The 41,388-nt window shown below is 71.9% G+C and carries 42 protein-coding genes, 1 pseudogene and 1 CRISPR repeat array (1 of these 44 only partly in view); of the genes and pseudogenes, 23 read left to right on the plus strand and 20 right to left on the minus strand.

Features of this window, described 5'->3' with window-relative positions; all coding sequences use genetic code 11:
* The 5 genes in view from cas7e to cas2e are tightly spaced (at most 4 nt apart) and all read left to right on the plus strand, a layout consistent with a single transcriptional unit that may run on beyond the window.
* Positions 1 to 62, plus strand: partial view of a type I-E CRISPR-associated protein Cas7/Cse4/CasC gene (gene cas7e / locus E6P78_RS12825; RefSeq protein ID WP_136203678.1) — the 3' end only. The gene continues 1,156 nt to the left of window position 1, outside the view; 62 of the gene's 1,218 nt are visible here — the last part of the coding sequence; the start codon falls outside the window, past its left edge; the stop codon is at positions 60 to 62.
* On the plus strand, positions 59 to 793 hold the full coding sequence (cas5e, locus tag E6P78_RS12830) for a type I-E CRISPR-associated protein Cas5/CasD (protein WP_136203679.1): 735 nt from the start codon (positions 59 to 61) through the stop codon (positions 791 to 793). Before cas7e ends, cas5e begins: the two co-directional genes overlap by 4 nt.
* Positions 793 to 1,563 carry a type I-E CRISPR-associated protein Cas6/Cse3/CasE gene (gene cas6e / locus E6P78_RS12835; RefSeq protein WP_136203680.1) on the plus strand — a complete coding sequence of 257 codons (771 nt, stop codon included), beginning with the start codon at positions 793 to 795 and terminating at the stop codon, positions 1,561 to 1,563. The genes cas5e and cas6e overlap by 1 nt, the downstream gene beginning before the upstream one ends.
* 4 nt (positions 1,564 to 1,567) lie before the next feature.
* Complete coding sequence (gene cas1e / locus E6P78_RS12840; protein ID WP_136203681.1) at positions 1,568 to 2,554, plus strand: type I-E CRISPR-associated endonuclease Cas1e; 987 nt, start codon at positions 1,568 to 1,570, stop codon at positions 2,552 to 2,554.
* Complete coding sequence (cas2e, locus tag E6P78_RS12845; RefSeq protein WP_136203682.1) at positions 2,551 to 2,910, plus strand: type I-E CRISPR-associated endoribonuclease Cas2e; 360 nt, start codon at positions 2,551 to 2,553, stop codon at positions 2,908 to 2,910. Before cas1e ends, cas2e begins: the two co-directional genes overlap by 4 nt.
* Positions 2,911 to 3,009: 99 nt before the next feature.
* Positions 3,010 to 3,831: a CRISPR direct-repeat array (repeat unit 29 nt; unit sequence CTGCTCCCCGCGCGCGCGGGGATGGTCCC).
* Between the two features lies 1 nt (position 3,832).
* Here the strand turns inward: cas2e and E6P78_RS12850 are convergent.
* Complete coding sequence (locus E6P78_RS12850) at positions 3,833 to 4,513, minus strand: dienelactone hydrolase family protein (protein ID WP_136203731.1); 681 nt, start codon at positions 4,511 to 4,513, stop codon at positions 3,833 to 3,835.
* A gap of 186 nt (positions 4,514 to 4,699) precedes the next feature.
* Here E6P78_RS12850 and E6P78_RS12855 point away from each other — a divergent pair, with 186 nt between their 5' ends.
* Together E6P78_RS12855 and E6P78_RS12860 are read left to right on the plus strand one after the other, a co-directional pair.
* Positions 4,700 to 5,854: an adenosine deaminase gene (locus tag E6P78_RS12855; RefSeq protein WP_136203683.1), complete on the plus strand. Its 1,155-nt coding sequence runs from the start codon at positions 4,700 to 4,702 to the stop codon at positions 5,852 to 5,854.
* 141 nt (positions 5,855 to 5,995) lie between these two features.
* Positions 5,996 to 6,310 (plus strand): hypothetical protein, encoded by a 315-nt coding sequence (locus E6P78_RS12860; protein WP_136203684.1) that lies wholly within the window; start codon positions 5,996 to 5,998, stop codon positions 6,308 to 6,310.
* A 79-nt stretch (positions 6,311 to 6,389) separates the two neighbouring features.
* Here E6P78_RS12860 and E6P78_RS12865 read toward each other — a convergent pair whose 3' ends face one another.
* From E6P78_RS12865 to afsQ1, 5 genes are all read right to left on the minus strand, one after another.
* A complete protein-coding gene (locus tag E6P78_RS12865; RefSeq protein WP_136203685.1) occupies positions 6,390 to 6,599 on the minus strand; it encodes a PspC domain-containing protein in 210 nt (69 codons plus the stop codon).
* A gap of 92 nt (positions 6,600 to 6,691) precedes the next feature.
* Complete coding sequence (locus E6P78_RS12870; protein WP_136203686.1) at positions 6,692 to 7,243, minus strand: VanZ family protein; 552 nt, start codon at positions 7,241 to 7,243, stop codon at positions 6,692 to 6,694.
* Between the two features lie 370 nt (positions 7,244 to 7,613).
* A complete protein-coding gene (locus E6P78_RS12875) occupies positions 7,614 to 8,231 on the minus strand; it encodes a hypothetical protein (RefSeq protein WP_136203687.1) in 618 nt (205 codons plus the stop codon).
* Complete coding sequence (locus tag E6P78_RS12880; protein ID WP_136203688.1) at positions 8,228 to 9,802, minus strand: HAMP domain-containing sensor histidine kinase; 1,575 nt, start codon at positions 9,800 to 9,802, stop codon at positions 8,228 to 8,230. Before E6P78_RS12880 ends, E6P78_RS12875 begins: the two co-directional genes overlap by 4 nt.
* Positions 9,799 to 10,476, minus strand: a complete 678-nt coding sequence (gene afsQ1 / locus E6P78_RS12885; RefSeq protein ID WP_026171255.1) for a two-component system response regulator AfsQ1 — start codon at positions 10,474 to 10,476, stop codon at positions 9,799 to 9,801. Before afsQ1 ends, E6P78_RS12880 begins: the two co-directional genes overlap by 4 nt.
* A 212-nt stretch (positions 10,477 to 10,688) precedes the next feature.
* Here afsQ1 and E6P78_RS12890 point away from each other — a divergent pair, with 212 nt between their 5' ends.
* The gene (locus E6P78_RS12890) at positions 10,689 to 11,432 is read left to right on the plus strand and encodes a SigE family RNA polymerase sigma factor (protein ID WP_136203689.1); all 744 of its coding nucleotides are present in this window, start codon (positions 10,689 to 10,691) and stop codon (positions 11,430 to 11,432) included.
* Between the two features lie 314 nt (positions 11,433 to 11,746).
* Here the strand turns inward: E6P78_RS12890 and E6P78_RS12895 are convergent, their stop codons facing one another.
* Complete coding sequence (locus tag E6P78_RS12895) at positions 11,747 to 12,457, minus strand: uridine kinase (protein WP_136203690.1); 711 nt, start codon at positions 12,455 to 12,457, stop codon at positions 11,747 to 11,749.
* A 75-nt stretch (positions 12,458 to 12,532) separates the two neighbouring features.
* Here E6P78_RS12895 and E6P78_RS12900 point away from each other — a divergent pair, with 75 nt between their 5' ends.
* A complete protein-coding gene (locus E6P78_RS12900; RefSeq protein ID WP_136203691.1) occupies positions 12,533 to 12,949 on the plus strand; it encodes a hypothetical protein in 417 nt (138 codons plus the stop codon).
* Positions 12,950 to 13,009: 60 nt separating this feature from the next.
* On the opposite strand, the gene E6P78_RS12905 is transcribed toward E6P78_RS12900, so the two are convergent.
* From E6P78_RS12905 to deoC, 3 genes are read right to left on the minus strand one after another with little or no spacing between them, the layout of a single operon-like run.
* Positions 13,010 to 13,924: an aldehyde dehydrogenase family protein gene (locus E6P78_RS12905; RefSeq protein ID WP_136203692.1), complete on the minus strand. Its 915-nt coding sequence runs from the start codon at positions 13,922 to 13,924 to the stop codon at positions 13,010 to 13,012.
* Positions 13,914 to 15,353 carry an aldehyde dehydrogenase family protein gene (locus E6P78_RS12910; protein ID WP_136203693.1) on the minus strand — a complete coding sequence of 480 codons (1,440 nt, stop codon included), beginning with the start codon at positions 15,351 to 15,353 and terminating at the stop codon, positions 13,914 to 13,916. The genes E6P78_RS12905 and E6P78_RS12910 overlap by 11 nt, the downstream gene beginning before the upstream one ends.
* Positions 15,354 to 15,358: 5 nt before the next feature.
* The gene (gene deoC / locus E6P78_RS12915) at positions 15,359 to 16,306 is read right to left on the minus strand and encodes a deoxyribose-phosphate aldolase (protein WP_136203732.1); all 948 of its coding nucleotides are present in this window, start codon (positions 16,304 to 16,306) and stop codon (positions 15,359 to 15,361) included.
* A 292-nt stretch (positions 16,307 to 16,598) separates the two neighbouring features.
* On the opposite strand from deoC, the gene E6P78_RS12920 reads away from it, so the two are divergent.
* Together E6P78_RS12920 and E6P78_RS33400 are read left to right on the plus strand one after the other, a co-directional pair.
* Complete coding sequence (locus E6P78_RS12920) at positions 16,599 to 17,237, plus strand: PH domain-containing protein (RefSeq protein ID WP_136203694.1); 639 nt, start codon at positions 16,599 to 16,601, stop codon at positions 17,235 to 17,237.
* 177 nt (positions 17,238 to 17,414) lie between these two features.
* A pseudogene (locus tag E6P78_RS33400) lies at positions 17,415 to 17,534 on the plus strand (TlpA family protein disulfide reductase); the annotation flags it as partial.
* Between the two features lie 105 nt (positions 17,535 to 17,639).
* Here the strand turns inward: E6P78_RS33400 and E6P78_RS12930 are convergent.
* The 3 genes from E6P78_RS12930 to E6P78_RS12945 all read right to left on the minus strand — a co-directional run bounded on the left by E6P78_RS12930 (position 17,640) and on the right by E6P78_RS12945 (position 21,138).
* The gene (locus E6P78_RS12930; RefSeq protein ID WP_136203695.1) at positions 17,640 to 19,286 is read right to left on the minus strand and encodes a phospho-sugar mutase; all 1,647 of its coding nucleotides are present in this window, start codon (positions 19,284 to 19,286) and stop codon (positions 17,640 to 17,642) included.
* 424 nt (positions 19,287 to 19,710) lie between these two features.
* Positions 19,711 to 20,535, minus strand: coding sequence for a purine-nucleoside phosphorylase (locus E6P78_RS12940; RefSeq protein ID WP_136203697.1), 825 nt, complete (start codon positions 20,533 to 20,535; stop codon positions 19,711 to 19,713).
* 165 nt (positions 20,536 to 20,700) lie between these two features.
* Positions 20,701 to 21,138, minus strand: a complete 438-nt coding sequence (locus tag E6P78_RS12945; protein ID WP_018519118.1) for a gamma-glutamylcyclotransferase — start codon at positions 21,136 to 21,138, stop codon at positions 20,701 to 20,703.
* 275 nt (positions 21,139 to 21,413) lie between these two features.
* Here E6P78_RS12945 and E6P78_RS12950 point away from each other — a divergent pair, with 275 nt between their 5' ends.
* Positions 21,414 to 22,853 (plus strand): NAD(P)H-quinone dehydrogenase, encoded by a 1,440-nt coding sequence (locus E6P78_RS12950; protein WP_136203698.1) that lies wholly within the window; start codon positions 21,414 to 21,416, stop codon positions 22,851 to 22,853.
* 208 nt (positions 22,854 to 23,061) lie between these two features.
* Positions 23,062 to 24,054, plus strand: a complete 993-nt coding sequence (locus E6P78_RS12955; protein ID WP_136203699.1) for a DeoR/GlpR family DNA-binding transcription regulator — start codon at positions 23,062 to 23,064, stop codon at positions 24,052 to 24,054.
* A gap of 208 nt (positions 24,055 to 24,262) precedes the next feature.
* Here the strand turns inward: E6P78_RS12955 and E6P78_RS12960 are convergent, their stop codons facing one another.
* Both E6P78_RS12960 and E6P78_RS12965 read right to left on the minus strand, forming a co-directional pair.
* Positions 24,263 to 24,865, minus strand: coding sequence for a TetR/AcrR family transcriptional regulator (locus tag E6P78_RS12960; protein WP_136203700.1), 603 nt, complete (start codon positions 24,863 to 24,865; stop codon positions 24,263 to 24,265).
* 171 nt (positions 24,866 to 25,036) lie between these two features.
* Positions 25,037 to 26,791: a biotin carboxylase N-terminal domain-containing protein gene (locus E6P78_RS12965; protein WP_136203701.1), complete on the minus strand. Its 1,755-nt coding sequence runs from the start codon at positions 26,789 to 26,791 to the stop codon at positions 25,037 to 25,039.
* A 372-nt stretch (positions 26,792 to 27,163) separates the two neighbouring features.
* Between E6P78_RS12965 and E6P78_RS12970 the strand changes: the two genes are divergently transcribed.
* Positions 27,164 to 27,640 carry a hypothetical protein gene (locus E6P78_RS12970; RefSeq protein ID WP_136203702.1) on the plus strand — a complete coding sequence of 159 codons (477 nt, stop codon included), beginning with the start codon at positions 27,164 to 27,166 and terminating at the stop codon, positions 27,638 to 27,640.
* A gap of 7 nt (positions 27,641 to 27,647) precedes the next feature.
* Here E6P78_RS12970 and E6P78_RS12975 read toward each other — a convergent pair whose 3' ends face one another.
* The 4 genes from E6P78_RS12975 to E6P78_RS12985 form a co-directional block, all read right to left on the minus strand.
* Positions 27,648 to 28,256: a nucleoside triphosphate pyrophosphatase gene (locus E6P78_RS12975; RefSeq protein WP_136203703.1), complete on the minus strand. Its 609-nt coding sequence runs from the start codon at positions 28,254 to 28,256 to the stop codon at positions 27,648 to 27,650.
* A 141-nt stretch (positions 28,257 to 28,397) separates the two neighbouring features.
* Entirely contained in the window at positions 28,398 to 28,526 is a 129-nt protein-coding gene (locus E6P78_RS33855; protein WP_276607220.1) for a hypothetical protein, read from the minus strand.
* 80 nt (positions 28,527 to 28,606) lie between these two features.
* On the minus strand, positions 28,607 to 28,813 hold the full coding sequence (locus E6P78_RS12980) for an acyl-CoA carboxylase subunit epsilon (RefSeq protein WP_136203704.1): 207 nt from the start codon (positions 28,811 to 28,813) through the stop codon (positions 28,607 to 28,609).
* 14 nt (positions 28,814 to 28,827) lie between these two features.
* A complete protein-coding gene (locus E6P78_RS12985) occupies positions 28,828 to 30,420 on the minus strand; it encodes an acyl-CoA carboxylase subunit beta (RefSeq protein ID WP_136203705.1) in 1,593 nt (530 codons plus the stop codon).
* A gap of 133 nt (positions 30,421 to 30,553) precedes the next feature.
* On the opposite strand from E6P78_RS12985, the gene E6P78_RS12990 reads away from it, so the two are divergent.
* The 5 genes from E6P78_RS12990 to hutH all read left to right on the plus strand — a co-directional run bounded on the left by E6P78_RS12990 (position 30,554) and on the right by hutH (position 36,549).
* Positions 30,554 to 31,417: a biotin--[acetyl-CoA-carboxylase] ligase gene (locus E6P78_RS12990; RefSeq protein ID WP_136203706.1), complete on the plus strand. Its 864-nt coding sequence runs from the start codon at positions 30,554 to 30,556 to the stop codon at positions 31,415 to 31,417.
* A 139-nt stretch (positions 31,418 to 31,556) separates the two neighbouring features.
* Positions 31,557 to 32,738 carry an adenylate/guanylate cyclase domain-containing protein gene (locus E6P78_RS12995; protein ID WP_136203707.1) on the plus strand — a complete coding sequence of 394 codons (1,182 nt, stop codon included), beginning with the start codon at positions 31,557 to 31,559 and terminating at the stop codon, positions 32,736 to 32,738.
* Positions 32,739 to 32,829: 91 nt separating this feature from the next.
* Positions 32,830 to 33,642 carry an enoyl-CoA hydratase-related protein gene (locus E6P78_RS13000; RefSeq protein WP_136203708.1) on the plus strand — a complete coding sequence of 271 codons (813 nt, stop codon included), beginning with the start codon at positions 32,830 to 32,832 and terminating at the stop codon, positions 33,640 to 33,642.
* Positions 33,643 to 33,729: 87 nt separating this feature from the next.
* Positions 33,730 to 34,917, plus strand: coding sequence for a GGDEF domain-containing protein (locus tag E6P78_RS13005; RefSeq protein WP_136203709.1), 1,188 nt, complete (start codon positions 33,730 to 33,732; stop codon positions 34,915 to 34,917).
* An 87-nt stretch (positions 34,918 to 35,004) separates the two neighbouring features.
* Positions 35,005 to 36,549: a histidine ammonia-lyase gene (hutH, locus tag E6P78_RS13010; protein WP_136203733.1), complete on the plus strand. Its 1,545-nt coding sequence runs from the start codon at positions 35,005 to 35,007 to the stop codon at positions 36,547 to 36,549.
* 84 nt (positions 36,550 to 36,633) lie between these two features.
* Here the strand turns inward: hutH and E6P78_RS13015 are convergent, their stop codons facing one another.
* Positions 36,634 to 36,924, minus strand: a complete 291-nt coding sequence (locus E6P78_RS13015) for an LPXTG cell wall anchor domain-containing protein (RefSeq protein WP_136203710.1) — start codon at positions 36,922 to 36,924, stop codon at positions 36,634 to 36,636.
* Between the two features lie 169 nt (positions 36,925 to 37,093).
* Between E6P78_RS13015 and E6P78_RS13020 the strand changes: the two genes are divergently transcribed.
* The 4 genes from E6P78_RS13020 to E6P78_RS13035 all read left to right on the plus strand — a co-directional run bounded on the left by E6P78_RS13020 (position 37,094) and on the right by E6P78_RS13035 (position 41,313).
* The gene (locus tag E6P78_RS13020; RefSeq protein ID WP_136203734.1) at positions 37,094 to 37,486 is read left to right on the plus strand and encodes a hypothetical protein; all 393 of its coding nucleotides are present in this window, start codon (positions 37,094 to 37,096) and stop codon (positions 37,484 to 37,486) included.
* A gap of 215 nt (positions 37,487 to 37,701) precedes the next feature.
* A complete protein-coding gene (locus tag E6P78_RS13025; protein ID WP_136203711.1) occupies positions 37,702 to 38,967 on the plus strand; it encodes an Ig-like domain-containing protein in 1,266 nt (421 codons plus the stop codon).
* Positions 38,968 to 39,123: 156 nt separating this feature from the next.
* The gene (locus tag E6P78_RS13030; RefSeq protein ID WP_136203712.1) at positions 39,124 to 40,593 is read left to right on the plus strand and encodes an ABC transporter permease; all 1,470 of its coding nucleotides are present in this window, start codon (positions 39,124 to 39,126) and stop codon (positions 40,591 to 40,593) included.
* A 36-nt stretch (positions 40,594 to 40,629) separates the two neighbouring features.
* Positions 40,630 to 41,313, plus strand: a complete 684-nt coding sequence (locus E6P78_RS13035) for an ABC transporter ATP-binding protein (protein WP_136203713.1) — start codon at positions 40,630 to 40,632, stop codon at positions 41,311 to 41,313.
* The last annotated feature ends 75 nt before the right edge of the window (positions 41,314 to 41,388 follow it).

Here is a 41,388-nt window from a genome sequence, read left to right on the forward strand (position 1 = left end):
TCGGCGAACTCGTCGCCTCGGTGGGGCAGGCCGTCGCCGAGCGCCTGGAGAAGCCCGAATGAGCGTGCTGACCCTGAGGCTGGCGGGCCCCTTGCAGTCCTGGGGGTCCTCCGCCCGCTTCGCCCGTCGTACAACGGAATCGGCACCGACGAAGAGCGGAGTGATCGGCCTGCTCGCGGCGGCGGCAGGCGTCGAAAGGGGCGACGACGAGGCGCTGGCTGCCCTGTCCGGCCTGCGGTTCGGCGTCCGGATCGACCAACCCGGCAGTCGCGTGAGGGATTTCCAGACGGCACACCACGGCGTCACCGGCGCCTCCATGCCGCTGTCCGAGCGCTTCTACCTGGCCGACGCGGTGTTCGTCGCTGCGGTGGCGGGTGAGACCGGCCTCCTCACCCGCCTGCACGCGGCCTTGCGGGCCCCGGCGTATCCGCCGTTCCTCGGCCGTCGCTCCTGCCCGCCCGCACAGCCGGTGGAGCTGGGGGTGCGCGAAGCGGACTCGCTGCACCAGGCACTGACGGACGAGCCGTGGCAGGCGGCTGCCTGGTACCGCCGCAGGCACCGGGATGAGGCAATGGTGTCCCTCACCGTGCTCCGTGAGGCGGACGAGGACGAGGACGAGCACGACGCGGACCACCAACGCGACCAACCCCTCAGCTTCGCGGCCGAGCGACGCCGGCACGCCCTGCGCACGGTGGTCAGCAGGACGGTGGACGTTCCCAACCCGGACGTCGTGCGCCAACGGGCCGGACGGCCTCGGCACGAGCCGCTCGACGCCCTGGAGGAGAGCGTCTGATGTTCCTGACCCGCTTCCGCATGAACACGGCGCGCACGGGCGCACGCCGTCTGCTGTCCTCACCGCAGGTACTGCACGCGGCCGTCATGGCGTCGTTCCCCGGGCTCCTGCCCACGGAGGCCGCTGCCGCTCCTGATGGCCCCCGGGTGCTATGGCGCCTGGACCAGAACGCTCGGGCCGAGGTGCTGCTGTACGTGGTGAGCCCGGAGAAGCCCGATCTGACGCATCTGGTGGAGCAGGCGGGCTGGCCCGCGCTCGCCGACGCCCAGTCCCCGGGCTGGCAGACCCGGCCGTACGCTCCGTTCCTCGACCGCCTGGCCCAGGGGCAGCGGTGGGCGTTCCGGCTGACAGCCAACCCCGTTCACGACATCCGGAGGAAGCCGGACGAGCCGCGTAAACGCACCGCGCACATCACCCCTGTCCACCAGGTTGGATGGCTTCTCGACCGCCAGGAGCGCTGCGGTTTCCGTGTGGTCGAGAAGCCGCAGAGCGAACGCCTGTTGGCGGGCGGGACCACGCATCGCGGTCACGAGCACCACGGCGACCGGTATCGACTGACGGTCGGTGACCGCAGGGGGCTCGCCTTCGACAAGGCGCGCAGCGAGGGCAAGCGGGGAAGCCGCGTCAGCATCGTGACCGTGACGTTCGACGGCCTCCTGGAGGTGACCGACCCGGCTGTGATGCGGCGCTCCCTCACGCAGGGGATCGGCAAGGCGAAGGCGTACGGCTGCGGTCTGCTGACGTTGGCGCCGCTCGACGGAACGGAATGAACCGGTGGCCACGGTCTCCCGGCGCAACGCCCTCACCCCGCGGCATCTCACCCGAACCGGCGAACGGCTGTCCTTCATCTACCTGGAGCGCTGCGTGGTGCACCGCGACGCCAACGCGATCACTGCCGAGGACGCGGAGGGGACGACGCACATCCCCTCCGCGACGATCGGCACGCTGCTCCTGGGCCCCGGCACCCGGATCACGCACCAGGCGATGAGCGTGCTCGGGGAGACCGGCGCCGCCGTGGCCTGGGTCGGTGAACAGGGCGTGCGCTATTACGCGGGTGGCCGCGCCCTGACACGTTCATCAGCACTCGCGGAGGCGCAGGCGGTCCAATGGGCCAACGCACGCAGCCGCCTGTCCGTGGCCCGTGCGATGTACCGGCTGCGCTTCCCGGACGAGGACCCCGACGGGCTCACCCGCAAGGGACTCCTGGGCCGCGAGGGCCGCCGGGTGAAGGACTGCTACCGGGCCGAGGCGGCCCGTACGGGCATCCGCTGGCGGGGCCGCAAGTACGTCCCTGGCGACTTCGCCGCCGGCGACGCGGTCAACCAGGCGATCACCGCGGCAGCCCAGTGCATGTACGGGGTGGCCCACGCCGTCGTGTCGTCCCTCGGCTGCAGCCCGGCCCTGGGCTTCGTGCACTCCGGCCACGAACTGTCCTTCGTCCTGGACATAGCCGACCTGTACAAGACGGAGGTCGGCATCCCCCTGGCCTTCGACGTGGCCGCGGAGAGTGAGGAGGACGTCGCTTCACGTACCCGGAGGGCTCTGCGCGACCGCATCAACGAGATGTCCCTGCTGGACCGTTGCGTGAACGACATCAAACACCTGCTGCTGACCGACGGCGCGGACGCGGCCACCGCCTCCGCCTCCACCTCCGTTGACAGAGACGTGGTCACGCTCCAGAGCGACGGCGGAGTCGAGGTCGCCGCAGGTCGAAACTACGGCGGCCCGGATGTCTACGAGGACGAGGAGATGCTCTGGTGACGGTGATCGTGCTCACCAACTGCCCGGCCGGCCTACGTGGCTTCCTCACGCGCTGGCTCCTGGAGATCTCCGCGGGCGTCTTCATCGGCAACCCCTCGGCGAGGGTCCGCGACGTGCTCTGGGCGGAAGTCCAGGAGTACGCGGACCAGGGCCGCGCCCTCCTGGCCCACACCGCCAACACCGAGCAGGGCTTCACCTTCCGGACGCACGACCACAAGTGGCACCCGACCGACCACGAGGGCCTGACCCTGATCCGCCGCCCGGCCGAGGGCACAGCGACGAGGAAGCAGCCGCCGGAGGGCCCGAAACCGGGCTGGAGCAGAGCGGCCAAGAGGCGGCGGTTCGGGAGGGGGTGAGCGTTCGATGTGCGGGAAGTTGTTTTGGGTGTATTGCCGGTTTCGGTGAAAGTGGTGCGGAACGGCTTTCTGGCGTCGTAAAGTCGCAGGTCAGGAAGCCTGCTCCCCGCGCGCGCGGGGATGGTCCCGATCCGGAACTGTCGGAATCGTCAGGGGAGAACTGCTCCCCGCGCGCGCGGGGATGGTCCCCACGTCGGCATCGTGACCGCCGTACTGTCGGGCTGCTCCCCGCGCGCGCGGGGATGGTCCCGGCCGTCGTCGGCACCGCTGTTCAGCCGATGACTGCTCCCCGCGCGCGCGGGGATGGTCCCGACGTGCAGACCGAGGCGGCCACCTACACCGACTGCTCCCCGCGCGCGCGGGGATGGTCCCACCGCATCGTCCGCAAGGCTGCCCGCGATCTGCTGCTCCCCGCGCGCGCGGGGATGGTCCCCTGGATGAGGACCAGAAGGCGACGCGCGAGCACTGCTCCCCGCGCGCGCGGGGATGGTCCCCGTGAGGTCGAACGAGACGTTCGTAAGCGGGAGCTGCTCCCCGCGCGCGCGGGGATGGTCCCTCGCCACCGACGCCGAGGAGCGGCGCCGGACGCTGCTCCCCGCGCGCGCGGGGATGGTCCCGTCCAGGCCGGCGGGAGAGCCGGCTAGCTGGGCTGCTCCCCGCGCGCGCGGGGATGGTCCCTGGTTGCCGGGGTTGCCACTTGGACGTGGGGACTGCTCCCCGCGCGCGCGGGGATGGTCCCTGCGTTGGGTACTCGGCGTACGTATCGAGCAGCTGCTCCCCGCGCGCGCGGGGATGGTCCCAGGTCATTCGCGTCGGCGATCTCTGTCAGCTCCTGCTCCCCGCGCGCGGGGGATGGTCCCCACGAGCAGGAGATCAGCCGAGTCCAGGTCGACTGCTCCCCGCCCCCCCGGGGATCGCCTCCTCACCCCGCCCCCAACGACTCCCCGAACCTCGCAGCCAACGGCATCCGCAACCCCAACGGCGGCGGGGCCGCCAGCGCATCGGCCACCGGGCGGGCGAAGGTGTGGCCGAAGAGGGCGCCCCGTACGAAATCGGAAGCCAGCGCAGCGACCTCCGCGCGGTGTTGGCGCAACGCGTGGCCGTCGGAGTGGACCTCGAAGCGGCAGGTGTCGCGGTTGGACTTCTTGGCGCGTTCGGCGAGGTGGAAGGACAACTCCGGGTCGCAGCGCGCGTCGTTGGTGCCGTGGATGAGGAGGACGGGGCGGCCGACCAGGTGCTTGACCGGTTCGGGTTCGGCCGAGGGGTCGGCCGGGAGCCAGGGGGCCAGGGCCAGGACCGCGCCGACCGCTGGGTGGCCGCCGGCGCGAAGGGCCGCGCGGGCGCCCATGCCGTAGCCGGCGAGGCAGACGGGGACGTCGCCGTAGCGGCGTACCGCCTCGTCCACCGCCCACTCGGCGTCCGCCGCGAGGTGGGCGTCGTCCTCGTTCCAGCCGCGGCAGCGGTAGTGCACCACGTGGGCGGCGAGGCCGTCGGTGCGGCCCGCGCGGGCCAGGGCGCGGGCCAGTGGGAGCCGGCGGGCGTAGGAGAGGGAGGAGGGGCGGCGATGGGAGTGGGGCTCGCCGTCCGGGAGCAGCAGGACCACGCCGCCGACCGTTGTTGCTCCGGCCGCCGCTCCGGCGGCCCGTCCCAGCCTCGCTGCAGGCAGGGGAAGTGCGCGCTGTGCCATGGCGTAACAGTGTCAGAAGGAAGGGTGTACGCCACCCGTATTCGCGGTCTCTGTTACGCATCGACCGGTGCGGTCTACGCGCGTAGGCGTTAGAGTGCGTGGATGATGAGCCCGACCCTCAATGTGCCCGGCCAGGATCAGATCCGGCGTGCCCCCAAGGTCCTTCTGCACGACCACCTCGACGGCGGTCTCCGCCCCGGGACGATCGTCGACCTCGCCGCCGCGAGTGGTTACGACGCGCTGCCCGAGACCGAGCCGGACAAGCTCGGCGTCTGGTTCCGGGAGGCCGCCGACTCCGGTTCGCTGGAGCGGTATCTGGAGACGTTCGCCCATACCTGTGCCGTCATGCAGACCCGTGACGCGCTGTTCCGGGTCGCCGCCGAGTGCGCGGAGGACCTGGCGGCCGACGGTGTCGTCTACGCCGAGGTGCGGTACGCCCCCGAGCAGCACCTGGAGGCCGGCCTGACCCTCGAAGAGGTCGTGGAGGCCGTCAACGAGGGCTTCCGCGAGGGCGAGCGGCGGGCCCGGCAGGACGGGAACCGCATCCGGGTCGGCGCCTTGCTCACCGCGATGCGGCATGCCGCCCGGTCGCTGGAGATCGCCGAGCTCGCCAACCGCTACCGGGACCAGGGCGTCGCCGGCTTCGACATCGCGGGCGCCGAGGCCGGGTTCCCTCCCACCCGGCACCTGGACGCCTTCGAGTACCTCAAGCGCGAGAACAACCACTTCACCATCCACGCGGGCGAGGCCTTCGGGCTGCCGTCGATCTGGCAGGCCATCCAGTGGTGCGGCGCCGACCGGCTCGGCCACGGGGTCCGCATCATCGACGACATCGAGGTCGCGGAGGGCGGTGGGGTGAAGCTGGGCCGCCTCGCCTCCTACGTACGGGACAAGCGCATCCCGCTGGAGCTCTGCCCGACGTCCAACCTCCAGACCGGGGCGGCCTCCTCGTACGCAGAGCACCCCATCGGGCTGCTGCGTAAGCTGCACTTCCGGGCCACCGTGAACACGGACAACCGGCTCATGAGCGGTACGAGCATGAGCCGGGAATTCGAGAAGCTGACCGAGACCTTCGGATACACGCTCGACGACATGCAGTGGTTCACCGTCAATGCGATGAAGTCAGCATTCATTCCTTTCGATGAACGTCTGGCGATGATCAATGACGTCATCAAGCCCGGATACGCGGAGCTGAAGTCCGAGTGGCTTTTTGAGCAGACCGCTGCGACCAGCGTGTCTTCCTCGCTCGCTGGCTGATCCGGCCGTGCGGAAAACGGCCGGTGATTATGCATACCGGCCGTTTTCCGGGGTGGCGGATGTTTGCGGGAAAGGGGTGCGGCTGACTACGTTGCAAAGCCGCTCGCATTCCACATCCCCTTCCCCAAGGATGAATGTCATATGAAGCAGTCTGCTGCCAGGACTCTCGGTGTCGCCGCTCTCGGTGCCGCCTTCGCCGCTGCCGCCGCCGGTACCGCCTCGGCCTCCGCGCTGCCGCTCGAAGCCGTGTCCGGCGTCCTGCCCGTCGCCGGCGCGGTCGCCGACGCCACGTCGACGCTGCCGGTCCAGGACACCGCCAACCAACTCCTCGGCACCAGCCAGACCAAGGTCCTGAACGACGCCACCACCCCCGTCAAGGGCCTTCTCGGCGGCATGCCCGCCGGCGGGCTGACCACCAGCGGCCTCTCCGCCAACGGTCTGCCGCTCGGCCACTGAGCGGCAGCGCTTGCACACGCCTGTGGGCGGTCACCCGGATCGGGGGACCGCCCACAGGCGTGTGCGTACGGGACGACCGCTACCAGGCGCCCGCCGCCGATGACCGCCCCTCCTCCTGGGGGAGCAGTACCCACAGCGCCAGGTAGAGCAGGAACTGCGGGCCCGGCAGCAGGCACGAGAGCACGAAGATGATGCGCATGGTCCTCGCGGACGTGCCGAAGCGCCGCGCCAGCGCTGCGCACACTCCGCCGAGCATGCGTCCGTCACGGGGGCGGGCAAGTGCGGCCATGGTGGGCTCCTTCGCGAACCGTTGCGTGGGGAGCGGTCCGTTGCGCTCCCGATGTCCCCATGGTTGCGCACGAACAGGGGCAAAGCATCGCTCTACGGGGCCATCCCGACCCTGGAAATCGTCGGGGTCGAACCCTGAGGGGCCTCGTGGCCGCCGCGCGACACCACCCGCACCCGCCGCTGACCGCCCTGGCGCCGCAGCCGCGCCCGGCACGCCGGTACGACCAGGACGTGGGCGAGGGCGACGCCCGCCGTGTTCAGGAACAGCGAGTCGACGTCGACGACCTGACCGGGCACTCCGGTCTGCCCCAGCTCGATGGCCAGCGAGATCAGCGCACCGGCCGCGACCGTCCGGGCCAGCGAGGACCACGGCGAGACGTGGAGCCGGCCCCCGGCCATCGGGAGCAGCACGCCCAGCGGCGCCAGCAGCAGGAGCCCGCCGCCGATCCGGCGGGACGCGACAGCCGGGCCGAGCGACAGATCGGCCTTGATACCGGCGAACGGCGTGAGGTTGGCGGCCGTCATCCACGGCACGTCCAGCGGGCGCAGACTGAGCCACCCGACGAGCAGCAGATGCGCGAGGAGCAGCGACACCCCGGCCGCGCGGAAGCGGATGACGGCCTGGCCGTCCGTACCTTGACGCACGAAGCCCTAGACGCGGGCGGCGGCAGGATCGGTTCCGCATGGGCCGGGGAGACCTGGCTCACGCAGACCTGGCTCACGCAGACCTGCCTCACGCAGACCTGCCTCACGCAGACCTGCCTCACGGCGGAGGACCGCGCGGGCGGCGGCATCCGGAGCCATGGCTATGGGGCCTGTGTGCGGCGGACCGGGGGCGCGGGCCCGGCCCTGGACCGGCGGACGCCTCCCACGGCGGTCCGGTGGTCCCACCGTGCCCGATGTCGGGCGGGCGCCTCCCACGGCGGTCCGGTGGTCCCACCGTGCCCGATGTCGGGCGGGCGCCTCCCACGGCGGTCCGGCGGTCCCACCGTGCCCGATGTCGGGCGGGCGCCTCCTACGGCAGTCCCACCGTGCCCAGTGTCGGTACCGCCTTCGGGCTGGCCTTCGTCTCCGCCGTGCACAGGTACCCGCGCGCCGGGTAGTTCCCCGGGCCGCCCAGCGTCACCGTCTCCCCGGGGACCAGCGCCTCGCTCTCCGTGAACGTGCAGACGATCTGGGCCAGCGCCTCGGCCGGCAGGTCCTCCGGCTGCTGGCTGAGCCGCAGCGCGTCCTCCGCGTCGCCCGCGCGAGGGCCGGAGATCCGGAGCGACTTCGGGACGTCGGTGGAGAAGCCCGCCTGCTGCTCGTCGGCCGTGGGGCGGCGGCGCAGCTCGCCCAGGAGCTCGGTGGCGATCCGCAGGCGGTCCGACTTCGCCTCCGCGACCTGTACCGCACGGTCCACCGTCACCAGTTGCGAGGCGCAGACCAGGTAGATCTGTACGGGGATGCCCTGCTCGGCCTGGGACGCGACGTCCTCGGCGGGCATCGCGCACGGCACCCGGGACGGGGCGGCTCCGGCGTCGACCGGCACCGATGTGGTGCGGATGCCGCAGCCCGCGGCCAGTACGGCACAGAGTGCGGCACCGGCCAGGGCGGCGGCGGGGCGGTGTCCCCGGCGTTCGCTGCGCCTCACGTCGGGTCGTCCTCCTGGTGGTCCGGTATCGGTGCGTCGTGGTCGTGGTCGTGGTCGTGGTCGTCGGCGTCGTGGTCCTCGGTGTCACGGCTCAGCGCCTCGGCGTCGCGCGGCAGGCGCAGCACGAAGATCGCGCCGTCGCCGTCCGGCGAGTTCCTGGCGGTGATGTCGCCGTTGTGGATGTGCGCGTTCTCCATGGCGATGGAGAGCCCGAGCCCGCTTCCTTCGGAACGCGGCCGGGAGGCGCTTGCCTTGTAGAAGCGGTCGAAGACGTGGGGCAGCACGTCCTCCGGGATGCCGGGGCCGTGGTCGCGGACCTCGATGACCAGCTCCTCGCCCTCGATGCGCACCGAGACCCGTACCGGCGAACCGCCGTGCTTCAGCGCGTTGCCGATCAGGTTGGCCAGGATCACGTCGAGCCGGCGCGGATCGAGGCGGACCATCATGCCGCGCTCGGCGTCCAGGTTCACCGCGTCCAGCCAGGCGCGTGCGTCGATGCAGGCGGTCACCTGGTCGGCGACGTCCACGTCGTCCAGGACCAGCCGGGCGGTGCCCGCGTCGAAGCGGGTCACCTCCATCAGGTTCTCCACCAGGTCGTTGAGACGCCGGGTCTCGCTCACCACCAGGTGCACGGCGGGCGCGATCATCGGGTCCAGGCTGTCGGCCTCCTCCTCCAGCACCTCGGCGACCGCGGTGATCGCGGTGAGCGGCGTGCGCAGCTCGTGCGACATGTCGGCGACGAAGCGGCGGCTGGCCTCCTCCCGCGCGCTCATGTCCGCGACCTTCTTCTCCAGCGAGCCGGCCGTCTTGTTGAACGTCCGGGACAGGTCGGCCAGTTCATCGGTGCCGGACACCACGAGCCGGGTGTCGAGCTTGCCCTCGCCGAGCTTGCGGGCGGCGTCCCCGAGCCGCTGCACCGGGCGCAGCACGGTCGTCGCCGCGGCCTGGGCGAGCAGGGCCGAGCCGACCAGGGCGAGCGCCGTGGCGATCCCCAGCGACCAGGCCAGGGAGCTGAGGTCCTGGCGTTCCTGGTCGAGCGACTTGAGCATGTAGCCGGTCGGCCCCCCGCCGATGATCTTGGTACCGGCGACGAGGTACGGCGTACCGCGGATCGAGGTCCGCTGCCAGAACAGGTGGTACTCGTACTTGTTGCCCGCCTTGACCGGCTGCTTCTTGCCGACCTGCTTCTGCAGCGACAGCGGCACGTTGCTGCGCGTGAAGGTGTCCAGGTCGGAGTTGCCGACGATGGGCTTGCCCGGGTCGCGTTCGTCGATCAGGAGCACGCTGTAGCCGGGGCTGCTGCTCGCCATCTGCACGGCGGCGGTCTGCAGGTCCTCCTTGGTGGGGCGCAGCGGCAGCGAGGCCGCCCGCGTCTGCATCTCCTGGCGGAAGTCCCCGAGCGCCGCGTCCTGCGTGCGCGTCAGCACGGCCTCGCGGTTCAGCCAGTACGCGATTCCGGACGCCGACACCGCGGCGGTCAGCGCGACCAGGGCGAACACGACGACGAGCCGCAGCCGCAGGCTGGTCCAGCGGAGCCCGGCGAGCAGGCTCCGCCGCACAGCCGTGCTCACTGCGGCGAGTCCAGCCGGTATCCCACGCCCCGCACCGTACGGATCAGGGTCGGCGACGACGGTACGTCCTCCACCTTCGCGCGCAGCCGCTGGACGCAGGCGTCCACCAGGCGTGAGTCACCGAGGTAGTCGTGCTCCCAGACCAGGCGCAGCAGTTGCTGCCGGGACAGGGCCTGGCCCGGCCGGCGGCTCAGTTCGAGCAGGAGGCGCAGCTCGGTCGGCGTGAGCTGAAGGTCCTCGCCGTTCTTCGTGACGGTCATGGCGGACCGGTCGATCACCACGTTCCCGAACGTGGCGGAGTCGGTGGACTCCCGTTCGCCGCGGCGCAGCACCGCGCGGATGCGGGCGTCGAGCACCCGCCCCTGTACCGGCTTGACGACATAGTCGTCGGCGCCGGACTCCAGCCCCACCACGACGTCGATGTCGTCGCTGCGCGCGGTCAGCAGGATGATCGGCAGCTGGTCGGTGCGCCGGATGCGCCGGCACACCTCGAAACCGTCGATCCCGGGCAGCATCACGTCCAGCACGACCAGGTCGGGGCGCTGCTCGCGCAGCAGGTTGAGGCCGTCCTCTCCCGTCGCCGCGGTGGCCACACGGTGGCCCTGGCGTGACAGCGAGAGTTCGAGGGCCGTGCGGATGGCGTCGTCGTCCTCGATCAGCAACAGGAAAGGCACTTGGTCATTCTGACCCATGGGGCGCCCCAGTTCGACAGTTGGTCCCCCCGGATGCACGCCCCACACGTCCCTCATGCATCAACAAGCCCGGGTTCGCGCCGCCGCCGGGCCCTGTGACAGGCCTGTGACAGTCGGCGGACACCGCCATGAAACTGCCCCGGCAAGCTCATTGGCACAAGGAACGGACGGACTCCACCGACGGGGGGCGCGAGATGAACGCAACTCACAGCATCAACGCAAGCGCAGTTGTCACGCGTCTCCACGATGTCGGGCGGAGCACCGAGAAGTCCGGCGCCGCAGTGAACGGACGGGGGTGCGTTCGAGGCGCCGGGCGTCAGCACACGTCATTCATGACGGTGGTTGACGCGGGTAGCGGGGGAAGCTCGTACGGGGAGGTCTCGGGGGAGCGGAAGGCACCGGCACGGTCCGAGGACGCCGAAGCGGCGTTCACGGCCTACGTCCGGGAGCGCCGCGCCTCCCTGTACGCCACCGCCTACCACCTGACCGGTGACCGGTTCGAGGCCGAGGACCTGCTGCAGAGCGCCCTCTTCTCGACGTACCGGGCCTGGGACCGGATCAGCGACAAGGCGGCGGTCGGCGGCTATCTGCGCCGCACGATGACCAACCTCCACATCAGCGCCTGGCGCAGGCGCAAGCTGAACGAATACCCGACCGAGGAACTGCCGGAGACGGCGGGCGACACGGACGCGATGCGCGGCACGGAGCTGCGCGCCGTGCTCTGGCAGGCGCTGGCGCGACTGCCGGAACTCCAGCGCACGATGCTGGTCCTGCGGTACTACGAGGGCCGTACGGACCCGGAGATCGCGTCCATCCTCGACATCAGTGTCGGCACGGTGAAGTCGAGCATCTGGCGGTCGCTCCGCCGGCTGCGCGAGGACGAGGTCCTCAGCTTCGGCCGTGACGAGGAGGAGTCCTTCGGCGAGCTGGTGGCCTGAAGGAGCGGGGGAAACGGGGGCGCTGCCGCTTTGGGGGAGGCGGTGGTGTTACGGGGGAGAGAACGGGGGCCCGGGGGATACGGGGGCTGCCGCTGCTTCGGGGGAGGCGGCGGTGTACGGGGGAACGGGGATACGGGGGACAACGGGGGATACGGGGAAGCTGTGGGGTCGGACGGGCCGGGGGGTCCTGTCCGGCCCCGCGGTGCGTTCGGGGGCGCTGCCCCCGGGCCCCCGCTCCTCAATGGCGGGAGGGGCTTGGGATTGCCGCCCCGCTCCTCAATCGCCGGAGGGGCTTGGAGTTGCCGCCCCGCTCCTCATTGGCCGGAGGGGCTTGAATGGGCGGGTGTGCGGTGGGGGCCTGCTGCGGCTGCTGCCAGGCGGCCCAGGGCCTCTTCCTTGTTGCAGGGGTGGGCCCCCAACTCGGTCTGGCGGGCCACGATGCGGCGTTCCGAGCGCATCAGGCGCCAGCCGCGCCGGAGCAGGAACGGCACCGACTTGCGGCTCTCGCGCAGGTCGCGCAGGAGGCGGCGGCGGAACGTCGTCGAGGGGCGGCCGCGCAGGCACAGCGCGTCGGCCAGCAGGCCCAGTGACTGGCAGCGTCCGATGATGTCGGCGGCGAAGATCCCCTCGGCCACGAAGAGCGGGGTGCGCTCGATGTGGAACGTCTCGTGGCCGGTGCGGGAGCTGGTGGAGATGTCGTACACCGGGACGTCGGTGCGGCCGGTGCGGCAGAGTTCGGCGACCGCGGCGACCGCGGCGTCGGCGTCCCAGGAGAGTACGGAGTCCCAGTCGATGTCCGTACTGCCCTCGACGAGCGGCAGCGTGGGGTCGCCGGCCTCCTTGTAGAAGTCGTCCAGCCGCAGCACCGGGAGGCCGGTGCGGGCGGCGAGGGAGGACTTGCCGGAGCCGGAGGGGCCCGCCAGGAGGACGACTCGGGTCGAAAGCGCTTGGGAACTCACAGGACACGAGTGTGAGGCATTGACCCGCACAGGCGACCCCTGGGTGGTCCTGTTGGTATCACGCATCACACCTCAACTACGCTGTGCACTCGGTTGATTACATGACCGATGGTTCGATCGGCCCGATCAGGTGGGAAATCCATGGCACGTCACGCACTTTCCAAGTCCCGGCGCCGTACCCTGCTGCGCGCAGGCCTGACCGTCACCGCGGTGGGCGCCGCGCTCGGCGCGGGGGGTGCCGCGGCCCAGGCCGCGCCGCTGCCCGTCGTCCAGGCGACCGGGACCGACACCAGCCTCGGGGAGGCCACCGAGGCGGCCGGTGGCGCGCTGACCGGGGCGCTCGGCCAGTCGCTGGACAACGGGATCGCGCCCGTCACCCACCTGCGCCTCGACCCGCTGGCCGGCACCGGCGTCGACCCGCTGGACAACGTGGTCGGCACCCAGGTCGCCGACTTCAAGCCGCTGTCCACCGGGCTGGTCACCGACCCCGTGACCAGTGGCGGCGCCCTGAAGGACCTGCCCCTCGTGGGCCAGGCCGTCGGCGGGCTGCACGGCTGACACGGAGGCGGCCCGTGCCCCGGAGAAGCCTCCGGGACACGGGCCGCGCCCGTACCCGCGTCAGTACGAGGAGCCCGACACGCCCAGGGCGCCCGTCGGGTGCCAGACCGTCTTGGTCTCCAGGAACGCCGTCAGGCGGTGCGTGCCCGGGTCGGCCGACCAGTCGTGGCCGTTCTCACCGCTCTCGCCGTCCACAGGCTGTGGACGCGCGACGCGCTTGAGGTTGTCGGCCGCCGCGATCTCCAACTCCTTGGCCAGCTCCGCGTCCGCGCCCGTCAGGTCGATGCCGTTCACGTCCTGGTGGGCGGCGAGCGGGGCGGCGATCTCCGCGGTCTTCCCCGACAGGATGTTGACCACACCGCCCGGCAGGTCCGAGGTGGCCAGCACCTCGCCCAGCGACAGGGCGGGCAGCGGCGACTTCGCGGAGGCCACCACGACCGCCGTGTTGCCGGCCGCGATCACCGGGGCGAGCACCGAGACCAGGCCCAGGAACGAGGACTCCTGCGGGGCGAGGACGGTCACCACGCCGGTCGGCTCGGGCGTCGAGAGGTTGAAGAACGGGCCCGCGACCGGGTTCGCCCCGCCCACCACCTGGGCGATCTTGTCGGTCCAGCCCGCGTACCAGACCCAGCGGTCCACCGCCGCGTCCACGACGGCCGCCGCCTTGGACTTCGACAGCCCCTCGGCCTCGGCCACCTCGCGTACGAACTGCTCGCGGCGGCCCTCCAGCATCTCGGCGATGCGGTAGAGGATCTGGCCGCGGTTGTACGCGGTCGCGCCCGACCAGCCGCCGAACGCCTTGCGCGCGGCCACGACCGCGTCGCGCGCGTCCTTGCGGGAGGACTGGGGCGCGTTCGCCAGCCACTTGCCCTTCGAGTCCGTCACCTCGTACACCCGGCCGCTCTCGGAGCGGGGGAACTTGCCCCCGACGTACAGCTTGTAGGTCTTGAAGACGCTCAGACGGTTATCGGACATCGAGGTACGCCTCCAGGCCGTGGCGGCCGCCTTCGCGGCCGAAGCCCGACTCCTTGTAACCGCCGAACGGCGAGGTCGGGTCGAACTTGTTGAACGTGTTGGCCCAGACGACGCCCGCCCGGAGCTTGTTGGCGACCGCGAGGATGCGGGAGCCCTTCTCCGTCCAGATGCCCGCCGACAGGCCGTACTGGCTGTTGTTGGCCTTGGCGACCGCCTCGTCCGGGGTGCGGAAGGACAGCACGGAGAGCACCGGGCCGAAGATCTCGTCGCGGGCGACGGTGTGGGCCTGCGTGACGTTGGTGAAGAGCGTCGGGGCGAACCAGTAGCCCGCCGAGGGCAGTTCGCAGGGGGCCGACCAGCGGTCCGCGCCCTCCGCCTCGCCGGTCTCCACGAGCGCGGTGATCCGGGCCAGCTGCTCCGCGGAGTTGATCGCGCCGATGTCGGTGTTCTTGTCCAGCGGGTCGCCGAGGCGCAGCGTGGACAGCCGGCGCTTCAGGGCGTCCAGCAGCTCGTCCTGGATCGACTCCTGGACCAGGAGCCGGGAGCCCGCGCAGCACACCTGGCCCTGGTTGAAGAAGATGCCGGTGACGATGCCCTCGACGGCCTGGTCGATGGGGGCGTCGTCGAAGACGATGTTGGCGCCCTTGCCGCCCAGCTCCAGGGTGACCTTCTTGTCGGTCCCCGCGACCTGGCGGGCGATGGCCTTGCCGACGGCGGTCGAGCCGGTGAAGGCGACCTTGTTCACGTCCGGGTGCTCGACGAGCGCCTGACCCGCGTCGCCGTACCCCGTCAGGATGTTGACGACACCCTTGGGCAGGCCCGCCTGGCGGCAGATGTCCGCGAAGAACAGCGCGGACAGGGGCGTCGTCTCGGCCGGCTTCAGCACCACGGTGTTGCCCGTGGCGAGGGCGGGGGCGATCTTCCACGCGAGCATCAGGAGCGGGAAGTTCCACGGGATGACCTGGCCGGCCACGCCCAGCGGGCGCGGGTTCGCCCCGTAGCCCGCGTGGTCCAGCTTGTCGGCCCAGCCCGCGTAGTAGAAGAAGTGCGCGGCGACCAGCGGGAGGTCCGCGTCGCGGGTCTCCTTGATCGGCTTGCCGTTGTCCAGGGTCTCCAGGACGGCCAGCTCGCGGCTGCGCTCCTGGATGATCCGGGCGATCCGGAACAGGTACTTGGCGCGCTCGGAGCCGGGCAGCGCCGACCACTTCTCGAACGCCCGGCGGGCCGCCTTCACGGCCCGGTCCACGTCCTCGGCGCCGGCCCGCGCGACCTCGGACAGCACCTCCTCGCTGCTCGGCGAGACCGTCTTGAAGACCTTGCCGTCGGCCGCGTCGGTGAACTCACCGTCGATGAACAGGCCGTACGAGGGCGCGATGTCGACGACCGACCGCGACTCGGGCGCGGGTGCGTACTCGAATGCAGATGCCATGGGTATCAGTCCACCGTCACGTAATCGGGGCCGGAGTAACGGCCGGTGCTGAGCTTCTGGCGCTGCATCAGCAGGTCGTTCAGCAGGCTGGAGGCGCCGAAGCGGAACCAGCGGTTGTCCAGCCAGTCCTCGCCCGCCGTCTCGTTGACCAGCACGAGGAACTTGATCGCGTCCTTGGACGTACGGATGCCGCCGGCCGGCTTCACGCCGATCTGGACGCCGGTCTGCGCGCGGAAGTCGCGCACCGCCTCCAGCATCAGCAGGGTGTTCGCGGGCGTGGCGTTCGTCGCCACCTTGCCGGTCGAGGTCTTGATGAAGTCCGCGCCCGCCAGCATCCCCAGCCAGGAGGCCCGCCGGATGTTGTCGTACGTGGACAGCTCGCCGGTCTCGAAGATCACTTTCAGACGGGCGTTCCCGCACTCCGCCTTCACGGTGACGATCTCCTCGTAGACCTTCAGGTAGCGGCCGGAGAGGAAGGCGCCCCGGTCGATCACCATGTCGATCTCGTCCGCCCCGGCCGCCACGGCGTCGCGGACGTCCGCGAGCTTCACGTCCAGCGCGGCGCGCCCGGCGGGGAAGGCCGTCGCCACGGACGCCACCTTCACACCGGAGCCGGCCAGGGCGACGGCCGCGGTGGCCGCCATGTCGGGGTAGACGCAGACCGCGGCGGTGCGCGGGCTCGTGCGGTCGGTGGGATCGGGGTTGACGGCCTTGGCGGCGAGCGCCCGGACCTTGCCGGGGGTGTCCGCGCCTTCCAGCGTCGTCAGGTCGATCATCGAGATGGCGAGGTCGATGGCGTACGCCTTGGCCGTCGTCTTGATCGAACGGGTTCCGAGAGAGGCGGCGCGCGCTTCGAGGCCGACGGCGTCGACGCCGGGCAGCCCGTGCAGGAAGCGGCGCAGCGCACTGTCGGACGCCGTCGCGTCGGCGAATGCGGGGAGGGTGGTGGGCATGGTCACCACATGAGCATATCTACGCGCGTAGCGACCTGTACAGCGGCCCAGGTCGTCCGCGTATCGCGCGCACCGGCGCATCCGCGTATCGCACACCGCGCGCATCCGCACATCACGCGCTCGCGACATCACACGCTCGCGCGTCCGCCTATCACGCACCGGCGCATCCGCGTATCGCACACCGCGCGCATCCGCGCGTTGCGCACCGGCGCGACTGTGTATTGCGCACCGGCGCGCGAGCAGCGGGCGGGTGCCCCCGCACCACTCGGCGGCGTCAGGCACAATCGGGCTCATGACGAGCCCCACGCCTCCCGCCGAGCCCACCTACGCCGACCGGACGTTCCGGTCGCCCGCCGGGCTGGTCGGGGGTGTCCTGCTGCTCGTGCTCATCTGCTGGATCGGCGGCGACGCCGCGTTCCGCGGCGAGGGCCGGGTGCCGTGGCTGGCCCTCGCCGGGCTGCTGACCGCGGTGCCGCTGATCGTCGCCTTCACCCTGCGCCCGGTGGTGTCCGTCAACGACCAGCGCATCCGGGTCCGCAACCCGTTCCGCACGATCACGCTGCCGTGGACCGACGTCGCCGACGTGCGCGCCGGGTATTCGAGCGAACTGTTCACCAACGACGGCACGAAGTACCAGCTCTGGGCCGTGCCGGTGTCGTTGCGGCAGCGCAAGAAGGCCGCCCGTCAGCAGTCCCGGCAGTCGCTGGACGACCCCTACCGCCGGACCTCCGCGACCGCCGACGTACGCGACACCAAGGCCCGCACCGCCGCGGCGGACCAGGCGGTGGCAGACCTGCGCGAACTCTCCGAACGCGCGGGCGACAAGCCCGTGCCCGACGCCCCCGGCAAGTCGGTGCGCTGGGCGTACGAGGTCATCGCCCCGTCGGTCGTGGGCGCGGTGCTGCTGGTGGTGCTGGGGGCGCTGGGCTGAGCCCGCACGGGCGCCCGGAGACCCGCGTGTGAGACTTCACTCATGCGCCTCAGCCGCTCGCTGCGCCGCGCCCCGCTCGCTGCGCCGCGCCCCGCTCGCTGCCGGGACGCTGTCCATCGCCCTCGCCGTGTCGGCCTGTGGAACAGGCTCCCAGAGCCAGTCCGACGGGGCTGCGACGTCCCTTCGACGGTCGTGCTCGACCGGGACGGCAGGACCGCCGCGCGGGCGCTCCTGGGCCTCGACGAAGAGCAGCTGCACTCCATGATCGACCCGCTTGTCGCGGAAGAACGCGGCTGATCGGCGGGTCCGCCCGGGCACCGGGTCCGCCCGGATACCGGGTCCGCCCGGCTTCCGCTCGGCCGGCCGGGGCCCTTCCCGGGCGCCCCGGCCGGCCGGCGGGTGTCAGATCCCGGCCGCTGCGGACAGGTCCCGCTTGATGTCCGTCAGCAGGGCCGTCGCCCGGGCGCGGGCCGCCGGGAGGTCGTCGGGCGTGGTGACCGGGACCACGACCTCCAGGTAGCACTTCAGCTTCGGCTCGGTGCCGCTCGGGCGGACGATCACGCGGGCGCCCTCCAGGCCGTAGCGCAGCCCGTCGGTGGGGGGCAGCCGGTCCGTGCCGAGGGACAGGTCCTCGGCGGTGGTGACGGGCAGGCCCGCCAGGGACGTCGGGGGCTGCTCGCGCAGGCGGCGCATGGCGTCCGCGATGACGGAAAGGTCCTCCACCCGGACCGAGAGCTGGTCGGTCGCGTGCAGGCCGTGCTCCAGGGCGAGGTCGTCCAGCAGGTCCAGGAGCGTACGGCCCTGCTCCTTGAGTACGGAGGCGAGCTCGGCGACGAGCAGCGCGGCCGTGATGCCGTCCTTGTCGCGGACGCCGTCCGGGTCGACGCAGTAGCCGAGCGCCTCCTCGTACCCGTAGCGCAGCCCCTCGACGCGGGCGATCCACTTGAAGCCCGTCAGCGTCTCCTCGTAACCAAGGCCCGCCTTCTCGGCGATCCGGCCGAGGAGCGACGACGAGACGATCGACTCGGCGAACACGCCGGTCGCGCCCCGGCGCACGAGGTGGGCGGCGAGCAGCGCGCCGACCTCGTCGCCGCGCAGCATCCGCCAGCCGCCGTCCGCGCCCGGGTCCGGTACGGCGACGGCGCAGCGGTCGGCGTCCGGGTCGTTGGCGATGACGATGTCGGGGTCCGTGCGGCGCGCGGTGGCGAACGCGAGATCCATCGCGCCGGGCTCCTCCGGATTGGGGAAGGCCACGGTGGGGAACGCGGGGTCCGGCTCGGCCTGCTCCGCGACGAGGACCGGGGCGGGGAAACCGGCCCGGTCGAACGCGGCGGTCAGCACGGAGGTGCCGACACCGTGCATCGCGGTGTACACGACGCGGGCGGTACGCGGCGAACCGGCGTCGAGCACGCTGTCCGTACGCGCCAGATAGGCGTCCAGCACCTCGTCGCCCAGGGTCTCCCAGCCGTCGCCGGGGCGGGGCACGGTGTCGAGCGGACCGACCGCTGCGATGGCGGCGGCGATCTCGCCGTCGGCCGGCGGCACGATCTGCGAGCCGTCGCCGAGGTAGACCTTGTAGCCGTTGTCGCGCGGCGGGTTGTGGCTGGCGGTCACCTCGACGCCCGCGACGGCACCCAGGTGCCTTATGGCGTACGCGAGCACGGGGGTGGGAAGCGGGCGGGGGAGCACCGCCGCCCGCAGACCCGCACCCGTCATCACGGCGGCCGTGTCCCGGGCGAAGTCGGCGGACTTGTAGCGGGCGTCGTAGCCGATGACGACGAGACCCCCGGCCTGCCCCTGGTCCTTGAGGTACGCGGCCAGGCCGGCGGCGGCGCGCATGACCACGGCGCGGTTCATGCGCATGGGGCCGGCGCCCAGCTCGCCCCGGAGCCCGGCGGTGCCGAACTGGAGCGTGCCGGCGAAGCGGGCGGCGAGCTCGTCCAGGTCCTCCGCGTCGATGAGCTTGGCCAGCTCGTCGCGGGTCTCGGAGTCGGGGTCCTCGGAGAGCCAGGTCCTGGCCCGGGCGAGGAGGTCCTGCGTCGTCGTCACGGGGTCCGCCTTTCGGGGGGGAGGGGGAGGGGAGGTGGGGAGGGGAGGTGGGGCGGGGTGCGGTGGGGCGGTACGCGGGTGGGCGCCTGCGGCGGGACTGTTCCCCTACCCGCCCCTTCCCGTAACCGGGGCTCCGCCCCGGCCCCCGCTCCTCAAGCGCCGGAGGGGCTGGGTTTGTGGGGCTCGGCCTCGGGCCCCGCTTCTCGAGCGCCGGAGGGGCTGGGTTTGTGGGGCTCGGCCTCGGGCCCCGCTTCTCGAGCGCCGGAGGGGCTGGGTTTGTGGGGCTCGGCCTCGGGCCCTGCTCCTCAAGCGCCGGAGGGGCTTGAGTGCGCGCCGGAGGGGCTGGGAGTGGCCGGGGGTGAATCAAGCCCCTCCGGCGATTGAGGAGCGGGGCTGTGGGGGCCGCGCCCCCACGAAGGCCGCCTCAGATCCGTTCCAGCACCCGCGCCAGCAGCGAGCCCATCCGGGTCGCCGAGTCGCGGCCCGCCTGAAGGACCTCCTCGTGGTTCAGCGGCTCCCCGCTCAGGCCCGCCGCCAGGTTCGTCACCAGGGAGAGGCCCAGGACCTCGGCGCCCGCCTCGCGGGCCGCGATGGCCTCCAGGACCGTGGACATGCCGACGAGGTCGCCGCCCATCACGCGGACCATGTTGATCTCGGCCGGCGTCTCGTAGTGCGGGCCGGGGAACTGCACGTACACGCCCTCTTCGAGCGTCCCGTCGACCTCCTTGCACAGCGCCCGCAGCCGCGGCGAGTACAGGTCGGTCAGGTCGACGAAGTTCGCGCCGACGATCGGCGAGGCCGCCGTGAGATTGATGTGGTCGCTGATCAGGACCGGCTGCCCGGGCCGCATCCCCTCACGCAGACCCCCGCAGCCGTTCGTCAGGACCACGGTCCGGCAGCCCGCGGCGACCGCGGTGCGCACCCCGTGCGCCACGGCGGCGACGCCGTGGCGCTCGTAGAAGTGCGTACGGCCCAGGAACACCAGGGCGCGCTTGTCGCCGATCAGGTGCGAGCGGACCGTGCCGCCGTGGCCCTCGACGGCGGGCGCGGGGAAGCCGGGGAGCGCGGTCACCGGGAACTCGGCCTCCGGAACGCCGAGCGCGGCGCCGGCGGGCGCCCAGCCGGAGCCCATCACGAGGGCGACGTCGTGGGTCTCGGCACCGGTCAGCTCGCGCAGGCGGGCGGCGGCGTCGGCGGCGGCGGCGTACGGGTCGCCCTGGATGTGGTCCGGAATAACTGATGCGTTCACGCGGATGAGGGTAACCGCTCATTCCCTACGCGCGTAGATGCTCCCGTACAGAGTCTCGCCACGTTCGTTCGTGCGTTCCCACAGTCGGGCCCCGGCCGGGCGCCCGGCCGGCCGCGAAAGGGCAGGTCGGGACCGCTCCCACGGCGGCCCGGGCCGCCCACGCGGTCAGCAGGGGCGTTTGCGGAGTTCCATCACATAATCGTGCGGAGCGCCGGCGGAATCGGCCGCGTCCGCGATCTCGCCCAGGTAGCGGGCGGACGGCAGCCCGCCCTCGTAGCCGTTGAGCACATAGATCCAGGCCGGCTCCTCGCCGTCCAGGGTGTGCACCCGGATGCGCATGCGGCGGTAGATGTCGAGTCCCACGCCCTCCCAGCGGTCCATGGAGTCCTCATCCATGGGCGCCAGGTCGTACAGGGCCACGAACACCTGCGAGCGGGGCGCCTCCACCACGGTGGCCAGCGCACCCTCCCAGCCCATCTGCTCCCCGCCGAAGGTCAGCCGCCAGCCGTTCAGCCAGCCGGTGCCGCGCAGCGGTGAGTGCGGGGCGCGGCGCGTCATCAGCCGCGCGTCGAGGTTGCCGGCGTACGCGGCGTAGAGCGACATGGAACCGAGGGTACGGGAGGTGGCGCCGGGAGCGGCGGTTCCTGTGAGGAAGGCCCCCGCGAGAGGGGGAATCGGCGGGGCGGCCCGAAGGGGCGGATTCACCGGCTGCGGCCGTGCGCCGTGCGCCCCGGCGCACGTATGGAGGGCCCCGGGGAGAAGCACCTTGGCGGGTGCGGGACAATGAAGTACGTACTGCATTCCCCCGGGGCGATCCCCCGGACCCCCGGCCGGGGCAGCAGACGGCCGCGGGATGAGAAACGCGAGGCGGACTTTTCGTGACCCGGATCGTGATCATCGGCGGCGGACCCGGCGGGTACGAGGCGGCATTGGTGGGCGCCCAACTCGGCGCGGAGGTGACCGTCGTCGACTGTGACGGCCTCGGCGGCGCGTCGGTCCTCACCGACTGCGTGCCCTCGAAGACCCTGATCGCGACGGCCGAGGTGATGACCACCTTCGACTCCTCGTACGAGGAGCTGGGCATCATCGTCGCGGACGACACACCGCCCACGGAGCAGGCCGCGCGTGTGGTCGGCGTCGACCTGGGGAAGGTCAACCGCCGTGTGAAGCGCCTGGCGCTCGCCCAGTCCCACGACATCACCGCCTCCGTCACCCGCGCCGGCGCACGCGTGATGCGCGGGCGCGGCCGGCTGGAGGGCCTGCAGGCCGCCGACGGCTCCCGCCAGGTCGTCGTCGCGGCGGCCGACGGTACGGAGGAGACGCTCACCGCGGACGCCGTGCTGATCGCGACCGGCGGCCACCCCCGGGAGATCCCCGACGCGCTCCCCGACGGCGAGCGCATCCTGAACTGGACCCAGGTCTACGACCTCGACGAGCTGCCGCAGGAGCTCATCGTCGTCGGCTCCGGCGTCACGGGTGCCGAGTTCGCCGGCGCCTACCAGGCCCTCGGCTCGCGCGTCACCCTCGTCTCGTCCCGTGACCGGGTGCTGCCCGGCGAGGACCCCGACGCCGCCGCGGTCCTGGAGGACGTCTTCCGGCGCCGCGGCATGAACGTGATGGCCCGCTCCCGCGCGCAGTCCGCCAAGCGCGTCGGCGACCGGGTCGAGGTGACCCTCGCCGACGGCCGGGTCATCTCCGGCTCGCACTGCCTGATGGCGGTCGGCGCCGTCCCCAACACCGCCGGCATGGGGCTGGAGGAGGCCGGCGTCCGGCTCAAGGACTCCGGCCACATCTGGACCGACAAGGTCTCCCGTACCAGCGCGCCCGGCGTCTACGCGGCCGGTGACGTCACCGGAATCTTCGCGCTCGCCTCCGTCGCCGCCATGCAGGGCCGCATCGCGATGTACCACTTCCTGGGCGACGCGGTCGCCCCGCTGAACCTGAAGACGGTCTCCTCGAACGTCTTCACCGACCCGGAGATCGCCACCGTCGGCTACAGCCAGGCGGACGTGGACGCGGGCAGGATCGAGGCCCTGGTCGTCAAGCTGCCGCTGCTGCGCAACCCGCGCGCCAAGATGCAGGGCATCCGGGACGGCTTCGTCAAGATCTTCTGCCGGCCCGGCACCGGCATCGTGGTCGGCGGCTGCGTCGTCGCGCCCCGGGCGAGCGAGCTGATCCACCCCATCTCGATCGCGGTCGACAACAATCTGACGGTCGAGCAGATCGCAAACGCCTTCACTGTGTACCCGTCCCTGTCGGGTTCGATCGCCGAAGTGGCCCGCCAGTTGCACAGCCGTAAGCGCACGGGCGAGGCGTAACCGCCCGGGATACGGGGCCGGGGGCCCGGCGCAGCCCGGCATATCCCGGCAACTCCCGGCAAGTCGGGCGGCCCTGCGACCGCCGCCCGATCAGGAGAGGGCAACAAGGTAGCCGCCTATACCACTTGGCGACCGTCCGTATGTACAACTTCTGCTATTCGGCGCAAACTGCTGAAAACTGTCGTGCGGTCACGTTACTGTCAGTTTCGTGTTCGCTGCAGAACGTCGTCAGTTGATCCTCGAAATGGTGCGTGCCAACGGGGCGGTATCGCTCCGTGAGCTCGCCCGCGTCGTCCAGACCTCCGAAGTGACCGTACGGCGGGACGTGCGGGCACTGGAGGCAGAAGGACTCCTCGACCGCCGGCACGGCGGTGCGGTTTTGCCGGGCGGTTTTACGCGGGAGTCCGGCTTTCCGCAGAAATCCCATCTCGCCACCGCGGAGAAAACGGCCATCGCCGACCTGGCCGCCGGCCTCGTCGAAGAGGGCGAGGCCATTGTGGTCGGCGCCGGTACGACCACGCAGGAGCTGGCCCGCCGGCTCGCGCGCGTCCCCGGCCTGACCGTCGTCACCAACTCACTGCTGGTCGCCCAGGCGCTGGCCCACGCCAACCGGGTGGAAGTGGTGATGACCGGGGGCACCCTCCGCGGCTCCAACTACGCCCTGGTGGGCAGCGGTGCCGAGCAGTCGCTCCAAGGGCTGCGGGTCTCGCGCGCGTTCCTGTCCGGGAGCGGGCTCACCGCCGAGCGCGGGCTGTCCACGTCCAACATGCTCTCCGCGAGCGTGGACCGGGCGCTGGTGCAGGCCGCGGCGGAGGTGGTGGTCCTCGCGGACCACACCAAGCTCGGCTCCGACACGATGTTCCAGACCGTGCCGACGGATCTCATCACCCATCTGGTGACGGACGAGCCCGCCGCGCACGACGAGCGGGCGGCGGCGGAGTTGCAGGCGCTGGCTGACCAGGGCGTGCAGATCGCTGTCGCGGGCGGGGGGGCGGGGGCGGCTGCCGCCGCGTCCGCGTCCGGGGCGGCTTCGGTGTCCGGTGACGCCGCTTCGGCGGGGCGGTCCTCTCGGCGCGAGATGCCGTTGCCCGGGCAGCGGCGTACGCATGGGCAGGCGTTGCGGGGGGTGCTGGCTGAGCCGGGGGCGGCGGGGGAGCGGGAACGGGAGCGGGCTCGGGTGGCGGACCTTCGGCGGCGGTAGCGGGGTGCGGCGCGGGTCCGTTTCGGGGGCGCTGCCCCCGGGCCCCTGCTCCTCAATCGCCGGAGGGGTTTGAAGGGTGGGCGCTGCCCCCGGGCCCCTGTTCCTCAATCGCCGGAGGGGTTTGAAGGGTGGGCGCTGCCCCCGGGCCCCTGTTCCTCAATCGCCGGAGGGGTTTGAAGGGTGGGCGCTGCCCCCGGGCCCCCGCTCCTCAATCGCCGGAGGGGCTTGAATCGCCTCGCAGGCCTCGTAGCGTCAATGTCAGTAGGCGGGCGGCCAGGTCTGGGTCGTCCGGGGATTGTTCGGCGGCCAGGGCGATCGCGTTGGTCAGTTGCATCAGGTCGTCTATGGATACGTCCGCCCGGACCGAGCCGGTTGCCTGGGCGCGGGTCAGGAGGGCCGAACCCGCCTCGCGCAGCGGCGTATTGCACCTGGCCAGGGCCGAACTCTCGTCGCGGCACGTGGACATGAGCGCCTGGGCCAGGCCGCGGTACTCACCCGCATGAGTGATGATCGCACCCAGCCACTCCACCAGCGCGGCACACGGCCGCTCCGCCTCGGCCAGTTCGCGGGAGCGGGTGATCAGGGAGGTCACCGCCTCCTGGAAGACGGCGCTCATCAGCGCGTGCCGGGTCGGGAAGTGGCGGTACAGCGTGCCGATGCCCACGCCCGCACGCCGCGCCACGTCCTCCAGGGACGCGTCGGTGCCGTGCTCCGCGAAGGCGCTACGGGCCTCCGTCAGCAGCCGGCCGTAGTTGCGGCGCGCGTCGGCACGCATGGGCCGGGCCGGCGTCCCTGCCGCGCTCATCGCCATTGGTGCGGTCCTCCCTGTCACCCTGTCATCCGGTCTCCGGGTCTCCAGGATGCCATCGCGCAACTGGCGGTACGGCCCGTAACCGGTCGCCCGAATGGCCGGTGCCCCGGTCACGTTCAATGACATGACCGGGGCACCGGCGGAAGGGGGTGGCGGGGACGGGCCCCGGCGTCAGTCCTTGATCTCGCAGATGGCCGCACCGGACGAGATCGAGCTGCCGACCACGGCGGCCAGGCCCTTGACCGTGCCGGAGCGGTGCGCGTTCAGCGGCTGCTCCATCTTCATGGCCTCCAGGACGACGATCAGGTCGCCCTCCTTGACCTCCTGGCCCTCTTCCACGGCGATCTTCACGATCGTGCCCTGCATCGGGGAGGCGAGGGTGTCGCCGGAGACGGCGGAGCCGGACTTCTTCGCCGCGCGGCGCTTGGGCTTGGCGCCCGCCGCGAGGCCGGTACGGGCCAGGCTCATGCCGAGCGAGGAGGGCAGCGAGACCTCCAGGCGCTTGCCGCCGACCTCGACGACGACCGTCTCGCGGCCGGACTCGTCGTCCGCGTCCGCATCGGCGGGAGCGGCGAACGGCTTGATCTCGTTGACGAACTCCGTCTCGATCCAGCGGGTGTGGACGCGGAACGGGTCGGCGGTGAACGCCGGGTCCGTCACGACCGCGCGGTGGAACGGGATGGCGGTGGCCATGCCCTCGACGTGGAACTCGGCCAGGGCGCGGGCCGCGCGCTGGAGCGCCTGCTCACGCGTGGCACCGGTCACGATCAGCTTCGCCAGCAGCGAGTCCCAGGCGGGGCCGATGACCGAGCCGGACTCGACGCCCGCGTCGAGCCGGACGCCCGGACCGGACGGCGCGTCGAACCGGGTGACGGTGCCCGGGGCCGGCAGGAAGCCGCGGCCCGGGTCCTCGCCGTTGATCCGGAACTCGAACGAGTGACCGCGCCCGGCGGGGTCGTCGTAGCCGAGCTCCTCGCCGTCGGCGATGCGGAACATCTCGCGGACGAGGTCGATGCCGGAGACCTCCTCGGTCACCGGGTGCTCGACCTGGAGGCGGGTGTTGACCTCGAGGAAGGAGATCGTGCCGTCCAGGCCCACCAGGAACTCGACCGTGCCGGCGCCGACGTAGCCGGCCTCCTTCAGGATCGCCTTGGACGCCGCGTACAGCTGGGCGTTCTGCTCGTCGGAGAGGAAGGGGGCCGGGGCCTCCTCCACGAGCTTCTGGTGGCGGCGCTGGAGCGAGCAGTCACGGGTCGAGACGACGACCACGTTGCCGTGGGTGTCGGCCAGGCACTGGGTCTCCACGTGCCGCGGCTTGTCGAGGTAGCGCTCCACGAAGCACTCCCCCCGCCCGAACGCGGCGACGGCCTCACGGACCGCGGAGTCGTACAGCTCCGGGATCTCCTCCAGGGTGCGCGCGACCTTCAGACCGCGACCGCCACCACCGAAGGCGGCCTTGATCGCGATCGGCAGGCCGTGCTCCTCGGCGAAGGCGACGACCTCGGCGGAGCCCGAGACCGGGTCCGGGGTGCCCGCGACGAGCGGGGCACCGGCGCGCTGCGCGATGTGGCGGGCGGCGACCTTGTCACCGAGGTCCCGGATCGCCTGCGGCGGCGGGCCGATCCACGTCAGACCGGCGTCCAGTACGGCCTGGGCGAACTCGGCGTTCTCCGAGAGGAAGCCGTAACCCGGGTGGATCGCGTCCGCCCCGGAGTCCTTGGCAGCCTGGAGCACCTTGGCGATGTCCAGGTAACTGGCCGCCGGGGTGTCACCGCCCAGAGCGAATGCCTCGTCGGCCGCACGCACGTGCAGAGCGTCGCGGTCCGGGTCTGCGTAGACGGCCACGCTCCCGATTCCCGCGTCCCGGCAGGCCCGAGCAACACGGACAGCAATTTCGCCACGGTTGGCGATGAGCACCTTGCGCACGATGGCTCCCTCCTTGAAACAAGCTGAGTTTAGGGACAACCGACACGGTCCTACGACCCGTCCCCAATGGTGAGCTTGCCCACACGGAGTGTGATTCGAGGTGTGCTCGAGTCGCGAAATCCCTTGTGCCACCACGGTACGCCGGGTTCTGAAACCGCACAGTAGCGATCAGGTGTGGCCCAGGTCTCTATCGGCACGGGCAGCGACTGACCGTGATTCTTTGTGGACTTCCCACTAAGGGGTGGGCAATTCTTTGCCCGACGCACTGAAGCCCGGACGGATAGGGGTCCGCCGGGGTTCCGCCGGGCTCTTGTCGTGGCCATTACTGGTTAGTAGGGTCCGCGCTATCGCACGTACTGCAGGTAACAGGGGGTGAGCGTCGTGGTGCGCAGGCTGGTGGCTTTCATAGCCGCGCTCGTGCTGGCCGTGGAAGCCGCGGGCATCGTGATCATCAACGTGGTCCTGGGCACGGTCATCAAGAACCAGGACATGTCCCTGGCCGGTACGGACCCCGGCGCCATGTCCAAGGGCACCTGGGTGCTCGGCGGCGTCTCCGGCCTGTTCCTGCTTTTGTGCGCCGCGCTCCTCGTCGTGGCGGGCGCCCGCGACCGGGCCCCGGGCCGCGTCGCGCGGATCGTGCTCATCTGCTGCGCGGTCGTCCACGGGGTGCTCGGCGCGCTGACGGTCGGGCTCGTAGGCTGGGCGGCGTTCGCCTGGATGATGGTGGTGCTCGGCCTGATCGTGCTGGCGCTGGTGGCGTACGGCCCCGCCGGCGCCGGACCGGCCGCCGGGCAGGAGGCCGGGCCCGATCCGGAGCCCGAGCAGCCGGCCGCCCCCGCCCCGGCCTGAGCCCTCCTCAGGCCCAGAGCTCGGTGACCGAGATCCCCAGTTCGCCCAGCAGCCGCCGCAGCAACGGCAGCGACAGCCCGATGACGTTGCCCGGGTCGCCCTCGATGGAGTCGACGAACGGCGCCGAGCGCCCGTCGAGGGTGAACGCCCCCGCCACGTAGAGCGGTTCGCCCGAGGCCACGTAGGCGGCGATCTCGGCGTCCGAGGGCTCACCGAAGCGGACCGTGGTCGACGCGGTCCGCGACACCGTCCGCCCGGTCGCGGTGTCCGTCAGGCTGTGCCCGGTCCGCAGCACCCCGGCCCGCCCGCGCATCGACTTCCAGCGGGCGGTGGCCTCCTCGGCGTCGGCCGGCTTGCCGAGGGCTTCGCCGTCGAGTTCGAGCACCGAGTCGCAGCCGATCACCAGGGCCCCGGCCGCCTCCGGCAGCGCCGCCACCACCGCCGCCTTCGCCTCGGCGAGCACGAGGGCCAGCTCGGCCGGTGTCGGGGCGCTCAGCGCGTCCTCGTCCACCCCGCTGACGATCACCTCGGGCGCGAAGCCGGCCTGGCGCAGGAGGCCGAGGCGGGCGGGGGAGGCGGAGGCGAGTACGAGGCGCTGGGCGGTCATGACCGCCATGGTACGGATGCGGTGGGTGCGGGGGCGGGGGCGGGCGCGTTGCGGGTGCGGGGGCGGGCGCGTTGCGGGGGCTCCGCCCCCGGGCCCCCGCTCCTCAATCACCGGAGGGGCTTGATGTGCCCGCCGGAGGGGCTGGAAACGTCAGCGCGTTCCCAGGACGAACATCGCCAGCACCATCGCCAGGGCCAGCACCAGGCCCGCTCTGCGCATCATGTTCTGGGCGTCGCGCAGTTCTTTCGGCGGCTTGTTCTCGGGGTCGGACCACAGCATGCGTCCGATCCTGCCGCGCGGGCCGCGGGCGGCGCCTGAGTACGCGTACTCAACCCGCCGCCCCCACGCGTCACCAGCGGCTATGAGGGCCAGTACGTGCGGGCCCAGGCGCGGGGTCCGGGCAGGTGGCGGCCGCGCCGGGCCAGGCGGCTCGGGTGGGACCATCCCGCGGGCGGCTGCGGGGTGCCGGACGGCACGGCGGACACCGCCGCGGCGCGCGCCTGTACCACCGCCAGGGCGGCGGCCAGCTCCTCCGGGGTCGGGTTGCCCCGTACGACCTTGATCATGGCCAGGGCCCTTTCTAGAGGGGGATGTTGCCGTGCTTCTTCGGGGGCAGCGACTCCCGCTTGGTGCGGAGCTGACGCAGTCCCTTGACCACGTGAGCCCGGGTGTCGGACGGCATGATCACCGCGTCCACGTACCCGCGCTCGGCCGCCACATACGGGTTGAGCAGCGCGTCCTCGTAGTCCGCGATCAGCTCGGCCCGGGTCGCGTCCCTCTCGTCGGCGTCCGTGACGGCGGCGATCGTGCGGCGGTGCAGGATGTTGACCGCGCCCTGCGCGCCCATGACGGCGATCTGGGCGGTCGGCCAGGCGACGTTGATGTCGGCGCCCAGGTGCTTGGAGCCCATGACGTCGTACGCGCCGCCGAACGCCTTGCGGGTGATCACCGTGATCAGCGGGACGGTCGCCTCCGCGTACGCGTAGATCAGCTTGGCGCCGCGCCGGATGATGCCGCCGTACTCCTGGTCGACGCCCGGCAGGAAGCCCGGCACGTCCACGAACGTCAGCACCGGCACGTTGAACGCGTCGCAGGTGCGGACGAAGCGGGCTGCCTTCTCGCTCGCGTTGATGTCCAGGCAGCCGGCGAACTGCATCGGCTGGTTGGCGACGATGCCGACGGGGTAGCCCTCGACCCGGCCGAAGCCCGTGATGATGTTCGGCGCGAACAGGGCCTGGGTCTCCAGGAACTCGCCGTCGTCCAGCACGTGCTCGATCGCGGTGTGCATGTCGTACGGCTGGTTCGCCGAGTCCGGGATGAGCGTGTCCAGCTCGGGGTCCTCGTCGGTGACCGCGAGGTCCGCCTCCTCCGGGAAGGCCGGGGCCTCCGAGAGGTTGTTCGACGGGAGGTACGACAGCAGTGACTTGACGTACTCGATGGCGTCCTTCTCGTCGCCCGCCATGTGGTGCGCGACGCCGGAGGTGGTGTTGTGCGTACGGGCGCCGCCCAGCTCCTCGAAGCCGACGTCCTCACCGGTGACCGTCTTGATGACGTCGGGGCCCGTGATGAACATGTGCGAGGTCTGGTCGACCATCACCGTGAAGTCGGTGATCGCGGGGGAGTACACCGCGCCGCCCGCGCACGGGCCGACGATCAGCGAGATCTGCGGGACCACACCCGAGGCGTGCACATTGCGCCGGAAGATCTCCGCGAAGAGACCCAGCGCCGCCACGCCCTCCTGGATACGGGCGCCGCCGCCGTCGTTGATGCCGATGACCGGACAGCCGGTCTTCAGCGCGAAGTCCATCACCTTGACGATCTTCTCACCGTAGACCTCGCCCAGCGAGCCGCCGAAGATGGTGAAGTCCTGCGAATACACGCACACGGGGCGGCCGTCGACCGTGCCGTAGCCGGTGACGACGCCGTCCCCGTACGGCCGGTTCTTCTCGATGCCGAAGTTCGTCGAGCGGTGCCGGGCGAATTCGTCGAGCTCCACGAAGGAACCCTCGTCGAGCAGCAGATCGACGCGCTCGCGTGCGGTCAGCTTGCCCTTCGCGTGCTGCTTTTCGACCGCGCGCGCGGACCCCGCGTGGGTCGCCTCGCCGATGCGGCGCTGCAGGTCCGCGAGCTTGCCCGCGGTGGTGTGGGTGTCGATCTCTTCCGGCTCGGACATCGGGTGGCGGCTCCCTGCCTGGTCACGGGGACGACTGTGCTGCTGATCAGCTGACGAACAGCTACTGAGCCGTAGCGTATCGGCGCGGATACGGTTCGGCAGTGCGTCGTTTGACACACCTAGGGTGGCTTGCATGACACCTTCGGATGCGCCACAGAGCCGTTGGTCGGACCTGGACCGGCCGCCCCTGAACGTCCCCGCGCTGCGCCGCGGACTGCTGCGGCCGGGCGGGCTGTGGACCGCGCTGGACGTGGTCGAGAGCACCGGTTCCACCAACACCGACCTCGCGGCGCGCGCGGCCTCCCTCACCGAGGGCACGGTCCTCGTCGCCGAGGAGCAGACCGCCGGCCGCGGGCGCCTGGAGCGCACCTGGACGGCCCCGGCCCGCTCCGGCCTGTTCTTCTCCGTCTACCTGACCCCGGGCACCGTCCCCGCCGAGCGGTGGGGGTGGCTGCCGCTGCTCACCGGGGTCGCGGCGGCGACCGGCCTGGCCCGCAGCGCCGGCGTGGACATGGCCCTCAAATGGCCCAACGACCTGCTCGCCGCTGTCGGTGGCGAGGAGCGCAAGACCGGCGGCATCCTCGCCGAGCGCGCCGGGGACGGCGTCGTCATCGGCATCGGCCTCAACGTCTCCCTGCGCGCCGACGAGCTCCCCGCCCCCACCGCCGCCTCCCTCGCCCTGGCCGGAGCGGTCTCCACCGACCGCGAGACGCTGCTGCGGGGCGTCCTGCGCTCCCTGGAGCACTGGTACGGGCTGTGGCGCGACGCGGACGGCGACGCGGCGGCGAGCGGACTGCAGGAGGCGTACGCGGCCGGCTGCGCGACCCTCGGCCGGACGGTACGGGCCCAGCTGCCCGGCGACCGCACGCTCACCGGCGAGGCCGTGGCCGTCGACGGGGACGGCCGGCTGGTCCTGTCCACCGGCGACGGGCTGCGCGAACCGGTCTCGGCGGGGGACATCGTGCACCTGCGGGGAGCCGGGGGCGGCCTGACCTGAGCGGGTCCGGGCCCCGGCCGGCGCCGGGGCCCCGGCGCCCTGAGGACGTGAGGTAGGGCACACCTGCCGTATCGTTGAGGTGATCCACCGACGGACAGATCGGCAGGGCAGTGCGCAGGGAACGGGCAGGAGGCGGCTGGTGACCGTCGACGACACGACCTCCGACGATGGCGCACAGCATCCGTCGGACCCCTCGGGCTACGCCACACCGCACCACGAAGTCGACCACACGGCCGAACCGACCGACGATCCCCTCGCGATCCGGCTGGAACAGCTGATCCTGGGCGCCGAGCGGCGCTACACCCCGTTCCAGGCGGCCCGCACCGCCGGCGTCTCCATGGACCTGGCCTCCCGGTTCTGGCGGGCCATGGGCTTCGCCGACATCGGGCAGGCCAAGGCGCTCACCGAGGCCGACGTGCTGGCGCTGCGGCGGCTGTCCGGTCTGGTCGAGGCCGGGCTGCTCAGCGAGCCGATGGCGATCCAGGTGGCCCGGTCGACCGGGCAGACCACCGCCCGGCTGGCCGAATGGCAGATCGACTCGTTCCTGGAGGGCCTGACCGAGCCGCCCGAGCCGGGCATGACCCGTACCGAGGTCACCTACCCCCTGGTCGAACTGCTCCTGCCGGAGCTGGAGGAATTCCTGGTGTACGTGTGGCGGCGCCAGCTCGCCGCCGCCACCGGCCGGGTCGTGCAGGCGGCCGACGACGAGGAGATGGTCGACCGGCGCCTGGCCGTCGGCTTCGCGGACCTCGTCGGCTTCACGCGGCTGACCCGCCGCCTGGAGGAGGAGGAGCTCGGCGAACTGGTCGAGTCCTTCGAGACGACCTGCGCCGACCTCGTCGCCGCGCACGGCGGGCGGCTCATCAAGACCCTCGGCGACGAGGTCCTGTTCGCCGCCGACGACGCGGGCACCGCCGCCGAGATCGCGCTGCGCCTCATCGAGGCGATGACCGCGGACGAGACGATGCCGGCGCTGCGGGTCGGCATCGCCTTCGGCACGGTCACCACCCGGATGGGCGATGTCTTCGGCACGACGGTGAACCTCGCCAGCCGGCTCACCTCGATAGCGCCGAAGGACGCGGTGCTGGTGGACGGGGCGTTCGCCGAGGAGCTGACGCGCACCGGCGACGCACCGGTCTCGGAGGCGCGGGCGGCCGAGGAGGCCGCGGCGGCGGCCGAGCGGGCCGCGAAGGAGGGCCCGGACGGGGAGCCGGTCCCCGCGCCCAAGTACCGCTTCGGGCTGCAGCCGATGTGGCAGCGCCCGGTCCGCGGTCTCGGCGTGGTCGAGCCGTGGCTGCTGGCCCGCCGCGGCACCTCCTGACTCCCTGGCTCCCTGACTCCTTGTGGACCCCCTGTCGGAGGACGCCCTAAGGTCCCTTCGGTAACGCTCGTTAACCGACAGGGGTGCAGCCATGACCGTGACGTCCGAGCAGCGGTTCGGGGAGTTCGTCGTCGTACGGGGCCACGAGGGCCTGGAGCACGTCGCCGAGCTGGTCCTCGACCGGCCGAAGGCCATGAACGCGGTGTCCACCGACATGGCCCGCTCGATCGCCGCCGCCTGCGACGCGCTCGCCGCCGACCGGGACGTACGGGTCGCCGTCCTCACCTCCAGCCACGAGCGGGCCTTCTGCGTGGGCGCCGACCTCAAGGAGCGCAACTCCTTCACCGACGCCGAGCTGGTGCGCCAGCGGCCCACCGCCCGGGCCGCCTACACCGGTGTGCTGGAGCTGCCGATGCCGACCGTCGCCGCGGTGCACGGCTTCGCGCTAGGCGGCGGCTTCGAGCTGGCCCTGTCCTGCGACCTGATCGTGGCCGACCCGACCGCCGTGGTGGGGCTGCCCGAGGTGTCCGTCGGCGTCATCCCGGGCGGCGGCGGCACCCAGCTGCTGCCCCGCCGGGTCGGGGCCGCCCGCGCCGCCGAGCTGATCTTCAGCGCCCGCCGGGTGCCGGCCGCCGAGGCGCGGGAGCTGGGTCTGGTCGACGAGCTGGTGGCCGAGGGACGGGACCGGGCCGAGGCGCTGGCGCTGGCCGGCCGCATCGCCGCCAACTCGCCGGTGGGGCTGCGGGCGGCCAAGCGGGCGCTGCGGCTCGGGCACGGGCTCGATCTGCGGGCGGGCCTGGAGGTCGAGGACTCCGCGTGGCGGTCGGTGGCCTTCTCCGGGGACCGGGCGGAGGGCGTGGCCGCCTTCAACGAGAAGCGCAAGGCGAACTGGCCGGGGGAGTGACGACCCCCTTGTCACGCTGAGTAAAGGGTGAACACGCTCCGGAGTCGCTATCTGATCACGCTGTGCATATCGCCCTAAACTGGCGCAATGGGTGGTGACGACGCACGACTGCGGGCCGTGGTTTCGCTTGCGCAGACGATGGCCGCGGCGCACACGCCCCGGGGGTGCTGGCGAGCGGCCGCCCTGGGGGCGTGCGAGGCGCTGGGCGGCAGCTTCGCCGCGCTCTCGGTCTGGGAGCGCGGGCGCGGCCGGCTGAAGGTCCTGGTCAACGCGGGCGAGCGGGCCGAGGGGGAGGAGGAGTTCCCCGACGAGGAGGTCTACCCGGTCCACCGGTTCCCGGAGATCACCGAGTTCCTGCACGAGCGGTGGGCCGGGGGCGGCGAGCCCGACGCCTGGGTGGAGACCGCCGAGGGGCCGGTGGACGAGGCCGGCGAGGAGCGGGAGGCGGGCACGGGCGGTGCGCACGGGTACGGGCCCGGCTACTGCCACCAGCGGGTCGCGGCCCTGCGCCGGCGCGGGCGGGGCTGCTGTGTGGTCGCGCCGATCGTGCTGCACGGGCGGGCCTGGGGCGAGCTGTATGTGGCGCGGCCGGTGGGCGCGCCGGTGTTCGGGCGCGCGGACGCCGACTTCGCCACCGTGCTGGCCGCCGTCGTGGCCGCCGGGCTCGCCCAGACCGAGCGCCTGGAGGAGGTGCGCAAGCTCGCCTTCACCGATCCGCTGACCGGCCTCGCCAACCGGCGGGCCGTCGACATGCGGCTGGACGAGGCGGTGGAGCGGCACCGCGCGGACGATGCCGTGGTCAGCCTGGTGGTCTGCGACCTGAACGGGCTGAAGTGGGTCAACGACACCCATGGCCACGCGGTCGGCGACCGGCTGCTGGAACGTTTCGGCTCGGTGCTGTCCCGGTGCGGGGCCATGCTGCCCGGCGCCCTGGCGGCTCGGCTCGGCGGTGACGAGTTCTGCCTGCTGGCCGTGGGCCCGGGGGCGGACGAGGTGGTCGCCGTGGCCACCGAGCTCTGCGAGCGGGCGGCCGATCTGGAGTTCGGCAACGGGGTGGCCTGCGGCATGGCGTCCACCGGTGACCCGATCGGCCCGGTGGTCTCCGCCCGCCGGCTGTTCCGGCTCGCGGACGCGGCCCAGTACCGGGCGAAGGCGGCCCGCTCGGCGCGCCCGGTGGTGGCGGGGCGCGACGGCGAGGTCATCCGGCTGGCCGACTCCCCGCCGAAGTCCCCGCACGACCGCCGCAGGCTGCGCGGCAACCGCCCCGAACTGTGACCGGCGCCCGGGGGTGGCCGTAAGGGGTCAACCCGCCGAGCACTGGTGACATGAAGGGTTTCAATCCGTACGCTGCTGAATATGGATATGCATACAGTCGTGGTGGGGACGTCCGGTACCACTGCTCAGGACGTCATCGCCGTGGCCCGCGACAACGCCCGTGTCGAGCTCTCCGCCGCCGCGCTGAGCGCTATGGCCGCCGCCCGCGAGATCGTGGACGCGCTCGCCGCCAAGCCCGAGCCGGTCTACGGCGTCTCGACCGGCTTCGGCGCCCTGGCCAGCCGCCACATCAGCCCGGAGCTCCGCGCACGGCTCCAGCGCAACATCGTCCGCTCGCACGCCGCCGGCATGGGCCCGCGCGTCGAGCGGGAGGTCGTCAGGGCGCTGATGTTCCTGCGGCTGAAGACGGTCGCCTCCGGCCACACCGGCGTACGCCCCGGGGTCGCGCAGACCATGGCGGACGTCCTGAACGCCGGGATCACCCCCGTCGTCCACGAGTACGGTTCGCTCGGCTGCTCCGGCGACCTGGCGCCCCTGTCGCACTGTGCGCTGACCCTGATGGGCGAGGGCGACGCGGAGGGCCCCGACGGCACCGTCCGCCCCGCCGGTGAACTGCTCGCCGCCCACAACATCACCCCGGTCGAGCTGCGCGAGAAGGAGGGCCTTGCCCTCCTCAACGGCACCGACGGCATGCTCGGGATGCTCGTGATGGCCCTGGCCGACCTGAAGAACCTCTACACCTCGGCCGACATCACCGCGGCCCTCTCCCTGGAGGCCCTGCTCGGCACCGACAAGGTCCTCGCCCCCGAGCTGCACGCCATCCGCCCGCACCCCGGCCAGGGCGCCAGCGCCGACAACATGCTGCGGGTCCTCGCGGGCTCCGGCCTCACGGGTCACCACCAGGACGACGCGCCGCGCGTCCAGGACGCCTACTCGGTGCGCTGCGCGCCCCAGGTCAACGGGGCGGGCCGGGACACCCTCGCGTACGCCGCGACCGTCGCCGACCGCGAGCTGGCCTCGGCCGTGGACAACCCGGTGGTCCTTCCCGATGGCCGGGTGGAGTCGAACGGCAACTTCCACGGCGCGCCCGTCGCCTACGTCCTGGACTTCCTGGCGATCGTCGCCGCCGACCTCGGCTCGATCACCGAGCGCCGCACCGACCGGCTGCTGGACAAGAACCGCTCGCACGGGCTGCCGCCGTTCCTCGCCGACGACGCGGGCGTCGACTCCGGCCTGATGATCGCCCAGTACACGCAGGCCGCCCTGGTCAGCGAGATGAAGCGGCTCGCCGTCCCGGCCTCCGCCGACTCCATCCCGTCCTCCGCGATGCAGGAGGACCACGTCTCGATGGGCTGGTCGGCCGCGCGCAAGCTGCGTACCGCCGTCGGCAACCTCGCCAGGATCGTCGCCGTCGAGCTGTACGCGGCGACCCGCGCGATCGAGCTGCGCGCCGCGCAGGGGCTGACCCCGGCCCCCGCCACGCTCGCGGTCGTCGAGGCGCTGCGGGCCGCGGGCGTCGAGGGCCCCGGCCCGGACCGCTTCCTCTCGCCGGACCTGGCCGCCGCGGACGCCTTCGTACGGGCGGGCGGGCTGGTCTCGGCGGTGGAGCCGGTCACCGGACCGCTGGCCTGATCAGGGTTCGCAGCGGCTCGTACGGCCGGTACGCGGGAAGCGGCCACCGGACATCCGCGGTGGCCGCTTCCCCGTAGCGACGCGTCAGACGGCGGGCTGCGGGCTCGTACGGCGGGACGAGTACGTCACGAAGCCCGCTCCGATGCCCAGGAAGGCCACCCCGCCGAGCAGATACGGGGTGGTGTCGATGCCCGTCCCGGTGTCGGCGAGCGTCGCGGAGTCCGCCCCCGGGCCGGCCGCCGTCGCACTGCCGACCGCCGCGCCGGGCGCGGTCCCCGTACCGTCGGTGGCATTCGCCGAGGGGACGAACCACAGGGCGCACAGCAGCGTCCCCGCCGCGGTGGCGGTCAGAAGCGGGCGACGGGTGACGGCCACGGAATCGGTCCCCTTTACGACAGCCGTGAGTGAGGCTCGGACCGATGCTAATGAACGCAGCGGGTCGCGGGAAAGAGATGGCGGCCGGGAGCTTAATCTCCGCCCCATGAGCACTTCAGAGTCATCTGGATCATTCGCGTCGTCGCGTTTCGTCCGCCTCCGGGTCGACATGGTGGTGGAGATCACCGACCCCGACGCCCTCAGCGGAACCGCCCTGGAGAGCCTGGCCGCCGAGTACGGGGAGCCCGGCGGCGAGGGCGCCGAGGAACGCACGCATGCCGAGGCAGCGGTACGGGAAGACGGAGCGGAGGCCCTTGCCTCGCTGATCGACCCGTTCGACCTGGTCGGCGAGGTGCCCGGGGTCGAGCTGACCCAGGCCTCCTGGAGCAGCGAGAGCATCGACTACGACCCCGACGACCCGGACGCCTGGGACCTCGACGAGGACGGTGACGAGGGCGACGGCGAGGACGGCGAGGAGGACGACGACAGCCGGGGAGCCCTCGGTGTCCCGCACAATGGAGATGAGGCCGACGGCTACGGCGGCACGGAGCGGCGGGTCTGACCAGTGGGAACGCGGCCCCGGCCCGCCCGTGGCGGACCGGGGCCGGCCTGTGCCGCGGATGCGGGAACCACCGCGCTCGGCACGGCGTCGATGAGTGGTGTTCCCCACATCTTCGACGGACGTGGAACGGGAATCCGCTCGAAGGGGTTCTTGGAACATTGACGGGGTTTCGCCGCTGGGCGGCCTGCTCGGGGTTTTCGGGGAATTCGGCAACGATGGAGAAGCGTGTGATGACGGACAGCAAGCGGCGCAAGGGCCTGATGGCCGCGTCCGCACTGCTCGGCGGCGTACTGGTGCTTTCCGCCTGTGACGACGGCGGCGACAAGGGCGGTCCGAGCCCCGAGAGCTCGAAGTCCCAGGCGGCCGACGTCGACAAGGCGGCGGCCCAGGAAACCTCCGAGGCACAGATAGCGATCTCGCCCAAGAACGGCGCGACCAACGCGAGCATCAACAACGCCGCCAAGGTCACCGTCACCAAGGGCAAGCTGACCGCCGTCACCATGACGACCGCGGCCGGGGACAGCGTCAAGGGCACCCTCGCCGCCGACGGCACGAGCTGGCAGCCGGACGCCCAGCTGGAGCGCTCGACCACATACAAGATCAGCGCGACGGCGCAGGACTCCAAGGGCCGCGAGGCCCACGAGAACTCCTCCTTCACCACGGTCTCGCCCGCCAACAGCTTCATCGGGAACTTCACCCCCGAGGACGGCTCCACCGTCGGCGTCGGCATGCCCGTCTCGATCAACTTCAACAAGCCGATCACCGACACCAAGGCCGTCCAGGACGGCATCAAGGTGACGTCCAGCAGCGGCCAGCAGGTCGTCGGCCACTGGTTCAACTCGCAGCGCCTCGACCTGCGCCCCGAGAACTACTGGCAGGCCGGCTCCACCGTCACCCTGAAGCTCGCCCTGGACGGCGTCGAGGGGGCGGACGGCGTCTACGGCGTCCAGCAGAAGACGGTCACCTTCAAGGTCGGCCGCAACCAGGTCTCGACGGTCGACGCCAAGACCCACACGATGACCGTCACCCGGGACGGCAAGACGATCAAGACCATCCCGATCTCCGCCGGATCGCCCGACAACCCGACGTACAACGGACAGATGGTGATCTCCGAGAAGTACAAGGAGACCCGGATGGACGGTTCGACGGTCGGCTTCACCGACGACGACGGCAAGGGCGAGTACGACATCAAGGACGTGCCGCACGCCATGCGGCTGTCCACGTCGGGCACCTTCATCCACGGCAACTACTGGGGCAAGGGCATCTTCGGCAGCGTCAACACCAGCCACGGCTGCGTCGGTCTCGCCGACGTCAAGGGCGCCGGCGACCCCAACCAGCCCGCCGCCTGGTTCTACAACAACTCCATGGTCGGTGACGTCGTCATCGTGAAGAACTCCCCGGACAAGACGATCCAGCCCTCCAACGGCCTCAACGGCTGGAACCTGAGCTGGGCCGAGTGGACGGCGGGCTCCACCGCCTGACCTCCACCCCGTAAACCGAAACCCCGTACGCCGAAGGCGGCGGCACCGGACCCTCCCCAGGGATTCAGGTGCCGCCGCCTTCGGCGTACGCGGGTTCTCACCCGGCTCTCATGGTGGCCTTAACCCACCATCACAAGCCGTCCTTAGCCTCGCGCCATGTTCTTCACCTACCTCCGGCGCGAGCTGCGCCGCCGCAGAAAGGCGGCGCTCGTCGTCGCCTCCGGGCTCGCCCTCGGTATTGCGCTGGTCATCATCGTCAGCTCGGTCTCCTCGGGCATGAGCAAGGCGCAGGACAAGGTCCTGGAATCGCTGTACGGCCTCGGCACGGACATGACCGTCACCAAGGCCGCCACCGCGCCCAAGGCCGGCAGCGGCGAACGGCCCAGGTTCGAGTTCGACGCCAAGGACAGCGACGACGACGCGACCCAGAGCACGGACCGGGTCATGGTCCAGGGCTTCCAGACCCTGGCGTCCACCACCGTCGACAAGGTAGGCAAGCAGGACGGGGTCGCCGGTGCGGTCGGCGGGCTGAGCCTGTCCGTCATGAAGGTGGACGGCCAGTTCAAGCGCGGTGAGTTCAAGCAGCAGGGCGGCACCGGCCAGAGCGGCGGCCGGGGCGGGCCCGGCGGCGGCAGCGGCCAGCCGCAGGGCGAGGTCAGGGGCGGCGGCGCCTCCTTCGACGTCAACTCCTTCACGGTGTACGGCACCGACGTCACCCAGCAGGACATCGGCCCGCTCACCTCCTCGAAGATCACCTCGGGCCGTACGTTCAAGACGACCGAGACCAACGCCGAGGTGGCCGTCGTCGACTCCGCCTACGCCAAGGAGAAGACCCTCTCCACCGGCAAGACGGTGACCGTCCACGGCACCAAGTTCACGATCATCGGCGTCTCGACGGCCGACAGCGGCGACGCGGCCGCCAACCTCTACATCCCGCTCCAGCAGGCGCAGACCCTCTCCGACTCGAAGGACAAGGTCACCACGGTCTACGTCAAGGCCGCGGACTCGCAGAAGATCGACAGCGTCAAGGCCACCATCCAGAAGAACATCTCGGGCACCACGGTCACCACGTCCGCCGACCTCGCGGACACCGTCTCCGGCTCCCTGTCCACCGCCTCCGACCTGGCCTCCAGCGTCGGCAAGTGGCTCTCCATCGCCGTGCTGATCGCCGCGTTCCTGGTCGCCGGGCTCCTCACCTCCTCCGCCGTCAGCCGCCGCGTGCGCGAGTTCGGCACGCTCAAGGCGCTCGGCTGGAAGAGCGGCCGGGTCACCCGCCAGGTCATCGGCGAGGCCCTTGTCAACGGCCTGATGGGCGGCGTCCTCGGCATCGCCATCGGCCTGGCCGGCGCCTACGCCGTCACCGCCATCAGCCCCACCCTCACCGCTGAGCTCGGCTCCTCCGGCGGCGGTGGCGGGATGCGCGGCGGCGGCATGATGGGCGGCGGCGGCCCCGGCAGGCAGAGCGCGTCCAAGGCCCTCGACATCGCGCTGACCGCGCCCGTCTCCCTCTCCATCATCCTGGTCGCCGTCGCCCTGGCCGTGGCGGGCGGGCTGATCGCGGGCGCCTTCGGCGGCTGGCGCGCCTCCCGGCTGCGCCCGGCCGACGCGTTGCGCCGCGTCGAGTAGCCCCGCACCCCCGTACCCCGTCAGGAGAAATCACCCATGTACACGCTTCAAGGTGTCACCAAGCAGTACAAGCGCGGAAAGTCCACCGTGATCGCCCTCGCCGGCGTCGACCTCACCATCGAGGACGGCGGCCGCCTGGTCATCCAGGGCCCCACCGGCGGCGGCAAGTCCACCCTGCTCCAGATGCTCGGCGGCCTGGACCGCCCCACGGCGGGCAGCGTCGAGCTCGACGGGATGGACCTCGCCAAGCTCAGCGAGGCCAAGCTCACCAAGGTGCGCGCCGAGAACATCGGCTTCGTCTTCCAGAGCTTCAACCTCATCCCCACGCTCACCGCCCAGGAGAACGTCGAGACCGCCCTCGTACCGCTCGGCGTCAAGGCGTCCGAGCGGCGCAGAAGAGCCGCCGAGGCGCTGGAGTCGGTCGGCCTCGGCGAGCGGCTGGGCCATGTGCCCGCCGAGATGTCCGGCGGCCAGCAGCAGCGCGTCGCCATCGCCCGGGCCCTGGTCAAGCAGCCCAAGGTGCTGCTCGCCGACGAGCCCACCGGCAACCTCGACGAGTCCATGCGCGACGAGATCATGGAGGTGCTGGAGGCCCTGTGGAAGGAGCACGGGCTCACCTTCATCATGGTCACCCACGACAGCTCCATCGCCCGCCGCGCGCCGCGCCTGGCCACCATCCGCAAGGGCAAGGTCACCATCACGGAGAACGCCGCGGCCTGACCCGCCCCGCGTCCACCGCCGCCGCCGGGCCGCCGGGCCGCCGGGCCCCCCGGGCCCTCGGGCCGCCGGCGGCGG

The sequence above is a fragment of the Streptomyces sp. A0958 genome, assembly GCF_004795035.1.
Taxonomy (GTDB): Bacteria; Actinomycetota; Actinomycetes; order Streptomycetales; family Streptomycetaceae; genus Streptomyces.

Excerpts from the sequence above, each read along its gene's own strand:
- cas5e (WP_136203679.1), top strand. The coding sequence starts at position 59 with ATGAGCGTGCTGACCCTGAGGCTGGCGGGCCCCTTGCAGTCCTGGGGG.
- cas6e (WP_136203680.1), top strand. The coding sequence starts at position 793 with ATGTTCCTGACCCGCTTCCGCATGAACACGGCGCGCACGGGCGCACGC.
- E6P78_RS12855 (WP_136203683.1), top strand. The coding sequence starts at position 4,700 with ATGATGAGCCCGACCCTCAATGTGCCCGGCCAGGATCAGATCCGGCGT.
- E6P78_RS12860 (WP_136203684.1), top strand. The coding sequence starts at position 5,996 with ATGAAGCAGTCTGCTGCCAGGACTCTCGGTGTCGCCGCTCTCGGTGCC.
- E6P78_RS12865 (WP_136203685.1), bottom strand. The coding sequence starts at position 6,599 with ATGGCCGCACTTGCCCGCCCCCGTGACGGACGCATGCTCGGCGGAGTG.
- E6P78_RS12890 (WP_136203689.1), top strand. The coding sequence starts at position 10,689 with ATGAACGCAACTCACAGCATCAACGCAAGCGCAGTTGTCACGCGTCTC.
- E6P78_RS12895 (WP_136203690.1), bottom strand. The coding sequence starts at position 12,457 with ATGCGTGATACCAACAGGACCACCCAGGGGTCGCCTGTGCGGGTCAAT.
- E6P78_RS12900 (WP_136203691.1), top strand. The coding sequence starts at position 12,533 with ATGGCACGTCACGCACTTTCCAAGTCCCGGCGCCGTACCCTGCTGCGC.
- E6P78_RS12905 (WP_136203692.1), bottom strand. The coding sequence starts at position 13,924 with ATGTCCGATAACCGTCTGAGCGTCTTCAAGACCTACAAGCTGTACGTC.
- E6P78_RS12910 (WP_136203693.1), bottom strand. The coding sequence starts at position 15,353 with ATGGCATCTGCATTCGAGTACGCACCCGCGCCCGAGTCGCGGTCGGTC.
- deoC (WP_136203732.1), bottom strand. The coding sequence starts at position 16,306 with ATGCCCACCACCCTCCCCGCATTCGCCGACGCGACGGCGTCCGACAGT.
- E6P78_RS12920 (WP_136203694.1), top strand. The coding sequence starts at position 16,599 with ATGACGAGCCCCACGCCTCCCGCCGAGCCCACCTACGCCGACCGGACG.
- E6P78_RS12945 (WP_018519118.1), bottom strand. The coding sequence starts at position 21,138 with ATGTCGCTCTACGCCGCGTACGCCGGCAACCTCGACGCGCGGCTGATG.
- E6P78_RS12960 (WP_136203700.1), bottom strand. The coding sequence starts at position 24,865 with ATGGCGATGAGCGCGGCAGGGACGCCGGCCCGGCCCATGCGTGCCGAC.
- E6P78_RS12975 (WP_136203703.1), bottom strand. The coding sequence starts at position 28,256 with ATGGCGGTCATGACCGCCCAGCGCCTCGTACTCGCCTCCGCCTCCCCC.
- E6P78_RS33855 (WP_276607220.1), bottom strand. The coding sequence starts at position 28,526 with ATGCTGTGGTCCGACCCCGAGAACAAGCCGCCGAAAGAACTGCGCGAC.
- E6P78_RS12980 (WP_136203704.1), bottom strand. The coding sequence starts at position 28,813 with ATGATCAAGGTCGTACGGGGCAACCCGACCCCGGAGGAGCTGGCCGCC.
- E6P78_RS12985 (WP_136203705.1), bottom strand. The coding sequence starts at position 30,420 with ATGTCCGAGCCGGAAGAGATCGACACCCACACCACCGCGGGCAAGCTC.
- E6P78_RS12990 (WP_136203706.1), top strand. The coding sequence starts at position 30,554 with ATGACACCTTCGGATGCGCCACAGAGCCGTTGGTCGGACCTGGACCGG.
- E6P78_RS13000 (WP_136203708.1), top strand. The coding sequence starts at position 32,830 with ATGACCGTGACGTCCGAGCAGCGGTTCGGGGAGTTCGTCGTCGTACGG.
- E6P78_RS13005 (WP_136203709.1), top strand. The coding sequence starts at position 33,730 with ATGGGTGGTGACGACGCACGACTGCGGGCCGTGGTTTCGCTTGCGCAG.
- hutH (WP_136203733.1), top strand. The coding sequence starts at position 35,005 with ATGCATACAGTCGTGGTGGGGACGTCCGGTACCACTGCTCAGGACGTC.
- E6P78_RS13020 (WP_136203734.1), top strand. The coding sequence starts at position 37,094 with ATGGTGGTGGAGATCACCGACCCCGACGCCCTCAGCGGAACCGCCCTG.
- E6P78_RS13025 (WP_136203711.1), top strand. The coding sequence starts at position 37,702 with ATGGAGAAGCGTGTGATGACGGACAGCAAGCGGCGCAAGGGCCTGATG.
- E6P78_RS13030 (WP_136203712.1), top strand. The coding sequence starts at position 39,124 with ATGTTCTTCACCTACCTCCGGCGCGAGCTGCGCCGCCGCAGAAAGGCG.
- E6P78_RS13035 (WP_136203713.1), top strand. The coding sequence starts at position 40,630 with ATGTACACGCTTCAAGGTGTCACCAAGCAGTACAAGCGCGGAAAGTCC.